Raw genomic sequence first — 56943 nt, 5'->3', positions numbered from 1 at the left:
TTGTGAAGTAGTGTCGAAATTGGTATATATCATTGTTGTTTCAACTGACGCGAATCTAACTGTTCCATTAAATTGGGAACATTATTATTATTTTCCTCATGATACCTAGTTGTTGCAAAATGAATGTCTTAGTTTCTTTTATTCCATTGACATAATCGAAGTTATTGTTCACCTTTGATGCACTTCCAGCAGAATTACCAGTATTTTTAAGAATAAAAGTTAAGTGAGAGCGATTTTATCGTCTTTTCTTGATTATCTTTGTGAGTTACAATTCCTCCCGATATGTCGTCGCTAATCTGAACAGATGAACTTAGTATCATGTTCCTCATAAGAATCCCTCCTCTAGCAAGGTACTACTAACCACTATCGTATCTGTTGAATAATCGAGATAACAATACCTCAATAATAGGTCCTATCGCCATAAAGCCAAAAAATAAAGTAATAATCTTCATGGAGGTGCTGAGTATGTAATGTTCGTTATAAGAACCATTTCTCCCGTGGGACAACGTAGTATTCGCCAGCAACAAGTTCTGAAGGTACAACTTCTGCGATTCGTGAAAGGTCGTTTGAATTTAAGTTAAGATCAAGCGCACCTAATGAATCCTGAAGTTGTGATCGCTTTCTTGCTCCAACCAATGGGAAAACATCATCACCTTGAGATAGAACCCATGCGATGGCAAGCTGCGCAACGGTTACTTGCTTCTCTTTAGCAATCTCACGCAAAGCCTCGACAAGGACTAAATTCCTTTCAAGATTTTCGCTAGTAAACCGTGGCGCGGTACCACGCTTATCGTTTGATGCTAACACTCGATATTTGGACCAAGTACCGCTCAACAATCCCCTTGAAAGTACACCATATGCTGAAAGCGATATGCCCAACTCCCGAAGAGTCGGTAAAATATCCGATTCGATGCCCCGATTAAATAGTGAGTATTCAATCTGCAACCAACTAATTGGATGAACAGCGTGCGCGCGACGAATAGTATCCTCTCCTACCTCGGAAAGCCCAATGTGACGCACATAACCCGCTTTTACCATATCGGCAATAACTCCAACGGTTTCTTCAATTGGTACATTCGGATCGACGCGGGCCGGTTGATAAAGATCGATGAATTCGACACCAAGCCGCTGAAGAGAATCCTCAAGGAAATTCTTTACTGTCTCAGGACGGTAATTTCCACTTCTTTGAGTCATGTTCGGTGAGTGTAGCTTTCCATCGAACTTCACTGAAATGAAAGTATTATCCCGACTGATTCCTTGTATAGCTTCACGGATTAGTAATTCGTTGTGTCCGTCACCATAGAAGTCCCCTGTATCAATGAGTGTAATGCCCTTCTCAAGTGCTGCGTGGATGGTTGCAATGCTCTCGCTTCGATCCGTATTACCATATATTGAAGACATCCCCATGCAACCGAGACCAATCTTAGAGACCAACGCATCGCTATGACCAAGTACTTGCTTTTTCATTGATATTCCTCCTAGCGTGGTGGCAGCCTCAAGTAACGATTTCGGATGACCCCCATGTGATGAAGCTCGTGTCCTGCGATGCCGTAAGCGAGGGCGCGCACCGTAATGCTTAAGTTGTTGGCTGTGCCCTTGCGGGACCACGCCTCCGTCGGTAACCCGCGCAGCAGTGTGATCGTCGATTGCCGTACGGCCCGGTAGTCTTCGGCCAATTGCGCGGTTGTCCAGCTTCCGAAAGGAGGAATAAACAATTCCTGGTCGTAACCGGGCAGAGGCGTCTGATCTTCTCTTGCAAATCGGAGCAGGCGGTAGGTCATGACGCGTTCACTGTCTGCGATGTGGCCCACGACTTCTTTCAGCGTCCACTTTCCTTCCGCATACCGATAGGCGCTCTGGCTTTCGCTCAACGATGCCAGCAGCTCGGTCATTTGCTTTTCCTGGGCGAGCAGATTATCGATGATGTTGCCTTCCGGCACCAACCGGATATACTCGCCGGCGTCCCCGGCGTATTCTTCTTCTGACGGTCTTTGGTTCATGCGTAATCACCTTTCTATGAAGATATAGAAAACTAAAATGCTCTTTCCAATGCTCTACCGCGATTTTTTTACGAAATTCGTAACTTCGGCATGTCTAATGAATTCGCGAAAGAATAGAACTTTCCTTCCAACAATTGAGAGTAAGCAACCACTTAGTTGGTTGACCGCCACGCTAAACTGTCCGCTAGCTCAATGGTGGAAGCAGGAAATTGGGCTCTCCACAACTACGGATCCAACGGTTTTGTTTACATAATAAAAGTTATGGAGTCAGTCTAGTTCATTATATCATTATCTACTACTCATTTTTCTACACGTCCTCGAACAGGATCAGTCAAGTCTGCCCCTTGGCGGATTCACCCTAGTTCCGTTGACCTTAACTCCTACGCCATCATCGTAAACCATTTTGCCTCCATAATAGCCCGTGCCTAGAACCAGCCCACAAGATGCAATGGCAATGATAAGATATGCGACGAGCCAGATTTTCACAATAGAAATCTTGCCCCGAATGAGCATTAACAACCTCGCCGCAGCAAGAATACTGACGACCCACGCCGTAACATCTGCTAACATGCTGTGAATTTCCAAGAATGATGTATTGCCCCGAACGTCGTCTTCTGGCCCAGTGGCAACGGCTAGCCAAGCAGACGCAGCGGCGACCAGCCATAACCATAGCCCTTGCTTCAAGGGGAGCGAGCGCCGCCAAATCGCTACGGCAAGATCATAGATGACGGCTGCGGTAATGATTGCGATTGGAAAGTGGACAAGTATTGGATGTGCGTGATCCAAGATTTCACTCAATTTCGTAACCTCCTTGTTCTTTCGATTAGGCCACAAGCATAACGGGTAATTATTGAAAATTTATTAAAGAGTATGTGATGACTGCATTTCTCTTATTCCCCCAAGTTAAAAGCTATAAGGTCATACCACGGCGATCGGGATACATAGAACTCTTCTTTTGATCTCTTCTTACGCCTGCCCTCCTCCATGTTCTGTATGCTTGGAACAGATTGCCGAATATAAGTCCGAGGAACAAATAGACGAGTCCACCGAAAAACACGTAATCGAGTACGCCGATTACAGCAGTTAGCATGCCGAAAACTGTCTGATCGGAATACTTTGTAGGCGATGTCGGCAAATCCGTCAGCATGAAAAAACCGAAAAACAATGTAGCATTAATAAATGGGGGTCGAAATGCATCATAAACGGCTTCGATGTGAAAGATGCTGGCAATCAGCAAACATAAGAAAGAAATCCCTAGAAATGAGAGCACTTGCGGAAATTTGTTTATCCTCCCGGTGATGTATAATCCAGCTATTAAAAGGAGCGGAATAGACGATGCCGGCAAATCTCCGAACGCCCCCCACCAGCTTTGTTCGGAATGAAATATCATAACGGATAATCCGAGTCCCAGCACCGCCGGATTAAAGATTGGTCTCTTCTGAACAACGAGAACGTGCTTGGATACGATTGCTAACAAGGACGTGGCGACTACGATCGGCCATGGCGTCGTGACGCTCAGCACAAGTGAAATCAGAAGCCCCGTAATTAAAGCGCCGTCAGGTTTGAGGTGTTTTTTCTTTTTCATAAAGCTTATAAGGACGTCCAACGCTACAGTCGATCCTACAGCGACGATCGTTTGAATCATTCCGTCCCAATCGGATCCCCACAAGCAGGAAACTAGCAAATTAGTGATCAACAACATGGAGACAAAGCCCTTCGGCGTTTGAGCCCAACGATTCAACGTCATAACAAACCGTCTCCTATTCGTCGAATTTGTTGATCTGAAGTAAACATAACACCATACAAATTAGCCTTGTTAATTAATTCTTCCGCATCCTGCGGTTCGAGCAAAAAAGCGGCAGTCGAAAACGCGTCGGCCATCATCGCATATGGCGCAACGATGCTGCAGCTACTCCACTGCGTCGCTTGTCTTTTCGTTCGCGCATTGATTAGGTGATGCACTCCAGGCGAGTTTGGACTGATTCGTTCGTAGCTGCCAGAGGTGCATAACGCTTGATTGGATAATCGGACGAATCCGAGCATGTGACCCTCACGATCCGGATGCTCAATGCCGATTTTCCAGGGTGAGCCGCTCTCATCCAATCCGCCTGCATACAGATCGCCTCCGGCATTCACAATGAACCCTTCGAACAAGCGGAGCTCGTTTGAAGCCATATCAATGGCAAAGCCCTTGGCGACAGCGCCCAAATCGATGACAGCGGGTTTCAATAATTGCATCGTCCTTGCAGCTTCATCCAGAATGATGTCTCGAAACGTAGCTTTCGCTTCGATCGGCGTATTTATAGTTAATCCCGTTAAATAGTGACGATTAAATCCAATATTCTCCTGTGTTTTGCCAATGGTCGGATCGAAAGCTCCGTTCGTTAAGCGCGACATCTCCAATGCGAAGCGAAGCGTTTCGAATAAAACAGGACTAATTTGAACAGCTACGCCAACCTTCCTGCTTGCTTTGCTTAATTCGCTGTCCGCGCTGAACCGGCTGCATACCCTTTCCACCGCCGCGAATATTTGAAAAGCCCGATCGACGCTTATCTCCATTTGCCGTAGCTGTTCGGGGTTCGCGTCGACAACTTGTATTTCGATGAACGTCCCCATTCCGAGCTTCGTTTTTTTGATTTCCATGTCATCACCCATTTCTAGCTTGATCGAGTGCATCTTGAACGGCATCTTCAAATGCTCGCGTACTATAAGTGGCGCCAGATACGTTCTGAACCTTTGCGCTTTGCGATTGGAGCACTTCATTTGGCAATCCAGAAATGTCTCTTTCCGAGTAGTGCATGGCGAAATTACCAATCTCTACCTCTGAGATTGCATCGTTTTTTATGATTACCGTAACCTGAATCGAGCCTCTTCTGTTACTTCCCGTGCCATGGAAGGTTCCGTTCTTGTATTTGTTTGTCGGTTGGGCATTATACGTAGGTGTAGAGTCGGTTGGCGTAGCGACATCATAAGGAATCGATAACGCCGACTGCTGCGGAATATCCGGCAAGGTATTGTTGAAATCCTCGTTCGTGATGAACAATCCTGCCGAGTAGACGGCCGCGATCGCCGAGGAACATAAAGCAATCCACTTCGTTTTCATTTTCGCCATGTTTCCCCTCCGTTCACAGCCTCTTAGTTTGAACGGCTGTAAGAATACCATAACGGATAAAGATTGAAACTTTATTAAAAAATCGAATAAACAAAATTTAACGTCAAAAAGGCATACCCGGGCAGGGATGCCTTTTTGACGTTAACTTACTTGATCCTAATAGGAACGCGACGATTCCTAAAATTGCATCGTGTTATGTTTTCGTTGAGCTCCTCATTAATGGCATTAAATTGACTTGTAAACTATGAAGTGATAGCTTATAGATGTTAATCGGCCCTGTTATCTTAAAGTTATGTAATCTTTCTTGAAACATAAAAAGGTGGAATTCGATAAATGAGATTGCTCGTAGTTGAAGATGATCCGTCTCTGCTCAAGATCATTCGAGAAGTATTCAATAACGAAGGCTTCCTCACCGACGGAGCGCTCACGGGCGACGAAGGCTATCGTTGGGCCGCTCAAGCTATTCATGACTTGATCGTACTCGACGTCATGTTACCGGGCATGAGCGGTATTGAAGTCGTTGAGAAATTAAGATCGAAGTCGTTAAAGACTCCGGTTATTTTATTAACCGCGAAAGACGCCGTCGACGATCGAGTGGCCGGTCTTGATGCAGGGGCAGACGATTATATTACGAAACCCTTTGCCGTATCCGAATTATTAGCAAGATCTAGAGCCGTACTTCGTCGAAGAGGGACAATCGAGAACGATGGAGAGCTCGTATGCGGTCCAATTCATCTCATCCCCACGAGAAGAGAGGCTTATATGAATGATACATCCTTGAACTTAACGACGACCGAATACGAGCTTTTGGAGTATTTTGTTTGCAATAAAGATCAGATATTAACACGGGAACAAATCTTTGTCCGGGTGTGGGGGTTCGATTCCAATTCTTCGACGACGGCTGTTGATGTCTACGTGCATCATTTGCGTAAAAAGCTTGGCGACGAAGGGAATCTTCTCCGAACCGTAAGAGGGATCGGCTATTTACTCAATGGAGATTCCGATGTTTAATAGCGTCCATAAACGGCTTGTTCTTCTCAACGTGCTTGTTATCGTTATTGTTCTGGCGTTCCTTAGTTCATTGCTTTATGCCCATATGCGATATCGGTTATTCCATGACACGGATGAAATGTTGAAGCAAGCAGAGCTTAGGCTGCAGCAATTTGATAACCTCTCCAGTATACTGCAAACGAATCACCCGGACTCTCAGCAAGACGAACGAACGACCTACCTATTTTGGAAATCCAATGGCGAACTGATCGGCCAATTGCCGATGCGGTCTTTTAAGGAGCAATTAGCTGCTCGATTTCAGAAAGCCGTCGACTCTCCGCAGCTCCGGACAGTAACCGACGACAATCGGAGCTATCGCGTACTTAACTTTACATACCGTTATTCAAATGAAAAGACGATTCTAAGAGTAGGTATTGTAAGAAGCCTTGAGGATGCGGAAAACACGCTTCATGCCTTGCAATGGGACGTCGCATTAGCCTTGCTCTCCGGCATCGGCATTTCCATCATTGCCGGGTTTTTCCTTGCCGGAAGAGCGCTAGTACCTATCAGAAGCGCCTGGGATAAGCAGCAACGTTTCGTCGCGGATGCCTCTCACGAGCTTAGGACGCCAATCACCATCATTCACGTTCAGACTGAAGTTCTTCTCCGCCATCCCTCCCATTCCATTGAAGAGGAGAGCCCGAGTATCGCTGTTATACTGAAAGAATGCAAGCGAATGAACAAACTGGTAGACGACCTTTTAACGTTGGCGCGCTCGGACTCCAACCTTTTGCAAATCCAATCTTCTACTATTGCTTTAGACGTCTTATTAAAGGAAATCAATTCGCAATTTCAGTTACTAGCAAACGTCAAAGATATCGAAATTCGAGCAGACATTCAAGATCGCCTTTCATTATGGGGAGATGAAGGTCGCATACGACAACTGCTTATCATTTTGTTGGATAATGCGTTAAAATACACCCCCGCTCACGGAAAAATCGAGTTAATCGCACGCTACCAATCCCATTTCGTGAATATAAGTGTCAAGGATACCGGCTTCGGCATCGAAAAGGAGGATCTCCCTTATATTTTCGATCGGTTTTATCGCGGCAACAAAGCAAGGACTCATGAAGATGAGGGTACGGGACTTGGATTATCTATTGCCAAATGGATCGTAAAAGTGCATGACGGTGTTATTCGAGTGGAGTCTAAATTAAATGTAGGAACGCACTTCGAGATGCTCTTCCCACGAAAAAAACAATACGTTAAGAAATGATTTTGGCCACCATAAAAGCTATCCCTGCAGCTACTCCGCCGACAAGCGTAGTTTGACCGGCACTTCTAAAAGGTCTGTAACCGGTATATCGTCCCTTAATATAACCAAATATAAACAACGCAATAATGGTTGCGATCACAGATGTGATCAATGCGGTTTGAGCCCTAGAAATAAATATATACGGAAGCAAAGGAATAAATCCGCCTATGATATAGGATAATCCGATAGTCAACGAACTGTTCCTTGCTCGTTGGGGTTGGGGTTGGGGTTTTTCTAATCCAAGCTCATGTTTTAACATGAAATCAACCCAATTATCGGGATTATCGCTAATGGACTCAACCGCCGATGTAATATTCGGTTCTTTCAGTCCCCATTGTTTGAGAATTTCAGCAACCTCTTCTTTTTCCCGATCCGGGACTTCGGAGATTTCTCGCTGTTCTCTTTTCCGTTCGTTCTCATAATGCTCTCGATCCGTGCGAGCAGCTAGATAACCGCCTAACCCCATTGCAATGGAACCCGCGGCAATTTCGGCAACGCCAGCGATGACTACCAAATTCGTTCCGGAAACGGAACCCGACAAGCCTGCCGCGAGAGCAAATGGGACCGTAAGACCATCCGACATACCGATTACGACATCACGAATAAACTCTGAAGCCTTGAAATGCTTTTCAAGATGCGGTTCCTTTTCCGGAATATTCATCGTCACATTCTCCTCGACATGATTTTAATAATCTATTCATTGTCTGAAAAGAGAATTTATATTCCTTACCATCATTCAAACTTGTGGTTATCGATTAGGTATAAAATCCAATACTTGCCTAATGTACCGAGTTCTGATCAGCAGAAAATAGACCACTTGAATCAGGACGAACGTGCCTAATACGAGGAAAGATTCTCTCATGAGCGAATAGCCGAACAACCGCTGCAGCGAATTCAAAGCGATGGCTCCGTGAACAATGGCTACGGCGATCGGCGCGAAGAACAGAATGAGCAGCTGTCTAGTCAGAATCTTGGACAACTCTCCATCGGTCAGTCCTAATTTCATGATCGAAGCAAATTTAGCCTTATCGTCCGGAAGATCCGCGTAAAGCCTGAAATACAAGAAGCTCCCGGCCGCAACGAAGAATACCGCCCCGATAAACAGTCCGATGAATAAAACGACGCCGAAACCTTGAGTCAACTGATGAGCATCATAAGCAAGCGATTGGAATCGGAAGTTATCGCCATGGAAAATCTCCGTGAGATTTCGGCCGATTTTCAACGTCTTCTTGTAGTCGCCCTTCACATCGAAGGCATAAAATACATTCGTCTCCCTCCTATCCAACATATCGAATAGGGAATCCGCGATTACGTAGTAACTATCGTCAATTAGCAAGCTGGTAGGCGAGATGCTTGTACTGGGCTTAAGTTCGTATCCTGCGGATAGACGGACCGACCGCGCCTTCTGTTCCGTCTTTTCCCCCATGACTTTATTCGCATAATAGACCATGGCGGCTTGATCTCCGCTTAGCTGCACGGTCTGCTCATTAGCCGCTTGAGCGATGGCATTGTATTCCGAAGCTTTAACTACGGTAACTTTGCTTCCCGAATCCGTCGTCTGCTCGGACAATGTGGCTTGAAGTCGAGCATAATCGAACTTCCCTGCCCGTAACGCGCTCTCAATAGCTTCAAGATGAGTCGGCGCCACCGATTCATTGCCCTCATAAGACACATATTCGAATGCAAAAGGATTCTCGTTCAATAAAACTTCCGTCGACATCGTTTTGAATCCGACTAATGAGCCGATTGCCGAGAACGAAACCGCGGACAACGCGGCAACCATGAAGAACGTTCTCGCGTTATCCTTCATTCTGTAGGACAAATCCGACAAGAATAGCATATTCGTTCCGCGCCAGAAGAAGGATCGTTTAGAGCGACTTTTATGAATCAGATAGACGCTGAGCTGTGTAAACAAGAAATAAGTACCGATGATAACGACTAACGTAACCGGAATCATCGCATATACCACGAAGATCCCTTTGACGATCATAGCAACCGCATAACCGCCTGCCAGCAGAATTAACGCTAACCAAGACAACAGCACGGACGATTTGGGCTCCGTTCTCGGTTTGCTGCTTCCTTTGATCAGGTCGATCAGGTTATTCGCTCTCAGTATAATTACGGTGAATAGGGAAATCAGAACGAAGAGTACGATAAATGCGGCTAAAGCCAACATGATCGCCTTTATCGGCATATAGAACGGCAATGATTCGTCTAATTGCAGAAAATTCTCCGAGGCTAGCAACAACAGCTTCGACAGGACCAACCCCAATACGATACCGGAAATCGTCGCGAAAAAGCCGATCAATACGTTCTCCAGGAATACCATCTTTCGAAGCTGGGTATGCGTCATGCCGAGCATGATCATCAACCCGAATTCCTTTTTTCGCGTCTTTAAGAAGGCGCTCATGGAATAGAGGACGAAGAAGAACGAGAAAACGTAGATCAGCCCTTCCGCGAAATGCATGCCGGTGGAAATGTTGTTGTTAATCTTCCCGTTCGCGAGATCGGGATGGAAAGCGAATACGGCGTATACGAAGAAAACCATGACGGAGAATGCGCTACTCAGAAAATACGCCGCATACGTGCGCTTATTACGCAACACGTTGTTAAACGCGAATTGTCGAAAGGTCATGCGCGTTCCCTCCCAGCAACGACAGAACGTCTATGATTTTCTGGAAGAACGCTTGGCGGCTTTCTCCGCAATTAATCTCATTAAATAATTGACCGTCCTTTATGAATACGACCCTATGGCAATAGCTAGCCGCTACCGCGTCATGCGTGACTAACATCATGGCAGTGCCTTCGGACCGGTTTATTTCGCTTAACGTTTCCATGACGTCCCGTGCGGATTTGGAATCCAGATTTCCGGTCGGTTCGTCCGCGAACAGAAATTTGGGGGAATGGATCATCGCTCTGGCAATCGCGGTACGTTGCGCTTGTCCGCCTGAGATTTCATAGATCCGCTTCTTGAGAATCGACTCGATCCCGAGCTTGTTGGCGATGATGGCCACCTTCTCCTCCATCACCTTCACTCGTTCACCTTCCAACGTAAGCGGCAGCACGATATTCTCTTCGACGGTTAACGTATTCAACAAGTTGAAATCCTGAAAAACAAAGCCTAGCTCTCTGCGGCGAAACCGCGCCAAATCCCTCTTCTTCAGCTTATGAGGATTGCTTCCGTTAATCAGAACCTCTCCGGTCGTTGGAGTATCGATCGCGGCAACGAGATGAAGCAGAGTCGTTTTGCCGCTTCCCGAGGGACCCATGATACCGACGAATTCACCCTCTTCTATCGACAAACTGATATCCGTCAAGGCCCGCGAAGGCACCTTTCCTCCGTAAATCTTGCTTAGTTGGCGTACGCTCAGCATTTCCATTTTTCAACTCTCCTCTTCCTATCTCATTCCCATTCGAATTCTAAGTTCAGTGTAAGGGATAAGAAGAATCGGGCCTATCGTTTAACCTTTCACCAACATTACGTCCTTGTAAGGTAAGAGGCAAAGAACAATTTCACCGAAGTTCCGGTGCCGACCTCGGATTCCAGCTCGAGGCGATGGCCAAGTCGGCTGCTGATTTCCCGGACGAAATATAGCCCCATTCCGGTAGACTCCCGGTATTGACGCCCATTCTCGCCCGTATAGAAAGGCTGGAACACCCGCTTGCGATCGGATAGCGGAATTCCGACTCCGCGGTCGCGAATTTCCAGAATCGCCTGATTGTCTAGCACCGCGGAAGAAAAGGTGATCTTCTGATGAGAACCCGCCGAATATTTGATCGCATTGGTCACCAGTTGGCCGATCATGAACGAGAGCCATTTCGCGTCGCTCTCTACGATGAGGTCGGAAGCCACCTGCAGATCGGGATACACTTGGCTTACGATAAATGAGCGTTTGTTCTCGTGTATGACATTCTCGACGATCGCACGGAGACGAACGGCCTCGACTTGGAAATCGCGTTCGAAGGTTTCCAATCTTGCCGCATGCAGCACCGTATCCAAGCCCTTCTCCAATCGATCCGTTTCCTCGAGCATGCTCGAGGAACGCTCGTCCTTTCCTTCCTCGATCATAAGTCGAATGACGGATAACGGCGTCTTCATCTGATGGACCCATTGGTTCATGAAGGTTAGATGGTCCGTTCGCGTTTTTTCCCTGATTTTCAACTGCTGCTGGAAATGGTCGTATTGCGAACGAAGAAGCTCGTCGAATGCCGCGGATAAGGGTGCCGTTCCGCCTCCATGGATGGAATCGTCCAATGAATCCATCGGAGCGGACAGCTTCTTGTAGAACGATTGATGAGTGGAATATCTATAAACCAAGTATGCGGACAAAACGACGATTCCCAAGAAAACGGAATAAAGGCCCGTATGTAAATTTCGATAACCATCCAACCAATAAACGAGCAAGACGATAAACAATTGAAAAATATGAAATAGGATTAACGGCAGGTGCTCGCGCATAAACAGCTTCATGAATTACTCCTTGCCAAGCCAGGATATTCGCAATCTGTATCCGGCTCCCCTTGCGGTCTCGACCGCATCGTCGATGCCGACCTCTTGGAGCTTCTTCCGTAATCGGGTGATATTCACGTTTAAGGTGTTCTCGTCTACGAATGCCTGATCATCCCATAGCTTGTCCAATAAGTCTTCTCGATTGACGACTCGCGGATGTTGCTGAATGAGGGTTTCCAGCAATACGGCTTCCTTCTTGGTAAGCAACGCGCGATTGCCATTGATCTCGAGCTCCAACCTCTCCGGATACACGATTAACCCATCTTTCTCCACGATCCGTTCTTCCGTATTTCGAGCGTATTCCCCGAAGGCTCTCCTCAATTGGCTACGAATTTTAGCCATGACGACTTCCAGGTGAAACGGTTTGGTTATGTAATCGTCCGCGCCATACTCTAGAGCCATGACTTGATCCATTTCTCCCGACCTAGCGGAGATGAACAAGATCTGACACTTGGAAATCGCCCGTATTTGCCTGCACCAATAGAACCCGTCGTACTTCGGTAAGTTCACGTCCATCAATACGAGATGGGGATCGTACGATTGGAAAAAATCCAGCACGCGATCGAAATCAACCACGACGCCGGACTCGTAACCGTTTTTCTCGATGTTCGATTTCAGAATGGCCGCAAGCTTCGGATCGTCCTCGCAAATCATAATCCGTTGCACAGTAATCCTCCTTTCGAATCGTATCCCGCCTCAAGTCGAGGCTAGAATTGGCCTTTCGTCATAGAAAGCGACTCTACCTAAGGGCGTTCTGCTAACAGTCGAATTCCTTTAACATGAAATTAACGATAATCAACCGAGCGTCCTTGAAAGGAGCTGCATTCCATTATGAACCGCGATTTCGTCTACATTGTTCTGACTGGCACGGGAACCGTTTTTAGCGAAACCATCAAATGGTTTACCAAAGAGCCTCTTAACCACGCCTCCATTTCCTTCGACTGCGAGCTAAAGGAAGTATACAGCTTTGGGAGGAAGAAAGTCAGCAACCCGTTCACAGGCGGCTTAATCCAAGAAAATTTCCTGGATCCGTTTTACAATCATGCGAACTGCGCGATATACCGGTATTATGTAGGAGATCAAAATTATGCCGCGATGCATGGACACGTATCCGAAATGATGACGAATAAGGATCGTTATAAATATGATCTAATTGGTCTATTCGGCATATTGCTGAAAAAGAGGTTTCCAAGAGAGAACGCGTATTTCTGCTCCCAATTCGTCGCTTCCGTTCTTGAGAAAACCGGTTATGACGCGATAGGAAAACCCTCTTATTTCGTGACGCCCGGCGACATCGGGTCATCCTTATCTTTAAACGAGATTTACAGGGGGACGGTCTCGGATTACATAAACAAATCTCGAAACGCTTTGATCGCGTAAAATAATAGTCTCGAATTATAACTTCTCTTCGACCGAACGGAGCTTCTGCTCCATTGTCCCGTGCTTGTCCCTGCGATCGTCGATCGTAATCGAGGTGGACACTCGCATGGCGCCGTGTTCGAACGGGACTTCGTGCATCTGCCGTACAACCGCCAGAAGCTCGTCCAATTCTCCTTCGATAATCGTGCTCATGGGGGTCATCTGGAATTTGATCCTGTCTTCCGCTTGAAGGAGTATTTGATGAACCTTGGCGACATACTCGCCAAGGCTTGTCGATCCGGTACCCAATGGTACTATCGTCACTTGAATAATGGCCATCTTCTTATGTGACCTCCAATTGAGAATTAAATTTATTTAGTAAGGACGAGGTTGAGCCGTATAGTCGGGCTTGACGGCTCTTTCCGTCATGTTGCTTTGATGCCAGATAGGAGTAGCTGCCGGCGACATCGGCGGGATTAACCACGACCATCGCGCGTTCACTTCGCGGCCGTTATCCTGTTCGCGCTTAGAGAACCGCATGAACTGTTCAGCCGCCGTGTGGTGGTCGACAATGCTGACGCCGTTCGATTTGAAAGCATGCAGAACCGCGGTGTTCAGTTCCAACAATGCCCGATCCTTCCATAAGGACGTATTCGTTGTACGATCTAACCCGAGAAGGTCGGCTATTGCCGGCAATTCGTCGTAACGATCGGTATCCGCCAGGTTCCGCGATCCGATTTCCGTCCCCATGTACCAGCCGTTGAACGGCGCGGCCGTGTATCGAATTCCTCCGATATCAAGAATCATATCCGAGATCATCGGGACGGCATACCATTTCAGATTCAAGGAAGCGAATTCTTCGATACTCGGGTGCACGATATTCACTTCTTTAATGTAAGACTCCGGTATGTCGAACCACTTGGGCGGATTGCCGTCAACCTGAATGACGAGAGGCAAGATATCATACTTCGTTCCTTGCCCCTGCCATCCAAGCTTCATGCATTGTTCGGTGAAATCGACCGAAGCCGGATCCCCGACGACAGCGTTAACCGACTTGTAACCTGCGTAACGGATGAGTTGATGATTCCAGATTCGGACGGATTTTCCGTTCGCTTGCGGGGGAGCGAATACGGTTATGGTCGGACGAATCCGTCCGCCGTTCGTTGCGAAGGCGATATGTCTGAATAAAGCCTCGGCGACGGATGCTTCCGAATCGGCCGCTCTTTCGTCTTTGACATCCAGCGACTCCCAGAATAACCTTCCGATACAACGACTGTTATTCCGCCAAGCCACTTTTGCTCCAAAGGTTAACTCCTCCACCGTATGCTCGTAAGTACCGAACTCACTCAGGAGAGCTTGAACCTCCGCTATTCTTCCGTCGCGTTCTTCTTTGGGACGCCCGGTCTCCCGATAGAATAATTCGATGAAATCCAGCGCTTCGCGGTCCACGATCGAATCTTGTTTAATGGCATTAATCATTATTAGCACTCCGTTGCATTCATGATGTTTACATAATAATTGTTATGTTTATATTAGTGCTTTCCTGTCTTCTTGCGATTATGGTCAATGATGCTTAACGTAACCCACAGAATGGAAGCAATGATGTATATCGGAATAACGATGACGATGAGAGTAGCAAAATCGGCAAGATCATTCCATTCGCCGTTCTCTTTCCTTATGGCGTAGAGAAATATGAGAAATCCGACCGCGTACACCGCGAGCGGCCACCACCGCCTTCGTCGAACGGCGAGCGCCGGTATGAGCAGCAGGACGATCCAAGCGAAGACGTAACCTGGTCCCTGCATGGCTTCTCCTCCTTCGATTAACTCAGGAACATGATCCAATATGCCTATTGTATCAAATGAGATTAGCGAAACGAAATGAACTTCATGACGTTCTTGTGGCGTATGAACCGCGGTTGTCGCGAAACCTGATATCTTCGTTAATTTTTGTTATACTTGTCGTAGAAATCGCTTGGGAATGAGGGATCTCCGTGAACTTGCAGAAGAAGAAAGACCGTGAAGATCTCGACCAAAGAATTCCGAGAATGCCGTGGTACGTCGAGAAGTTCGTCAATTATAAGCTTCCAGATCTCTCTCCTTCCTCCTTGCTGGAATACGTTCGCGATTATGAAACGTTCTTCTCTTGGTTTATGGCCGAGGGTTTAACTTCAGGAGCGACGATGAAGGAAATCCCTATTGAGGACTTGGAACGTCTTCATATGGACAGCGTCGATAATTACAGGATGTTCCTCGCTACGAAGCGGGACAACGCGAACACGAAGACGACGATTTCCCGTAAGCTGTCTTCTCTTCGATCCTTATTCCACTATTTAAGCCAGATTGCCGAAGATGAAGATTTCTATCCTTTGCTGAAGCGTAACGTTATGGCTAAAGTCTCGATCAAACGGACGCAGAAGCCCAAGGATACCGCTGCCAAGCTGGAAGGCAAGCTTCTTCAAGAGCAAGAGATCATCGAATTCATTAACTACATTAAACAAGATTATGCCCATGATGTTGCCGCGAACAAACAGGCGATCTACTCTCATGATCTTAATCGTACGCGCGATTGCTGCATTGTGAGCCTGATCCTGAATTCAGGTCTCCGCGTGTCCGAGCTCGTGAATCTGAATACGGATGATATGGACTTCAAGAAACGATTGGTCTACGTCTACCGTAAGGGGAAAAATGACGATACCTTCAAGACTCCCGTCTACTTCCGTCAGGACGCGGTAGGCGATCTGGAAGAATACCTGAAGCAACGAGATTCGAGATATAAGTCTCCGAAGAAGGAGAAGGCGCTATTCTTGGCTATCGCCAACGGGAAGAAAGAAGGATCCCGAATGACGAAACGCGCCATTCAGGAAATGGTGATGAAATACGCAAGACGCTTCGGCAAACCTTATCTATCGGTACATAAACTCCGGCACTCCTTTGCAACCGACTATTACTTAAGCAACGATCTGTACAAGACGCAAGAGCAGCTCGGCCATGCTTCACCGGAAACGACTCAGATCTATGCGCATCTGACCGACAAAACGATGGCGGAAGCCATTGATCGGCGCAAAGAAGAGAGTATTTCCTAACATAAAACCACTCCCTCGTCGGAGTGGTTTTACTTATTGCGCGGATAGGTTTAATTTTATAAGGTAAGATGGATGCTACGTATAACGTCTTCGCCAAACAATATATGATAATGAGGTGTGCCCATGGATTATCGGATCGAGAAAGACTCGCTTGGTGAAGTTCAGGTCCCCGCTCATAAATTATGGGGCGCGCAAACGCAGCGAAGCCTGTCGAATTTCAAAATCGGCAACGAGAAGATGCCGATTGAGCTCATACGAGTTTTCGCTCTGTTGAAGAAAAGCGCGGCAATCGTTAACCAAGAGCTCGGTAAGTTGGATGAAGTTAAGGCGAGCGCGATCATCGCGGCAGCGGATGAAGTCATTATTGGATCATGGGATGAACACTTCCCTCTTGCCGTATGGCAAACTGGCAGCGGAACGCAATCCAACATGAACGTGAACGAAGTCATAGCCCATCGCGCCAATCAGCTATTGACTGATAAAGGGATCGAACAACGCATACATCCGAACGATGACGTCAATCAATCCCAGAGCTCGAATGACACGTTCCCGACTGCCATGCACGTTTCGGCGTTACTGGCAATCGAAGATAAAGTACTTCCCTCCATTCGAAAATTAAAGCAAACTCTGGAGCTCAAGAGCAATGAATTCGCGAATGTCATCAAGATCGGACGCACGCATTTGCAGGATGCCACTCCGCTTACGCTCGGTCAGGAGATGAGCGGCTGGGTGAGGATGCTCGACAAAACCGATCGCATGATCCAAGATAGCTCCGAATACCTTCGGGAGCTCGCGATCGGCGGGACGGCCGTCGGAACGGGAATTAACGCCCACCCTCAATTCGGTGATAATGTCGCGGCGAAGCTGAGCGAGCTAAGCGGGAAAAAGTTCCTGTCTGCGTCCAATAAGTTCCACGCGCTTACGAGTCATGACGAGATCGTACATGTCCATGGAGCGCTTAAGGCGCTTGCCGTCGATTTAATGAAGATCGCCAACGACGTCAGATGGCTGGCGAGCGGACCTCGAAGCGGAATCGGGGAAATTACCATTCCGGCCAACGAGCCCGGCAGCTCCATCATGCCCGGCAAAGTTAACCCTACCCAGTCGGAAGCGCTGACGATGGTCGTGGCGCAGGTTATGGGTAACGACGTCACGATCGGAATCGCCGCTAGCCAAGGAAACTTCGAATTGAATGTCTTTAAGCCTGTTATTATTTACAACTTTCTGCAGTCGGCCCAGCTGTTGTCCGACGCCATTCACTCTTGGAACGATCACTGCGCGATCGGCATCGAAGCGAACACATCCGTCATTCAAGGGCATTTGGAACGATCGTTAATGCTCGTTACCGCGCTTAATCCCCATATCGGATACGAGAATGCGGCTTCGATCGCGAAGACCGCGCATAGTAAAGGCCTCACTCTTAAAGAAGCTGCGATGCAAAGCGGATTGTTAACGGAGGAGCAGTTCGACAAAATCGTACGCCCTGAGAATATGATCAGTCCCCGATAACTAATACGAAAGCGAGGTGGCCACCGCCCCCTCGCTTTCAATATATTCACTAATGGAATCGTTGGCATAATAACCGATCTTAAGGTCAGAATAACCAGCGAGAGCAGGACTGTAGAAACTTTACCGGAGAAAGCGACGGTGTCGACGTTATGACTAAAAAGGCTTTACGTGCATTGATCCTAGCAGTGATAGTCAGCGCGGTGTCCGGAGTCGTTCCCTGCGCATTTCCCCTTTCGACCACGATTGCCAAAGCACCTGAGTATGCCAAATGGGGAATTATCGCCATGGAACGGACGAAAGCTAAATATCGCGCCAGCATTATCGATTACTTGCATGTTGGCCGCAAGCAGGTTTCCGAAGATATCGCGGAAGAAACCTTTAAGTTGTGGCTTAAGGACGGCAGCCGAGAATACGGCGTTCGAGTTAGCATACGATTCTATACCGCGAACGACCGCATCATCTCCGTCCATTTTCAAGAAACCCAGAACTAACTCATGATTCTCCGGCTTCGGCCACTCTCTCGTAGAACGTGATGCGATTTCCGAACGGATCTGTTATGCGAATCTCATCGGAACCGAAGGCTTGTTCGACACCCGGTCTGGCGTATTTGTATTTCTTCTCGCTCAGAAACTTATGGTAAGCCTGAATATTGCGTATTTCTATGCGCAGTGCCGCTCCGGGCATGCTGTCGCCATAATGCTCGGAGAGGTGAAGTACGCTGCTCCCTTGAGAAATCTGCATATAGAGAGGCATATCTTCTTCGAACCGATGCTCCCAATCTATCCGATAGCCGAGAAAATCCACGTAAAACTCTCTTGCCTTGGGTTCATCCATTATTCTTAAGACGGGCGTTGCGACTCCAAGCGAATACTCCGTTTCATCCATTCCGATTCCTCCTACTTTTCTTTTGACCGCGCAAGCAGATAAAGGAAATATGGCGCTCCGATTACGGCTATGACAAGACCCGTCGGAATTTCCGAGGGTTGAAAGGCAACCCTCCCTATGGTATCGGATATAATGACGAGCAACCCTCCGGCCAAAGCGGATGTCGGAAGCAGGATCTGATGCTTAGAGCCGACTAATCTTCGCGCGAGATGGGGAGCAATCAAGCCGACGAACGATATTCCCCCGCTTACCGCGACGCATGCTCCCGCAAGCGCGACAGCCACGGCCAGCAATCGAAGACGTTCCCCCTCGACCTTCGCGCCTAAGCCTGCAGCTAATTGTTCGCCGAGGTTGAGTACGTCTAACGTGCGCGACTTATAGAATGAATAAGGAATGAGAATAAGAATCCACGGCAGCAAGGCAAGTACGAACTTCCAGTTCGTTCCCCATATCGCTCCGGCGTTCCATCGTTCCACGAACTGGAATTTTTCCGGACTCAAGCGAAGCGTTATCGCGACAGTTGCAGCGCTGATGGCCGCCGCGATTCCGATTCCGTTTAAGATTAACCGGATTGGAGAAGCTCCTTCGTTCTTCTTGAACGAGAGCATGTAAATTAGACTTGCGGTTCCCGACGCCCCTACGAATGCCAACATCGGCAAGAAAAAGACGGGAGCGGATATGGTCGTCGGAAAATACATGATGTAGGTTAGAACGGCAAGTCCAGCCCCCGCGTTAATGCCGAGAATACCGGGATCCGAAAGGCCGTTACGCGTTATCCCTTGCAGGATGCACCCGGAAACGGCTAATCCCATGCCGATCAAGATCGAAATCACGATACGAGGCAAGCGGAAGTCGAACAGAATCAGATGCTGTTTATCGGTTCCGCCGCCGAAGAAAGTCCGAATGACTTCTAATGGGGTCAAGCGAATGAAGCCGGTATTCATGCTGATCAATAAGACGAGGACAATGAGAAGTACGAGCGAGATTATGACCGTAAATCCTCGGGACTTCTGCCAAAGGTTTCTGGCGCTTTCGACCATCGCTAGTTGTCCCCCCTCTTGCGTGCGATATAGAGGAAGAACGGTACTCCGATAAGCGCGATTAGCACGCCAATAGGCGTTTCTGTCGGCGCGTTGATCATCCGTGCGCCCATATCGGCAAGCACGACGAACAAGCCGCCGAGAACGGCCGAGGAAGGAATGATCCAACGATAATCGACGCCGACCAAATATCTGGCCATGTGAGGGATGATCAATCCGATAAATCCGATCGAACCGGCCACCGATACGGAAGAACCTGCCAGAATGAGCACAGCTATCGACCCGATGACTTTGATGAACGTCGTGCGTTGTCCCAAGTTGACGGCTACGTCATCCCCGAGGCTTAAGATCGTGATGGACCGAGAGATGATGATCGACACGAGTATGGCTCCGAAGACCCAAGGCAGCATAATCCAGATTTGCGACCACCTTATGCCCGCTACCCCGCCGGCATACCAGAACGCCAGATCCCGGCCGATCCGGTAATGAATGGCGATTCCTTCGCTTAAAGCTAACAGCAAGGCGCTAACCGCGGCTCCCGATAACGCCAACCTTATCGGAGTAAGTCCCGTTCTGGATAACGACCCGATACCGAATACGATGCCCGCCCCGATTCCGGCTCCGAGGAAACAGTACAGCATCAATCCAAGCACGGTTATTCCCGGGTTGAACGCAAAACAAAGTGCTAGGACGAATCCCGCGCCTGCGTTAATGCCGAGCAACCCCGAATCGGCGAGCGGATTGCGCGTCATTCCTTGCATGATCGCTCCCGCCACCGCGTACGATGCCCCTACAATAGCGCTTGCCAACGCGCGGGGCAAGCGAAGCTCGCGAATGATCTGATGCTGCGTAAGATTCTTATCGAACTGGAATACCGCTTCCCATACCGTCATAAACTTGATATCCGCTGCTCCGACGGAAATCGAGGCGATTAATCCCAGGATGAGACCGACAATCCCAACGAGAATGACGAATAATGCCGTGACCGGACGGGACTTGAAATGAACTGGCGATGAACCGGACTTGTTATTCGTTGACTGTGTCGAAACTCCCATATGTATCTCCCTTGCAAACAATCTAAGAACATTGATAATCATTATCATTTGCAATGGTAACATGCCAAGTTCTATATTTCAATTGCGGATTCTCCTTTAAACCAAACAAAGAGGCCGCAAAGGACCTCAATGTTCGTATAATCGTGCATCTTTTTTACGCGGACGCCGAGGAGTTGCTGATTTTTCTCGTCGTATAGGATTGATCCCGAAAGATAAGGCAATTCAATTGCAGCCCATATGCGCAACCGCCATCTATGCCTATCTTGTCTTCATGAAACCATACATCGGATACACCGTGAATTTCCATCGCCCTAGTATGACCGAAAATGACCTTCTTGCTAACCTTGGTCTTGAATCGGATAAAATCATTTTTAATGTACATAAAATCATGCGGCGGTTGTTCTTTCCAATTCGTGTAATGCGGATTTAACCCTGCGTGCACATAGATGTGGTTCGCGTCTTCATAATAGTAAGGAAGAACGCCTAGAAAATCGATATGATGATCGTAATTGTCCATGATATGCCGTCTAGCTTCTTGCAGCCGTTCGACGTTGATTTCCTTTCCGATGAAGCCGCAGTAGCTATGAAGAGTTTGAATTCCGCCGTGCTCCATGAATTTAGCTTGGATATGGGGATCGTTCGTGCGAATAAGATCCACGAGCCTCTGATCGTGGTTCCCCCGCAATGCGATCGCCCGATGGTTATGAACGAGATCGATCACGCGGTCGACGACTTCCCTGCTCTTTGGCCCTCTATCTATATAATCGCCCAGTAAAATGAGCTGATCTTCAGCCGAGTTGTATTCGATTTCTTCAAGCATACGGTTTAATGGCTCGATGCAGCCATGAATATCGCTGATCATTAATGTTCTCTTTGCTTCCGTAAACGGGTACATGGCATTCTCTCCTCATTCGTTCTCTCTCTATTAACGATATTAATTACCTCCTCTTATTATTCAATGTCCGTTGACGAATCCCCTCTTGTTTCCATCATTTTTTTTGCTACGGATGAGACAAAATAAAGAAGATCGCAACTTTCGCGATCTTCCAATGAAATCAAGCTTATGATTATTCCGCATTGATGATCATCGGTTCGCCCGAATGCTCGTAAGCATTCATGACGGAAGTTAATAAACCGGGAAACCTCGACTCGAGATCTTCCGTACGTATCGACAGGAATCGCTGGGTTCCATGCACCCGAACGCTTACCACACCTGCTTCGCGAAGAGTTCGCGCATGATGCGATAGCGTGGATTTCACGACCGGCACATCGATATCTCCGCATGTTCGTTCGCCTGATCTGCGTAATTCAGCAAGAATGAATAACCGAACGGGATCGCTTAATGCGTATAGGACGGATGACAATTGAATATCTGCTTTGTCGGGGTGATGTAAAATTTTCATTTAACTACCTCCTTCGCAAAACCCATGATTGCATTTTATCATACTCCATGCTATATTTCTATTGTTCGATGACAATCGAATATTAGAACAAAGAATCGAGGGATCTCACATGTCAATTCCCGTTCGCATGAATTCAACCGACGGAGTTGAGCAACCCGCCATGCGCGAGGGTTTAGTCACATTATTGCTCGGCATATCCATCGTGCTCGTCATTATGAATACGATGATGTTTAATCTTGCGCTTCCCGACGTATCGATTGCCTTCGATCTGTCGCCTTCCTCGACGTCATGGGTCGTTACGGGATATTCGATCGTCTTCGCCATCTCTTCGATCACGTACAGTCGATTGTCCGATTTTATTCCGATCCGACGATTGTTGATCATCGGAATTCTTTCGCTAAGCTTAGCGGCCATCGTCGGATACTTTACGGATAATTTCGTGCTTCTCTTGGTCGTTCGGTTAGTTCAAGCGTCCGGAGCGGGTTCGATCCCGGCTTTATCGCTCATTCTCGTTTCCCGTTACGTGCCGGTTGAACGCCGAGGAAAGTCGATGGCCACCGTCATGTCGGCGGCTTCCCTTGGACTCGGACTAGGCCCTGTCGTCGGCGGAGCTATCGTTGAATACATGGGCTGGCACTATTTGTTCATCGTTACGGCAATAACGATCGTATTGGTGCCGTTCCTCGCTTCGTTCATCCCTAAGGAAAAACCGAAGGAAGGCTCTTTCGATGCATGGGGTGCCCTATTCGTCGGAGTAGGAACGACGGGATTACTGCTATTCTTGACTAACCATTCCTGGCTCGCCCTTGCTGCAGGTATCGTAGCTCTTGTTTTATTCGTGGCGAGAATTCGAACCGCCGCCGAGCCGTTCGTGCTTCCTGCGTTATTCCGGAATCGCTCTTATTTAACCTTAAGCATGGTCGGAATCGCAGCCTATCTATGCAGCTTCGCCACTTTGTTCTTGCTGCCGCAAATACTGGTAGGTCAATATGGTTTAACCTCCATTGGTGCTGGTCTTGTTATATTCCCGGGTTCGCTCTTGGCCATGCTCGTTTCCCGTAGAGTGGGAAGGATAATCGACACTCAAGGCAACGGGTCCCTCATCCGTTTCGTCCCTTTTCTCGTCTTGATCTCCGTCGTGTTGTTCGCGTTGTTTGAAGGAACGTCATATGTCTCCATCCTATTCATCTATATCTTGCTCAGCGTAGGCTTCACGATCATATCGAGCAGCATCTCCAACGAGATATCCCGTATCCTGCCTGCCAAGCAAATCGGTTCCGGATTGGGATTGTTTAATCTTCTGCAATTTTTCAGCGGAGCGTTCGGCGTAGCCATTACGGCAAGCGCGCTTACTTGGCAGAAAGGATTAACGCTCTCCCATGCCTACAGTAATATCTATTGGGGAATGGCGATAGTCGTGATCCTGTCCATCTTGTCGGCGGTCTCTTATCTTCGTTCGGCATCTCGTCGCGTACAATCCGCTTCATAATACTCGTTAACGATCGGGAGAATGCAACGGAATTTGTTGCATTCTCCCTTTTCTCGTCGCGGAAACCGGAATCGTCATGGCCATCGAGAAAATCCAGAAGCTGATCAGAAGCAGGCTTATGAAGACGGGAGAAGAGATTAATGGTAGCAACGCAAGAGCAACGACAAGCATTGACAACCCTATGATAATCATCCGCACGGTTCCCCACTTGTCCGCCCATTTCCCTCCCATCCTCGAACCGATTACGCTAAATACTCCAAGCGTGAGCATCATGATTCCGATGGCTGATTCATTCATGTGAAGGATTGACTCCATGAAAGGAGTAGCATAACTATACATGGATGAGCTACTTGTGCTCAAGAAGAAGGAGAAGAATAATCCCCTTACGATAATCGGACTGCTTAGCATAAAGCTGATCATCCCTAACGCCGCGAAGATGACTTGCCAGTTCATCCACTTCGCGACGGCGATTCCGATCGGAACGAGTAATCGTGGTTTCCTTACAAAAAAAACAGTCTTCAAGGTGTTTAACCACCTTAAAGACTGTTTTTCTTTTACGCCCATAGTCTTGGACCTGAAGCAAACTTAATTTAGATTAACTTACGCAAAGCTTCTGCATGAAACGGGATAAGCTCATCAAATCGTCCATCTTTGATTTTCGCTGCCCATGCCGGATCTACTAATAATGAGCGGCCGACGGCGACGAGGTCAAATTCCTCGTTGTTTAGCCTTTGTATTAGATTGTTTATGTCTGCGGTCCCTGCATCTTGTCCTCTGAATGCGCCCAAGAATTCGGAATCCAGACCTACCGATCCTACGGTAATCGTTGGTTTGCCCGTAAGCTTCTTCACCCAGCCCGCGAAATTAAGGTCCGATCCTTCGAACTCGGGTTCCCAGAATCTGCGCGTGGAACAATGGAAGACATCGACTCCCGCTTTTACGAGAGGTGCTAACAGTTGACCGAGAAGTTCTGGAGTTGCAGCGAGCTTCGCGCCGTACTCGGCTGATTTCCATTGCGATAAACGTAATATAATCGGAAAATCCGTTCCGACGGCTTCGCGGCAAGCCGCAACGATCTCCGTCGCAAACCGGACGCGCGCAAGGAGACTCCCCCCGTATTCGTCCGTCCTTCGGTTTGTCCGCTCCCATAGAAACTGATCGATCAAATATCCATGCGCTCCATGCAGCTCGATTCCGTCGAAGCCGATCCGCTTAGCATCCGCGGCCGCTTCCGCGAAGGCTTTAACGATCCTGCTGATCTCCGCCTTCGTCATCGGTTCATTTTCCTGCTCGCCGTTTAGATTTAGCCCGGAAGGACCGATCGACGGCACGTCGGGATTCGGCAATGAACCGTTCTTGCGCGTCATGCCTACATGCCACAACTGAGGTACGATTCGTCCGCCGGCCTCGTGTACCGCTTTGACAACGTTAGCCCATCCTTCCAATGCTTCCTTGCCGTGGAAATTAGGAATATTAGGATTATCGGTGGCTGCCGGATGATTAATCAACGTTCCTTCCGTCACGATTAAACCTACGCCGTTTTCCGCTCGACGTCTATAATAGGCGGCCACATCAGGTCCAGGCACGCCTCCTGGAGAGAAGCCTCTGGTCATTGGAGCCATAACCACCCGATTGGGCAAGCTCAAAGGACCGATAGTCAGGGGTTGAAACAACGATTGCACGGATGTCGGGACTGCGATATTTTTTTCTTGCACTCTATTACCTCCAGGTTGAAATCCGATTGTGGGTTTTTAAGTCCATAATGATGAAAATCGACTAAAGATCTTTACCGATGTCGTCCTTAAATTTCTGTATTCCTGTCTCGTTACGCCGATAATACGTCCATTGACCATATCGCATGGACTCCAACAGACCTGCCTTTTGCATCTTAACCAAGTAACCGGAAATAACCGATTGCGCTAAGCCAGCCTTCCCGGCGATGGAACCCACGCAAATTCCGCCAGCGAAATCGCATCCGCTCGGCATCTGGCTAGCTGTCTCGAAGTGGACTTCCGGTTCCTTCAGCCATTCCAAAATCTTAAATCTCGTTTCGTTCGATAATGCCTTCATGATCGATAAAGTATCCATAAGCAACAGTATATCTATTTTTACGGAAATGTAAATGCATCATTAGGTTGAAAATCAAGAACGTACCCCGGAACCTCCCGAGATACGTCATTATGATCAATCTTCACTTTTTCTATGCCGTTAGATGTCGAAGGCACAGCTTCAAGAGCTCGCGGTCGACGAACTCCAGCTTCTGAAGGCCCTCGTATGCGGACTGCGTCTGTTCGCGAAGAACGTCTATGCCGTCCACGCCATCCCAATAACGCCCGAGGAAATGCAAGAATACATCTAGGATCCGCAGCTGGACGAGTAGCGGAATGGCTTCCGCCTCGGATCTGTCCAATCGAAGCTGTTCGCCTACTCCGTTCAGAAAGCGATCCACGTTCACCATGGCTCCTTCTTCGTTCAAGAAGCCCGATATAAGCACGGCAATTTCCATCGCGCGCAAGTCCCAGGTACAAAATTCGAAATCCAGTATCGCCGCCAAACGCCGCTTATTTCCCGCTTCCACCAATGAATTCGAATGATTAATGTCTCCGTGAATAAGCTGGTGCGGCAATGTCTTGAACTGCGGGAGGTACCCGCGGAAACGTTCGATCGACTCTCCGATCAACCGTAACGCCGCGGCGTCGCTTTGAAACGTTTCCGGCGGCGAGTAGCAGAATTTCGCGACGTCTTCTGGCGCGCATAACGGATGCGCGGAATCCATCTCGTAATACGGCGGATACATCGGTTGTCCCTCGAGCGACAAACCATCCAGCGCTCTGCTAAGCTGGCCGGAAGCTATCCCGAACAAATAGGCGATGTCTCTGTTCCCCATTTCCGGCCTTTCTCCTTCGATATGGTGAAAGAGGCAGGCAAGGCGTTCGGTCCCGTCTTCAAGCTTGACGATCGTGCCGCCATTTCTACTTCTAACGGGTACCGGAATCAGGAATGGCAACGATTTTTCGTTCAACGCCAGCAAGAGCTCATGCTCGTATCGGATTTTGGCCATATCCTTGTGCGTTTCGTATATTCGCAATACCCATTTCCGACCCTCGGCTTCGATGAAACGCGTGGTATTGTTCCAGCCCGACTGCCCTTTCGCGACAACCCAATTCCCGCCGGAAAAATAATGACTTAAAACCTGGTCGAACGGCAACGTTACTCTCCTACTTTCTGTACGACTCTGTCGATGGTTTCGGCGAAATCGTCGCCATAGAAGGTTAGTCGCCAGAAGGAAGCTCCCAGCAAGCCGTACCGCTTGGCAAGACCGAGCTTGTCGTCTACGGTAGCGGTCGTTTCGTTCCACAAGCTGATACCGAGAATCAATTTGTCCGCGGGAACTCCGGCTTTTAACGTAAGCTGAACCGCTTCTTCGACTTTTGCATTCGGTTCAGGCGTGTGATCCGCCGTCCCCTTCGGATTATAGTCGTAAGCCATCAACACGAGATCGTCCGCGTAGGAGGCAAGCTTCTTGTAATCATAACCTTTGTATGAACCGTTCGGCGGCGGAACGGCCAACGATAATTTGACGTTTAAGGCGGTTAGCTCCTCATCTAGCAAGGCTACATATTCGTTCAGAAGTTTTTGTTGTCCGAGAGCGTCAAGCCGAAGTCCCAATCCCTCGTAATCCAGCAACACGCCTCCGAAGCCTTTATCTCTAGCAAGGTTCACGATAGCGGTTATCGAATTCCGACGAAGAGTCTCGTCGCCGAGCATCTTCGTTAATTCGCCTTTGCCATCCACGGCATACACCATGAGATACGGTTTCACGCCTTCCTCGGCGCTTTCTTGAATCAACGCTTCCGCGGTGACGTCACCCGCCGCTTCCGGCCAGTAGTAATCGTCGCCATCCAACGTCAGCTCGCCGTTCTCGTTAATTCGCGCCCATCCGAACGCGGTCGAATCCATGGAAAGTATTCTTGACCGCTGCGAGAACGATCCTAAGGCGTAGAAAGCCCTCAGATGAATCGCTCTCTTGGGAGATACGACGGATACGGTACTCGTTGCGCTATTCCATCCGACTTTCGCTCCGAATTGAGTCCCGAAGAAACTTAGCGGAATGAGTACTTGTTCGTTCACGATTAACGGAGCGGCAAGCATTTCCACGGCCGCCCCGTCCACGGTCGCTATATTCTGGCCAAGCTTAAGAACGACGTTCCTCGACGTGCCGTTTACGATGCCTTGGGCAATGACGGACTTCGTCTTACCATCCCAAGAGACGCGAATATCGAGAGCGGCTGCAAGCGAACGGAAAGGAACCATGGTTACGTTGTTCTTGATGACGGGAGAGGCACCTAAATACAACGGAATATCATCCAATACTACGTTTATTTCTTTCAGTATCCCGGCGGCATGCGAGGTCTCATATGAGCCGCCAACGAGTATAGCGGTTGCCATCAAGACGGATGCTGCAGGCTTGATCCAATTATTCATCTCTTAATCTCCTATAATATTATTACTAGAATAGGAGAATTATAGCAGATCGATGGGAATGCCGAAACCGCACGAGAGTTTTTTTAAGAGAAACTTAATGTTCTTTCGACGTTTCGCCAAGAAGCGGCGAATACATCATCAAAGCATGATTTTCCGTAATGTCCTCTTCCCTTAGCCATTCCCCGTCGAGGGCGAACACGTCGCGGTACAACCGATTATGCCGAACGTAGCCGCCCCAAGGCTCCGAAGTTATGGCATGGTCCTTCTCCTTGACTTCGTAACGGTAGAACGAGGGCTGCTCCGCCAGCCATCTTCCTTGAAGAAAGTCGCCGTCTATCGACAGGAACAGCTGGTAGTTAACGGACGTGTTATTCATGATACGCAAATCCCGGTAATTATAAGAGCACGTCGCCCCGCTGCCGAATGGCTGTGTTCGGTTCGCGTCGGGGAATACGTCGTAGCTATGCCGATGTCGTTCCGTCACGGTCAGCTCCGTATGTAGCGTTATCCAGTAAATGAGGTTGGATAATTGACACAACCCGCCCGCAACTCCCGAACGGACCTCGCCGCAAAATAAAACCATGCCGTCGACGTAACCCTTGCTACGCGTCGGATTGCCGATCAAGCGCCAGTAGGAGAACGTCTCGCCTGGACGCAACAAAATGCCGTGTAATCTGGGCACGGCCAACGATAAGTTAACGACTTTATTGCTCTGCATCCACATATCCGTTTTCGCCAGTCGCCGAAATAATGGCGTCCGATGCTGCGCCATGGCATGCGGCAATAGCGTGCTCGACTTCCTTCGGGCGAATTTCACGCCGCCGAACATCCATTCCATATATCGACGCGAAGTATACGCCCATTTACCGACGCGAAGTCGGAGCGAGGACCGCGGGATCGGCCTGAGCTCGGGCTTCATCGCGTGTCTTCTCCTTCTCCCTCCGCTTGAACGATCGGTTGCGGATATAGCGTCAACCGGTCTAAGGGTTGCCCTTTCCAATCCGTCTTCAAGATTCCCATCTGGATAACGTCGTGATATCGGCCGTTCTTATAGATTCGTTCGCGAAGCCGGCCTTCTTGCACGAAGCCGCAGCTTAAGTAACTCCGTATCGCCCGTACGTTGAAATCGTACACTTCCAGCTCCAAGCGATTCAAATTCATCTCGAGGAAAGCGAAGTTTACGAGTAGTTTCATCGCCTCCGTTCCGTAGCCGCGTCCCATTTGCTCCGTGGATCCGATCACGATGCCAACCCTACCTACCCTGTTTTTCCAATCGATGGAATCGAGGCCCAACTGACCTATATAGGCTTCCGTTGATGGATCGGCGATGACGAAGCCCTTGCTGTCGGAGTTCCCTTCCAATGCGGCGTCCAAATACGCTTCCGTCGATTGTTCGGGATGCGGATAGAGGAAAATATCCGAGAGATGGCACACGATATCCGGATCGTTCACCCATTGTCGTATCCATGGTAAATCTTCGATCCGGTACTCCCTGAGCATGACTTGCGTTCCTATCAGTCGGGGCACGGTTATCCCTCCTTGGCTATGGGATCGTCCAGCAGAATGCCTTGATCGATCGACCTCTGCAAAATATCGTTCGTAAATTGCCACAGCGTTTCCGATACTTCCTTCACGGGAGCAAGCCTCTTCAGCACCTGCGAACGAACGATCCCGTTATTCCGCCAGCTTACGCCGCCCGTATAATAATTGTGGATGACGGGCTGCAGACGGTCGAGCGCCGCGGCGTATTTCGATTCATGGGTTACGCCGTCCTCGAACTCCCTCCACAGTTCCATCCATTCTCCTTGTTGATCATCCGGCAGCATGCCGAATAGCCTTCTGGCGGCCGCGTTCTCCCGCTCCTCTTTATCCAAATAGCCCTCGGTGTCGTAAGCGAACGTATCTCCGGCGTCTATCTCTACAATATCGTGCAGAAGCAACATACAGATGACTCGGTTCAAATCGAGCGAAGGATCGTTAGCGTGCTCCAGAAGAACGACGGCCAGTAACGATACGTGCCAGCTATGCTCCGCGGTATTCTCCAAACGGCTGCGATCCATGATAAAAGTTTTGCGTAGCACGGACTTCAACTTGTCGATCTCGACGAGAAAAGCGACTTGACTTGAAAGGCGTTCATTACGAATCCAAGATTCTTGCATGCGTGTGTCCCTCCGTCTATATGCTGGTTCTCTGTCCGCTTATTGTACCATGGAAGGGTTCTCGGAGCATGCGGCGTTCATACTCAGTTCATAATCCTGTAGCATGATGTTCATGAAAACATGGATTCGGCTTAAACGTAACGTCATAATGGAAACATAAGCCTGTAGTCCCGCTAACCTATCGGAAGAATCGAGGATTCGAAATGAGCTCAATCGCTGATTTACCTGGAAAAAATACCGCTCAGCCCAAGAATAATTGGAAATCGTTCGTCACGTTGATCAATAAAGCCAAGCCCTCCAAGACGATGCTGGCAATCGCTCTATCGTTCAGCTTAGTGTCTACCGTCGTAGGATTATTCGTACCCTTGTTCACGAAAAACCTCGTAGACGGCTTTACACTGGATTCGTTGGATTCTTATCAAATCATCCTGCTAGTCTGCGTGTTCGTCGCTCAAACCATCGCCGGGGGCTTATCGATTTACTTGCTGAACAAGTTCGGCCAACAAATTCTGTCCGGGCTTCGGGACATATTGTGGAAGAAGCTGCTCTACCTTCCCGTCGCCCATTACGACAAAGAAGAGACTGGCGGACTGATCAGCAGGGTTACTAATGATACGAACGTCGTTAAGCAGGTCGTTTCCGAGCATATGTCCGGTTTCGTGACCGGCATCATCTCGATCGTCGGTTCGATTATCATCTTGTTCACGCTCGATTGGCAGATGACCTTGATGCTGCTCATCGCCGTTCCTTTGACTTTAATTATTCTAGTCCCCCTAGGTAGGAAGATGCACCAGATTTCGCGCAACATGCAGAACGAAACGGCTAGCTTCACATCCTTGCTCACCCAAGTGCTGTCGGAAGTACGTCTCGTGAAATCGTCTAACGCCGAGCCGATCGAGTACGGTCGCGGGAAGTCCGGGATCGACAAGCTATTCAAGCTTGGCGTGCGCGAAGGCAAGATTCAAGCGTTCATCGGTCCGCTGATGGGCATCGTGATCATGGCCCTGATGGTCGTAATCATAGGGTACGGCGGATTGCGGGTTGCCAACGGCTTTATAACCGCCGGCGAATTGGTTGCATTCATTTTGTATTTGATCCAGATCGTGATGCCGCTAGGCCAGATTACCTCTTTCTTCACGCAATTGCAGAAGGCGATCGGCGCGACGGAAAGAATGATCGATATTCTAGGTCAACCGGAGGAGGATCAATCGATCGGCTCCGATGTGCCGGTTGCGGATTCCGATATGTTATTGAATGACGTTTCCTTTCAATACGACAACGGCGATGCGATATTAAAGGAAGTGAGCTTTACCGTGCCAGCGGGAAAAATTACGGCGCTAGTCGGACCGAGCGGCAGCGGCAAGACGACTTTGTTTTCCCTGATCGAACGGTATTACGAGCCGCAAGTCGGAAATATCTCCTACGGCAACCATGAGATCGGCCGGTTTTCGTTAACGTCATGGAGAAGCCAGATCGGTTACGTCTCCCAGGAAAGTCCGTTGATGTCGGGCACGATTCGAGAGAATATCACTTATGGCTTAAGCAGAGAGGTCGACAACGAGCAATTGCGGAATGTAGCGAAGATGGCTTACGCGGACGGCTTCATTGAAGAGCTTCCGGACGGTTACGACACCGAAGTAGGCGAACGCGGTATGAAGCTTTCGGGAGGGCAACGACAACGGATCGCCATCGCCAGGGCTTTGCTTCGCAATCCGCGCATCCTCATGCTCGACGAAGCGACTTCCTCTCTCGACAGCACGTCGGAACGCGTAGTCCAAGAAGCATTAAACAATCTGATGAAGGGACGCACGACGCTCGTTATCGCGCACCGTCTCTCTACCGTAGTCGATGCCGACCAGATCATTTTCCTCGACAAAGGAAGCATTACCGGAGTCGGTACGCATGCCCAGTTGGTCGCAAGCCACGAGTTATACAGGGAATTCGCCGAACAGCAGTTACGTTACCAAGAGCACTCTATCTAAAGCCTAGTACGAAGATAAGGAGAAACCCCAAATGACCAAAATACTTGTCGTAGACGACGATCCGCACATTCGCGAGCTCGTGAAAGTGTTCCTCCTTCAGGAGGGCTTCGAAGTATTGGAAGCCAGCAACGGAGTCGATGCGCTTCGACTGCTGGAGACGACCGCCGCGGACTTGGTCATACTCGATATTATGATGCCGCACATGGACGGTTGGGAACTATGCCAGGAACTGCGGGAGCATTACGAAATGCCTCTACTCATGCTTACCGCCAAAGGCGAGACGGCTCAGAAGCTGAAAGGCTTTCAGCTTGGCACGGACGATTACATGGTTAAGCCATTCGAGCCGGTCGAGCTGGTCGCCCGGGTGAAGGCTTTGCTTAAGCGCTATCGCATCTCGATATCGCAGAACGTAGCAGTAGGTAACGTCCAGTTGAATCGGCAAACCTATTCCTTGCAAGCCGATGATCAATTGCTGACTCTTCCCCTCAAGGAATTCGAGCTTCTCTTCAAGCTTGCCAGTTATCCAGGCAAGACGTTCTCGCGAGAGCAGTTGATCGAACAAATCTGGGGCTATGATTACGAAGGAGACGAACGGACGGTCGATGTTCATATTAAGAGACTTCGGGAGAGATTTCCCGATGGACAGTTCGGATTTCGCATTACGACGATTCGCGGTCTCGGGTATCGGCTGGAGGTGTGCGGATAATGCGGGAAGAAGGAATCGCGGGAGATCCGCGCAAACGCGGAAAACGAGGTCTAAAATTCGGTATCTACCGTGCCAGCGAAGAAGAACGGCATAATAGAAGAGAACTGAGCAAACGAATGCGCCCACCGAAGAAATGGATCTTCTTCGGCATTGCATTCGTCCATATCGGAATCGCCGTCAGTTGGATACTTTCTTATCTGCTCATGGGTGTCATTTACCGAAATTGGTTTCCGGAATACGGAGATGGCTTGCTGCGGCAATACTTAACCGTCGTCATGGCTTTTACGATCATCTTTGTACTCATGAACCTCATTCGTCTGTTCTTCGCGCCCCTTAGACGCCAGATGGATTGGTTCTTCCATTTCATCGATGCGATGAAGCGTTTGGCCAAGGGGGATTTCAACGTAAACCTCGAAGTGAATCCCAGATTCATGGGTCAATTCGGTCCGCTAGTTGCGGGCTTCAACGAAATGGCGTCCGAACTCGGGCAAATGGAGCAAATGCGTCAGGAATTCATCTCCAACGTCTCGCACGAGATCCAGTCGCCGCTTACTTCCATAGCCGGGTTCGCAAGAGCTTTGCGCAACGAAGAGCTATCGCCCGAGACGCGCAGGCATTACCTGGACATCATCGAAACGGAAAGCAAGCGGCTATCCAGAATGAGCGACAACCTGCTGAAGCTAACCTCCCTGGAGTCCCAGCATCATCCGTTCGAACCGAAGACGTACCGGTTGGACCGGCAAATTCGCCATATCGTCCTCTCTTGCGAGCCCCTTTGGCGGGAGAAGAATATCGATATGGAAATTGAATTGCCGGAGCTTACGATCTGCGCCGATGAGGATATGTTAAGCCAAGTATGGGTTAACCTGCTCCACAACGGGATTAAGTTCACGCCCGAGAGCGGCATGATCAGCATCCGACTAGTCCAGTTGGAAAATAATCGAATTCGCTTCGATATCGTCGATAGTGGGAACGGCGTTTCCGAGGAAGCTCTCCCTTATTTGTTCGATCGCTTCTACAAGGAAGATAAATCCCGGGATCGAACCGTAGCCGGAAGCGGGCTAGGATTATCGATCGTCAAGAAAATCGTCGAAATGCATGGAGGAGAAGTGTCCGCCGGCAACGATCCGGAATTCGGCGCCGTTTTCACGGTTATTTTACCTAGCATGCCTGCTCATTAATGTGATTAATCGTATAGAAAGTTCAGAAGCTTCCGAGCGTATTACGCCGGAAGCTTCTGCAGGATATAGCGTAAAAATAACGCCTGCAGCTCCCGGCCCGAATTCGTTCTCGTCTTTCCTGTCATGCACGCGAATAAATTGTCCAACTCTTCATACGAAATCTGCATGATTCCCCGGATATCTTCATCGCCCAACCCGAATAACATCATTAGACGGAAAACTTCCCTCTCCTTCAAGGTAAACCCGTATCGCTCGCCGAATATTTCCTGTAAACGCGCTGTCGCGGAATCCTTATTGTCCATCACTTGCCAATCCAACGTATTCGTTAACATTCGACACGTTTTTCCTTTCCGAACCGTTTTGAAGTTAGGTCTGTCGATAAATCTCTTCATTCGTTATGATAGAGACAAAGTATTAGTAGATTTAACCTATTTTTATTTGTTTTCTATGAATTTTGCTAATAGATACCATTCCAATCTAGCTCGGAGGTACGTTTGAATATGTTCAAGTCCCTTCGCTTCAAGATCGTCGCCGCGCTCGTCTTCATTAATATTACGTCGTTTATAGCCATGAACTTGATCAATTACGAAACCTTGAACAAACAAATGAACAAACAGTTAATCAGTCAGAGCATTACCAATCTGAAAAGCACAGTCTCTAATCTCAATACGATGCTCGAGTTGCGAATGAAAGAATCCGAATTAATTATTCATTCTATTCCCGATCGTTTGCAATCGACGGATCAACGACTGGCCTTCCTGAGGGAGGAAGTTCCCCTAGCCAATTTGCCAACGAAACATATCGGGATCGCCGAGAAAGGTTCCGACATGAGACTGCTGAACGGGACCCTCCTTCCGTTCGATGGGAATCCCGCTTTTGAACGCGCGATGAAAGGAAACACTTCTTACACGGATATCCAACTGGATCAGAACGGATTCCCCGTAATATGGCTCATGATTCCGTTGTACGATGCTACGAACGATATTTCAGGAGTGGTCGGGCTGGCGTTCGATTCTACTAAGCTGCTGAGCGAACAATTACAGTTAAAGTCGAATATGTCGGATTATAAGGAAAGCTCCATTATTCTGATCGACGCGGAAGCTAACCTGTTGTATCATCCGGATGCTTCATTGATCTTAAAACGAAACTACATGAGAGACGAACCGAATTTAAGCGATATGGGCGAGAGACTGAAGACTAGGCTTGAAGGATATCGCGAAGAGGAAATATTCGGCCGCGTTCTGAAAACATTTTACGTGAGAGTACCTGGTACGGACTGGTTTGCCGTATTCGTCGTCTCGAAATCGGAATTCGTCGCCCCTCTTCGTCATTCGATGTGGATGAATATGGGATTGATCGCTTTGACGGAGATCGTATTAGGAGCCTTTCTGTATTTCATCATGCAACGCTCCGTTCTTAACCGGCTTAAGCAAGTCGTCGAGGTGACTAAGTACGTGGCCGCCGGTAATTTCTACCCGCCGCCGTTGCGCATACAAAGCCGGGACGAGATAGGCATCCTTGCAAGCTCGGTAAACGGAATGATCGACAATTTGCAGGATTTGTTCGAGCCTTTTCAGGCCTTTATCCGTCACAATCAATACGCTATGATCGTTACGGATTCCCAATTCGTGATTACTTCCTATAATAAGCGCGCGGAAGAGATGTTAGGCTATACCGAGCGCGAGGTCATGGGCAGAAAATCGTTGCTGCTCTGGCATGATCACGATCAAATCGTCGAGAGATCCAACTATTATTCGGAAAAGCTGAAACGCCACGTCCCACCGGATGAATCCGCGTTGTTCGTTCTCTCCCACAAGGGATTCTTACCCGATTGGGAATGGATTTGGATCGATCGTAAGGGTACGCGCATGCTCGTTACCTTAAATCCAAGCGTCATGCGGCATCCGGACGGCACGACGAAAGGATATGTCCTTATCGCTAGGGACATCAGCGAGATCAAGCAAGCCGTCGCGACGAATACGAGGCTTCTCGAAATTATAGAAAGCGCGCACGATACGATTGCTTCCTTCGATATGCGGGGACATATTTTCTATCTCAATCAAGCGGGACATGCCTTCCTTGGAATAGACTCCCTGACCGAACAAAACAACCTTCTCAGTCAATATATGCCGATTCCCACAACCGTCAGGTTCGCCGATGGGTTAACGGAAGCCCAGAAGAAAGGTTATTGGCAAAGCGAGATCGAGATCATGGGTGCCGCGGGACGAATGCAGACGGCATCGATTACCGTAGTCGCCCACCTGACCGACGATGACCGGAGCACTTATTTCTCTACAATCGTAAGGGATATTTCGGATTTGAAAGAAACTCAGCGTCAGCTTGTCAAGGCCAAAGACGAAGCCGACGATGCCAATGAAGCCAAAAGCTCGTTCCTCGCGCGGATGAGTCACGAGATACGAACTCCGTTGAACGGCATTATCGGATTAACCTACCTGCTTCAACGTTCGGAATTAACCGAGATTCAAGCCGATTATCTACGCCAGGTGTCGGACTCCTCGCAGAATTTGCTCAGAATCTTGAACGACATTCTGGATTTTTCCAAGCTAGAAGCCGATAAACTCTCGCTGGAACGCGTTCCGTTTCGTATCGAGGATTCCGTTCAAAGGCTAAGCGGCATATTCTCCGTTCTTCTGGGTCCTAAACCCGTCGACTTCATCATAAGCGTTGATCGGGAATTGCCCGATTGGATCATCGGGGATCCGACCCGATTGGAGCAAGTTTTGTTGAATCTGGGAAGCAATGCGATAAAATTCACGAATAGGGGCTTAATACAGCTCTCGATCGATCTGATTCAGGTAAGAGACGGATATGCCCGTATCCGCTTTGTCGTGAAGGATACGGGCATCGGCATGACCGAGCAGCAACGGAAGCAATTGTTCCTGCCGTTCGTTCAGGCTGACGAGAAAACAAGCCGCAAATACGGCGGAACCGGACTGGGTCTAGTTATTTCCCATACCCTTATCGAGCGTATGGGTGGCCAAATAACGGCGGATAGCAAGTATCAGGTCGGAAGCAAGTTTCAATTCGATCTCTCGTTTGAGGTCGATAACAAACATGCGGCTTCCTATAAACCGCAATTCGCCGGCTTGAATGTCATCGTACTGGAAGATCAGGTCCAAGTAGCCGAACATTGGCGCGATCTGCTCTATTCTCTCGGTTGCGATGTCATTACGCTATCCACATGGACTCAAGCCTCCTCGCTGATTCACGAAAGCAAGTGGGATCTCATGATCGTGGATATGGAAGCGGGAGACATGCACGGCGAAGAAACTTGGATGGATTGGAAAACCCAATTAAACGCTCACGGATTGAAGGTCATTTCCCACACGACTTTGCTTGGCAGGGATGCCCTACAGCAGTTACCCGACGAGTTCAAGCCAGCCGTGGTTATGGTTAAGCCATTCTCCTCCTTGCATGTTCAACAAGCGCTGCAAGCGGTAGTGAGTTCTTATGAGGAAGCCAAGTTACGGGATGAGGTAATCGTGACGCCTCCAGCTCCGATACGCAGTCGATCCGACTCTACGGGTCAGGAGCCATTGCGAATCATGGTCGTCGACGATCAGATCATTAATCGCTTAGTCGTGAAGCAACTATTGGAGCAGCAAGGATTCGAAGTCGATCAAATGGAGAGCGGACTTAACGCCGTAACCGCTTTGGAGCTGTTAAGAACGGATCTGATTCTCATGGATTTGCACATGCCGGAAATGGACGGCATCGAAGCTACGAAACATATTCGCAAGTTTTACGATGCGGAACGTCTGCCTATCGTCGCATTAACGGCAGACGTTACGAAAGAACAGCATGCCCGATGCTATGCGGCCGGAATGAACGACATCATGACCAAGCCAATCGAACCGGATCACTTATTCGCCGTCTTGAGAAGATGGTTGCCCGTTTCCGATAGCGTTATCGCTCCTCTAAGAACCGAACAACTGGATTCATGGCCGGAGACGCCAGGTCTCCATATAAAACAAGCTTTGCGTCGCTTAGACGGCAAAAGCGCGCTTTACCTGCAGCTGCTGGATAAGTTCATGAAGCAATATTCGGACACGGAGGACAAGCTGGCGGAATTGTTGAAGAGCGGAAATAAACGAGATGCGATTCGGTTGGTTCATTCCTTGAGCGGAGCGGCGGGACACTTAGGGGCATCGAACATTCAGGAGACCGCGACCGCTATGGAAAATGCGCTTCGGGACGAAGGAGATTGGGAAATACTTAAGCAGGATCTCTTCCAATCCATCCAGATCGTAATGGGAACGATCTCCAGTCTCATTCTTCAAAAAAGGAGTTAGACGAACAACGTTCGACATTATATAATAGATTTACAAAGGTAAATGTTAGAAAAGTATGAGCATTCTTAACAAACTCTTAAAGGGTGTGAAGTCATTGACGAGAGTACTTGTTATTGAAGATGATCCTATCATCGGAGAAATGCTCATCCTCTATTTGTCCGAAGAAAACTTCGAAGTGCAGCGCGTCGAATCCGCACGCGAAGGTAGGGTTGCCTTATCGGCCTTCGATCCGGACATCCTGTTGCTTGACTTGATGTTACCGGACGCAAGCGGCATCGAGCTGTGCTCGGATTTCCGACAATTAACAGCGATTCCGATCATAGTCATCTCCATGAAACCTTCCGTCACGGTCCGTATACAAGCGATAAGTTCCGGCGCTGACGATTTCCTTGTTAAACCGTTCAGCATGCAAGAGCTGAAGGTTCGGATGGACGCCGTGTTACGGCGTATGTCGAATCCGGCGATCACGAAACCTCTTGCTATTCAGTCCGTGGAATCGCAAACCGTCGGAGTTCTGCAACAGCAAGGCTTATCATTGGATCTCGAACGCAGGACGATCGTTCTCGACGGCGAGCATATCGAAACGACCTTCTCTGAATACGAGATTATGAAGCTATTCTATCAATATCCTAATCGCGTGTTCAGCCGAGAGGAATTGATTAACGCCGTTCGCGGGATCGACTCGTTCATCAATGACCGCGCGATTGACGTTCACGTGACGAATCTGCGTCGCAAGTTGGAGAAAAATCCTAAGGAACCGCAATTTATCAAAACCGTTTGGGGCGTCGGCTACAAATTTATTAAAGCTTAGATCTCATAGGATACATAACAGGCTCCTTCCCACAGGAGTCTTTTTTGTGCCTACTCCCTTCTTCTTGAACACTAACAATTGCCCCGTAACTTTCCAAACGATTATCGCGCATACTTAGGGATTAGTAAGTATAGTTGGAGGGATTGCCATGACGGGGTGGGAAAAACTTGTTAGCCTTGTTCAAAACATGACTGTTGTAATCGTTTTCATATTGATCGGCAACCGTCTATACCCTTCCCTCATTCATTGGAATCCGTCCATGAGGAAGCTGGTTATCGGCTTGCTATTCGGAGCTGCGGGAGTCTTATCGATGATGATGCCGATTCATGCCGGCGAGGGTTCTATCGTCAGCATAAAGAATATCATAACGGCTTTATCGGCATGGATTGGCGGACCGATATCCGCTATAGTGACTTTGGCGTGCGTTGTCGTCTATCGCGTGTATCTAGGCGGTATAGGGATGCCGGCAGGCGTTGGCGCTTCTGTTTCCGCCGCGCTCATCGGTATATTATTCCAATATTCTCGACATGCCGATCGTAGACATTCTTTCCAACTCGTAAATCCCATAGCTATCGGAATTCTTATATTGCTTAATAGCTTGGCTTGGTCCTGGATGCTTCCCGAAGTAAACCGCAGTTACATGATAAAACACTATTCCGTTATTTTAATTGTCATGTACCCGCTTGCATCGATCTTCTTTCATTACTTCATGAATGTGGAATGGAAAAGGCAAAGAGAATTCATCGTCGATGATATCACGGGTTTTCCGCAATTCAAGCCATTCAAGTCATCCCTACAGAAGCTGATCAAGACGAGAACTCCTTTCGTGCTGACCCTTATTCATATCGATGGATTCAAGACGATAAGCGCCCTGAACACGATGGCCGTTAAGAACGAACTCCTTAAACAAATAAGCAAGAGAATAACGCATTGGCTCCCTGAAGGCGGTTCGGCGTGCAGGTTAGAAGGCGAACAATTTCTGATCTGCCTGGTCGATCCGACCAAGAGGAAGCTTCCTGAATTCGACTCGGAATACTGGAACGAGATGCAAACCTTATTGTCCTCGCCCTATCTCGTCGAGCATCAGTTGTGCCATATTACGATCAGCACCGGAATGAAGTCTTATAACGGGGAAGATATTACGATTGATAGAATGTTGCCCCACGCTTACGCGGCTTTGAAGCATGCCCAAGAAACGGGGGTTAACCAAACCGTTCAATATCATGAGAAGCTGACGGAACAAATTCGTCATCGTACCTTAATTGAGGTATATCTTAGATCTGCGTTAAAGGAAAATCAGCTATCTTTGCAATATCAACCTCAGTATGAATTGCAAACCGGTGCGCTTAGAGGATTCGAAGCTTTGATGAGGTGGAATCATCCGGACTTGGGCTGCATTCCGCCTAGCGACTTTATCCCGGTAGCGGAGGAAACGCGTTTAATTCTTCCGATCGGGCAATGGGCTTTACGTCAAGCCTGCGAGACGTTGCAACGCCTGGCTCCTTCTCCATCCACACTGACGATTTCCGTGAATATATCCGGCATTCAGCTTCTTGACGAGCAGTTTCCGACGCAGGTGTCGAACGCGTTGACGGCGTCTGGCTTACACGCCGAACGGTTAGAACTGGAATTGACCGAGAGCTCGCTTCTGGACACTCTTGACATCGCAGAACGCCAATTAAAGAGCCTGCAAAGCCTTGGCGTACGATTGGCGTTGGATGATTTCGGAAGGGGATTCTCTTCGATGAACTATTTGCGGAAGCTGCCTTTTCATCTTATCAAGATAGATAAAAGCTTCATTCATGATATTGGAAACGCTACCGAACATGAAGTAACAGGTTCAATGATACAATTCATCAAGCAAATGAAGTACGGAATCGTAGCGGAAGGCTTGGAAACATACGAGCAGTTAACCTATTTGAGGAAGCTCCATTGCGACTTCGCCCAAGGATATCTATTCGGCAAACCGCTGCAGGATAATCAGCTCTCTACTCTCATCAATCCGGTATAGAACATCAAAATCGACTACCATCCCATTCTGTCGCGTAACGAAGTTATGTGTCCGACGTGATGACGGCCATGCCATGAATAATTACCGAGCGCGTAATCCAGGCGGGACACCTTCAGTGACTCTGGATGAAAGAAGGTTCTCGCGTAATCAGCGTCTGACATGGAACGGAGCAGGTACACCCAGCGCTCGTGCAGCGCGGCGATAAGCGTCGTGGAGAGCTCCAACGGCGCTTGAGCGGTATCCGCCAGTAATGCCCAACGATCTTCGAAATACGGCCGGATTGCCGGCTGTTCTTCCGTTAATGCGAGTTTAAATCGCATAAAGCTATTCAAATGGCTGTCGGCGATATGATGGGTAACCTGTCTAACCGTCCATCCGTCGGGACGGTAAGGGGTATCCAGCTGTTCGGCGTTAAGTCCCTCCAGCGCCACGTTCAGCCTTGCGGGAAGATCGGCGATATCGGAAATCCAATCCGTCCGTTGTTGCTCGGAGACCGCCCCTTCGAATCGGTAGGGACCGATGGGAAATCTGACATCCGTACTCACTTGACGCGTCACCTTGACTTTCTTCTCGTGTAGTATTTTTTCGACAAAACTTCCCTTGGCTTGCGTGTAAGCTTCGCGATCGTTGCGATAACGTTCGGCTAGCTCGACCTTAAATTGTCCGTAAGCCATCGCCCATTCCCTTCTTTCAAGCAACGCTTCTCGGAATATCAACTGCTCCTCGTAACGCGGCTCTCCTAACAAGAATAGATGAAGGTGAGCAACTCTTCGATCTTCGTCCACTTTCACGAAAAATCTGCGATAAGCTCTTAAATCCAATTCCGGAGGTACGAATTTCCACTCTTCGGCGGACAAAGCTTCTACGATCCGAGGCAATCCGGAGAACGAAGTCGCTTGCGCCATGATGTCGATAATGGGTTTTGCGGGCAATCCGGGTATCGCAGTGCTTCCAATGTGCTCGAAGCCGCTAATGCCGTAAGGCATTAATTGATTTTCCAAACGCGATATCATGCTTTCCCCGATCGTAAGCCATTTTGGATTCGCTTCCGCGAGCCGTACTTCCTCAACCGCCCATTTCGGCCAACGCTCCGAAGAGTAAGACATACCGGTCATCCCCTCTCTTAACTCGCGATTTCCCGCAACGCCGCGACGAACGCGTCCATCTCGTCATCGGTGCCGATGCTTACACGTAAATAACGTTCAATCCTCGGTTTATCGAAATATCTTACGAGAATCCCCCTGTCCTTCAATGTGGCGAATATTTCTTTTGCCGATTGAGACGGGTGCGTCATGAACAGGAAGTTCGCTTTAGACTCTATCACTTCGAATCCGATTTGCCGCACGGCTTCGCACGATCGCTCTCTCGTCGCGATCACTTTCCGATTCGTCTCTTCGAAATAAACCCGATCCTCGATCGACGCGACAGCTCCCGCCAATGCTAGACGATCCAGAGTATACGAGTTGAACGAATTCTTGATTCGGTTTAACCCCTCTATCAAATCCGGATGTCCGAGCGCCATTCCTACGCGCAAACCCGCTAACGATCTCGACTTGGACAACGTCTGTACGACCAACAGATTCGGATAATCCTTCACGAAAGGAACGACGGATTCGCCGCCGAAATCGATATAAGCTTCATCTACGATCACCACTTGTTCCCGGTTAGCGTCTAGGATCTCCCGTAGATAATCCGTCAACATATAACGCGCCGTCGGGGCATTGGGATTCGGAATGACGATGCCCCCGTTCGGAATCCGATACATCGCTGGGTCGATGTTAAAGCTATCGTCCGTTGCGATCGTCTCGTATGGCAATCCGTAAAGCTTCGCGTACACGGGATAGAACGTATAGGTTATATCCGGAAACAGAATCGGCTTAGAAGCGGAGAAAAAAGCCGGAAACGCGAATGCCAATATTTCATCCGATCCGTTTCCTACGAAGATATGCTCCTTGGATAACCCGTAGTAGTCGGCGAGTACCACCCTTAAGTCTTCGCACGTCGGATCCGGGTAAAGTCGCAAATCCGCATTGGCCGCCTCTTGAATAGCCTTGATTGCTTTGGGCGAAGGCGGATACGGATTCTCGTTCGTGTTCAGCTTGATGTATCGTTGATCTTTCGGTTGCTCCCCAGGCACGTAAGGGACAAGCGATGCCGTTAGCTCGCTCCAGTATGAACTCAATCGAATGCTCCTCCTCGTTTGCGACCTCTATTCCATGATTATACAATCCCGAAAGTCTAAGGTCTATTCCGACTTGCTCCAAGGTTGACCAAATACAAACAATATTATATATTGTCTATAAAATAATAAACGATGTAGAGGTGTGTTTGCGTAATGGGCGTGTCCGAATCTTTCTGGAATTCTTCCTTAGAGGAGCTTAAGCAGGGTTATTTACGAGAAAACGAACAATTCGTTTGTCTGCTATGCGGCAAGAAAACGGAAATCGGCATTATCTATCCGGAGGACGGGGTTTACTATGATGCTGAGAAATTCATGCGCCGGCATATTGGCCGATCGCATGAATCGGTATTCGACTTTCTGATCGGCTTGGATAAGAAGCTGACCGGATTGACGGATCACCAGAACAGCCTGCTCCGTCTATTTCATCAAGGAAAAAGCGATAGCGAGATTCAAGAGGAGTTAAGCATCGGCAGCGCGTCCACCATTCGGAACCATCGCTTCGTGCTTAAGGAAAAGGAACGCCAATCCAAGGTGTTCTTGGCGATGATGGAGCTGTTGAAGGATAAGGATCGGCACGCTCCGGAGATCGTTAGCGTTCACCGTACCGCGAGAATGGTCGACGATCGTTACAATGTGACTCAAGACGAAGCGGACAAGGCATTAAAGAAGTATTTTCCGGATGGAACGGACGGTCCTCTAACCAAATTCACGATGAAGGAAAAGCACAAAATCATCGTGATGAGAGAGCTCGTCAAGAGATTCGAGATCGACCGGATCTATACGGAGAAAGAAGTTAACGAAATTCTAAAGACGGCTTACGAAGATTACGCCGTAATCAGACGATATATGATCGAATACGGTTTTCTCGATCGTAAACCTGACGGCAGTCAATATTGGCTTAAAGAATAGGAGCGGTTTCGAATGAAAAGCAAAGAAGATAGAGCGAAATTGGTGCAGCAATATAAGGAAATCCCCATCGAAGCCGGCGTCTACCAGATTAGAAACACGGCTAACGGCAAAGTCTACGTGCATAGCACCCCGAATTTGAGATCTCTTAACGGAAAGACCGCAACGCTGCATTCCGGCACCCACAGAAACAAGTTCCTCCAGACGGAGTGGAACGAATTCGGAGCGGGCGCCTTTGCCTTGGAAGTATTGGAAGTTCTTAAACCGAGCGACAATCCCTTCGTCAATCAGAAAGACGAATTGCGACAGTTAGAGGAACAATGGATCGAGAAGCTTCAACCGTACGGCGATCGCGGTTATCATTCCGTTAAATAGGCGATAGATAGCGAGCAGCTTTAATATCGGTTTCATCGAATCGATCACCCTTGGATTGCAGCAACGTGAGATTCTCTCCCTCCGCCCCCATCCACTTTACGCCGAGCACCAAACCTTCGGCGGGCGGCGAACAGGAATGAGAACATGTCCGGCGAGATGACGCCTTGGTCGTCTACTCGCCAAGTCGAATTCTCGTTATAGGTTGCCGGATAATCCATAAACGTCCAATTGCCTTGCTCCAGAACAGCCAAGCTGGCCAACATTTGATCTTCTTGCCGTTCGAATTGAACCAAGTAGATCTGTTGGCCTATTTGGGTCGAGGCGATCAACCAACTGCTGGCGACCTCCCTCCCATGCGATTCCGCTATCGCCTTCGAAATACCCATAGGCGGAGTCAGCGGCTTCTGCGGCGCGATAGGAATGAGCGATTTCAGATCGACGCTTGCATCTTGGATTAAATAGTAACTCGCGTCGGCGACCGCTTCACCGGAGACGACCTCGTAGATGGACCCTTCCAGATTATCGAAATTATTGGCGGCTTGTCGTCCATTGTCCTTGTCGGTCCGGGATTGATGCTCGACGTAACGAATCGTAAGAACTTGACCATATTCTCCGATTGCCGTATTCATCTCCTTCATGATTTCGGAAGACGGACTCTCGCCCTCCTGACCCCCGATCGATATCAGACGCGATCCATCCTTATCCGCAAAAGCGAACGTATTCGCCAGTTGCTCGATGTCAAGCAGACTAGCTGCATCAGGCGATGACTCGGATGTCGGCGTCGCGGATGGAGTTGCCGTCGTCGAACTCGTTGGAGACGCGGACGCGGATTCCTCTTGCGAAGGTTGCGTAGCGTTATCCGCCGCATCGTTCCCCCCGCAGCCCGTCAACAACAGCCCGACGGTTAGAATTAACAGTATCATCTTGTACATTTTCGTTCCTCCTAATGAACTTGTCTTCCCGAAGCCGATGGCTTCTTCTATTATACCCGTCCTTCCGATCCGAACGGAAATCGTTGAGTTTTCACCCATATGGAGATTATAATAAAAATTAGTGTGCATAATCCGAACTATCGAGAAAAAGGTGTCTATTCATGAGTATACTAACGGTTAAAAATTTAACTCACGGTTTCGGCGACCGTGCCATATTCAACGACGTTTCCTTCCGTCTGCTCAAAGGCGAGCACGTAGGACTGATCGGCGCCAACGGCGAAGGCAAATCCACGTTCATGAACATCATTACGGGAAGCCTGGAGCCGGATGCGGGCAAAGTCGAATGGTCGAAGAAGGTTCGAGTCGGGTATCTGGATCAGCATTCCGTCCTGCATAAGGGAATGACGATTCGCGACGTACTCCGCGGCGCTTTCCAGTATTTAATGGATCTCGAGACCGAAATGAATGAAATGTACGACAAGATGGGAACGGCGACGCCGGAAGAACTGGAAGTATTGCTCGAAGAAGTCGGAACGATCCAGGATACGCTGACGTCGAACGATTTCTATCTGATCGATGCTAAAGTCGAAGAAATCGCCCGCGGTCTCGGACTTGGAGATATCGGATTGGACCGGGACGTTCATGATCTTAGCGGCGGCCAGCGCACGAAGGTACTGCTCGCGAAGCTGTTGCTCGAGAAACCCGACATTCTGCTTCTCGATGAGCCGACGAACTACTTAGACGAGCAGCATATCGAGTGGCTTAAACGTTATCTGCAGGAATACGAGAATGCCTTCATCCTCGTATCCCATGATATCCCCTTCTTGAATAGCGTAATCAACTTGATTTACCACATGGGCAATCAAGAGATCAACCGTTATGTCGGCGATTACGACAACTTCCTCTTGCTGCACGAAGCCAAGAAGCAGCAGTTGGAATCGGCGTTCAAGCGCCAGCAGCAAGAAATCGACGATCTCAAGGATTTCGTGGCTCGCAACAAAGCTCGCGTATCCACGCGCAACATGGCGATGTCCAGACAGAAGAAGCTGGATAATATGGACATCATCGAGCTTGCGCGCGAGAAACCGAAACCGGAGTTTCGGTTTAAGGAAGCCCGGACATCCGGTCGTCTTATTTTCGAAGCTAAAAATCTGGTCATCGGTTACGAAGAGCCGCTGTGCCGCAATATCGATTTGTTGATGGAACGCGGACAGAAGATCGCCATCGTCGGAGCTAACGGAATCGGTAAAACAACTTTGCTTAGAAGCTTACTAGGCGAGATCCCTGCGCTTTCCGGTTCGGTTAAGCAAGGAGACAATCTATTTACCGGATATTTCGAGCAAGAAATTAAGGGCGGAGCGGACGAAACCTGCATCGAGGCCGTATGGAAGAACTTCCCTTCGATGACTCAGTTCGAGGTTCGCGCGGCGCTTGCAAAGTGCGGATTAACGACCAAACATATCGAGAGCAAGGTTTCCGTCTTAAGCGGAGGCGAGAAAGCCAAGGTTCGGTTATGCAACTTAATTAACAAAGAAACGAACCTGCTCGTGCTCGATGAGCCGACCAATCACCTTGACGTCGATGCCAAGGATGAATTGCAACGCGCCTTGCAAGCTTATAAAGGGAGCATTCTTCTCATCAGCCATGAACCTGAATTTTATCGGGAAGTGGCGACGGAAATATGGAATTGCGAATCTTGGACGACCAAGGTTTTCTAAAATAACGAGGACTGCCTTTCAAGTCGAAGACTTGGAGGGCAGTCCTTTTCTATGAAGTATGAATAGCGGTTATATTTTCTTGCCCATCATGACTAGATCCCTATCGATTCCGTCCAGGTTCGCCACTCCGGGAAGCAATCCCCATTGCTCGAAGCCGAATTTCCTAAGCAAAGACAAGCTAGGCCCGTTGTGACCGAATACGAGCGCTACGATATTCCGAATGTCCAATCGCGGGCATTCTTCGAGCGCCTTCCGTAGAAATACGCTCCCGATTCCCTTGGAGCGGTGACTTGGCGAAATATAGATGCTGATCTCCGCCGTCGCATCGTATGCCGCGCGGCTATGGAACGAAGAGAAGCTTAGCCAAGCAATTATATGGCCCTCCTCCTTCATTACCCATAGCGGTCTGCGAAACTCGGAATGCTCGTCGAACCATTTCTCTCGGCTCTCTACGGTAACCGGCTCTAAGTCGGCCGTCACCATGCGGCTATCGATCGTCGTATTGTAAATGTCGACGATAGAGGCCAAATCCTCTCTGGAGGCGTGAACGATTTCGTAATTCGCGTATTGCATTTGCGGTATCTCCATTCGTATATATTATTCTCCTAATCCCGGCTTTGAAGCCAGTCATTCAGCAGACGCTCCTCTTTTGCCGCATCCATGCCGGCTCCCACCCTGCGATCTGCGATATCTCTTGAGAGATCCCACTGCAAGGTATCGAGTATCGTGTCCTTAAGCGGCCTGAATGTAAGACCCGCTGCCAGCGCTTTCTCCGCATTTACGGACAACAAGTGACGAACTTGTTCGGTCTCGCCTACGCCCGGTATCCACAACGGCATTTCGATCCAAGGACCGATTCCATTCTTCAACAGAAAGTCGTTGTCGACCCATACGAGCTCCGAATCGCTGCCGACGGCTTGCCGGCATTGGTCCAAGAAGGAAGCCATCGTTAGCTTTCCTGTTGGACCTGCAGCGTTATAGACGCCAGTCGCTTTGCTTTCGATCATCCGAATCGTCCAGTCTGCTAAATCCCTTGCGTCGATGATTTGAACGGATGCGTCGGGGGTTCCGGGAGCGAGAACTTGACATCCGCGTCTTATCCGCGACGGCCAATAGGTAAACCGATCGGTGGGATCCAACGGACCTACGATCAATCCCGGTCTGATGACCAACGCGCGGCCGGGCATTTCCTGTTCTACCGCTTGCTCGCATAAAGCTTTCAGCTGTCCGTATGCGGAACCTACGTCTTCCGTGGAGGGATCCGACAACGTTCCGATCGTTCCCGTTTCGTCGATTCCGGGAGTAAGGAAATCCCGATAAACCGATACGCTCGAGATAAAGGTATAATGATCAGTTACCGTCGCCAACAGCTTGGCGGATAATCTTACGACTCTTGGCACGTAACCGGAAGTGTCGATGACCGCGTCCCATCGCTTACCGGCCAAGGCATCCAGATTTCCGTCACGATTGCCGATCAGTTTCTCGACTCCATCGGGTACAGATTCAGCGCGCGTAATCCCTCTGGAAAATATCGTGACTTCATGCCCTGCTCTCACGGCGCTGTGTACAAGGTGATGGCCGAGGAAGACAGTTCCGCCTAATATTAATATTTTCATGGTTAACCTCCAATGCGAACACCGAATCTCTCATTTAATTATCGCACTCGCCGATTATTCTCATGAACTTCGCTTCCGTCTCGGATTTGAACTCGGGGACACGATGGATATGATTATAATAGCTGAAGGTAAACTTGAAATGGTGTCCGTAATCCCAATCGTGATGACTATGATCAATTCGCCAGAATGGCTCCGATAGCGGCGAAAGCTTTCCTGGCTTCGCCTCGACAAGCGGCTTCCGGTCTACCGGCGAAATAAGCTTGATGGAATCGTCCGTTGCCCAATCTCGGCTTTTCCTCAACGCTTTGACCAGTTGCAATAACGGGACCAAACCTCTGAGGAATAAGAACTCATACCCCAAGTCATACAAGATGTTAAGAGCATGGGAGAATGTGAGAAGATGCCCGATTAGATCGTGATGGGCCTCGGCGCGGTAAATGACTTCGATTTCGGATAACTCCCGAAGGATGAATTCCGATAACTGCTTAGGGGTAAGTATGCTCGGAATTCGATCATCCTCGCTTATCGTCAGCCTCTTCACCTCGGATGCGGAATAACCGATCCAGGATCTTCCGGGTATGGTTGAAGCGAATGACCGTACAAGTCCTCCAATTTCATTAATATCGTTAATCTTCCCCCACCCGTTCAGTTCCCGTATCGCTTTTAGGCTCAAGGCAGCATAAATGGCGTTATGCCCGACCCAATGCAGGCTATCAATCGTCGACTCCAATGCTTCGACGATAGCCTCCTCCGCACTGGCTGCATCGACTGCGGGAATTGCCGCTATATTCTCGGTTAATCGATTTTTCTCCACCATGAATAAAGCTTGCTTCGCCATACTGCGTGCGGCTTCGTCGGACATCCGATTCTCATTCGCCAAGAATGCGCACGCTATCGCTGCCGCGCCGTAATGAGCGTGCCAGATGTCTCCCGTCTTCCCGCGACAGGAAGAGATGATCGAGAGTCCTTCGCTTAACAATCGGCGTTCATTCATATTCTTCTTTCACCAACCCTTTTGAAGCAACTCGCCTAACAAGCTTTCATTGATTATAACGCAAACAAGCCGACTACGGGAATGAGAACCTGCGTCGGACCTCGGTAATTATAGCGACTTAACGGCGGCTACCACGCTTCGGCCATTGATGGATCCAAACCGAAGCACTCGAGGAAGAGCCCGTATAATCTCGCGCAGTTTTCCTCTCCCCCGCAGAAAGAGGGAGATAAGGCAACGCTGATCAAGTCATAGGGATAGAGATCGCGTAAGAAGCTAAGCTCCTCCTTGATTTGCCAATCCGGCTTCAGCGACGGATCCAAGGGATCGATTAAATTCGCTTTGAAGACGTCCAAATCCAGATCCAGAATGACCGAACCCGGTAGCGGGAACATTTCCTCTCTAGCATCGGCGTCAGCTTGGATACTCTGTCGCAATGCAGCTATCGACTCGAATCTTAGACCAGTATAATCTCTCTCTTCTAGAAGCTGCTTAATTGGTTTCAACTGTTCGCCATTAAGATCCCACTCGGATAAATCGAAAGGATCGGAAGCATCGTTATCCTTGGGACATACATAGACGATCCGATTGATCGTTCTCGCCGCGAATCCGGCCCATATGAAGTTGTCGATCTCAAGTCCTGCAGCGACGTTCATATAATCGTCGATTTCCTTCATTTCATGCAGTCCGGGTACCACAACTCCGTCCCATGTGTCGTCCAGATGCGCGTCGACATGCAGCAATGTCGTTGGAGCGATTGTCCAATCCCGGTTCCGTGCCATGGCCCAAGCGGCGAAAGCCCACTGATGATTCCTTGAAACAAATACTCTTCGTTCCGGAAACGAGACTCTGTAGTCGTGATCGAACATCGATTATTTCTTCTCCCTTTCACTCGAATCCGCTTATTTGCGCTTTGGATTTCGTTTATTCAAATAAGCGTCGCCGACTACGCTCTCGATTTCTTCCCAGCTTACATCGCGATCCAACCGCACTCCGACCCAACCGAGATGGGCGACATACGGCGGTAAAAAATAGATCTCGGGTTCGGACTGAATGAGCGTGGATCGCACGTCGGAAGTAGAAGCGCACCACAGCGCTAATCTGCCGTCGCCATGATGATTGTCGCGATATTGCACGAACATCTTCTTGTCTTTGAAGAAAAACGTAGGAGCCCCGTGACTATCCCGTTCGCTTGTATCGGGAAAAGATAAGCATAACCGTCTGATCCGTCCCAGCCATTCCGAGTCCATTCGTTATTTAATCCCCCTTAGATCTCCTCAGATCATCCATCAACCGTTAACCCCTGTACGCCTTCACTTCGTGAAATCACTCCTACTCTCTCTTTCTATTCGATGGTCTTACGCCGAATACCTCTCGTCATAAGAAATGGAACACCTCGCCGAGTCCGGCAAGATGTTCCACTCCACTTCCTATAACGTTCATTATCCGCCGTAGAAGTTACGAATCCAACGATGCGCTTTAAGCTTTTGAACTTGATCGCTCGGAAGGCCGAGACCGTCTCCGACCTTCATGTTCCGCTCTACGTTGCGCACGGTACGCATTCCCGGAATAACCGTGGATACCGCAGGATGGCTCAATACGTAACGAAGCGCCGTTTCAGCCATTTGCTCTTGTTCGATGCCTAGATCCGAAGTAATACGATTAACCCTGTCGAACACTTCTTGTTTGCGATCGCCCCGGAAGTAACCTTCGCGGAAGTCGCCGCTTTCGAACTTCGTGTCCGGAGTAATCGTTCCCGTTAAACCGCCTTCATCAAGCGCAACGCGGACAATGACTCCAACGTTGTGTTTTATGCAAGCAGCCAATAATTCGTCCTCAGGGCTTTGCTCGAAAATATTGTAGATCACTTGAACGGTGTCGACCAAACCGGTTTCGATCAGTTTAATCGCGTTCGCCGGCTGATGATCGTTAATCGAGACTCCGAAGTGCTTAATCTTGCCATGTTCCTTCAACTTCCTAATGCCTTCCATCCAATCTCCATGGCCGACCCATTCATCGGACCACACGTGGAATTGTTGGACATCAATCGTGTCCAAACCTAGATTTTGTAAGCTTTGCTCAGTAGATTTGATGACATGTTCGGCAGGGAAGGCATCTTCCGCGGGAACCCCGGCGCGAGCTGGCCATTGATAGTTCTTCGGCGGGATCTTAGTCGCCACGTAAATTTTCTCCGAATGTTCCCTCACGGCTTGGCCGACAAGCTTCTCGCTGTGCCCTTCCCCGTAACCGATAGCCGTATCGATGAAGTTCAAGCCTAATTCGATCGATCTGTTCAGAGCTTTGAGAGATTCGTCATCGGATGCGCCGACCCAAGCGGATTTACCGATTCCCCATGCACCGTAACCTACTTCCGATACCTTCAACCCTGTTTTACCTAACGTTCTATAATTCATTGGATTTCCTCCTGGCTTCTATTTAATTAATGTTATTAAACAACGGGCGAACAACCAACGGCATCCAACCGACGCTTAGCTTCGACGTACACTTGATCGGAAAGAGCTCCTTTTTGTGCAAATTTGACATTCTCCGCCAAATGAACCTGATTTTTCGTTCCGACTATCGTCGTGGATAATTGAGGATGCGTGAGCGTGTATCTCAGCAAGAAACCCGTGCGGCTTTCCCCTTCCTCTAGAAGCTCGTCCAGTCCTGCTTTTTCCCATGTATCCCATCGATCCGCTTGGCCTAATCCAGCGCCGGGTTCTCCTCGGCCGACGCCGCCGCGAACGATAATTCCCGCGCCGCTTTCTCCTGCAATCCGAATCAAGTCTTCATGCTCCCTCTCCAATGCGGAATAAGGGATTTGGAACGTATCGTAATTTTCGGAGTCGATATAAGTCGTTATGTGCGGCAAATAGGTAGAGATGCCGATCCAACGGACTTTGCCGGTCGCTTGGATTTCCTTGAGTACGTCGACTAGCCGTCCGTCTTCCGTCTGCTGGACGGTAGGACCGTGGAGCTGCAGTAAGTCGATATAATCCGTTCTCATCCGGCTTAAGCTCGTATCGATATTGTGTAACAGGTTGTCCCTAGTCCATACATGCGGTGTCTCGTCGTGATCTCCATGATCGACTAACGTACATCCGCATTTGGTTGCCAGAATATATTCTTTCCTCCTGTGACTGATAAATCGGCCGATGAGCTCCTCGCTCCGTCCGTAATCATAGGCCGTATCTATGAAGTTGATGCCGCTATCCAGAACCGCGTTCAAGATCGTCTCCGACTCGGAATCGGTAACAGGCCGTCCGTTCCATACCCGAGGTCCGCGAATTTCCATCGCTCCAAAGCCTAACTTAGTGACTTCAAGGCCTGTCCTGCCCAATATCGCTCGTTCCATCTTTCTTCACGCTCCTTCTTTTGCTTTATCGCGCCAATTCTAATTGTAATGTAAATGGCTACGGAGGATAAGAGCTGAAAAAGAGTTGCGTTAGTTACCTAAAGGTTACTGTTCCCGATTTTTAATCGTTCGCATACAGTAGCCCCATTATCTGCATCCTAATCCGGAGAAAGATCAAGGAGCGTGACCTATGACGATTACCTCGCCGAATTGCGATTTTTCGCCAATGAAAAAAATCATCAAGGAAGACATTCTTGAAATGATTGCTACTCTGCACGAGCTCCTGGGAAACATTGACAATGAGGACGAATGTACGCTCGGAGAGTTTGAGAAGGTCAAGAAAAACTTCCTTCACATCGAATCGAGCGCCGCGACCTTTTACCTGAATTGTTATTTATCTCCGTACATCGAAAGATACATGGACTTGTCCCTAACGATCCAAACCTTGTCCGAACGCAGGCACGGAGCTTTGATCGCGGTGGAAAGAAGCGATTCCCTGGATATATTTCTTCAACCGGGCATTCATGTCGGAGCTCCCGTTACCCACACCTTGCTGGAGTCCATTTTTTATCCCGGGAGTCCTCTGCACGACGGCGCGGTCCTTATCCGAGCGAATCAAATCGTCTCCGCTAAGAACATCTTACCGTTGACTTCGACTCAGAATAACGATCGAATCACGGGCACCCGTCATCGCGCGGCCGTCGGTTTGACCGAGCTTAGCGATGCCATCGTACTGGTCGTTTCGGAAGAGACGGGCAAAGCCTCCTTCGCCAACAAAGGACAGTTGTACCCGGTGATCACACCTTAGCGGTACTCGGGACAGTCGAATTCCGATTATTCCGACTGCCCTTGGACGATACTACTGGCTAGAATAATCATCATTGACCGGTAAGCCGGAAATGGTCGCTCCTATAACCGTTAAAATGTCTGTTTAGTTCAGGGAGGACCATTATGGAAGCCCGTAAGAAATGGGATTTGCTTTCGATCGCCTCTATCCCATTAACGATGACGCTCGCTAACTCCATGCTTATTCCCGTTTTACCCGCGATGCAGAAAGCGCTTCGCATTTCGGCTCTTCAAGCGAGCCTCATCATTACCGCTTATGCCGCAGTAGCTATCCTGTTTATTCCCATCGCCGGGTATCTTTCCGATCGTTATAGTCGTAAAGCGGTTATCTTGCCTTCTTTGCTCCTCGTTTCCATCGCCGGCGTCGGCGCAGGCTTGGCGGCGCTGTGGCCCGATAATGCCTATAGATACATTTTAATTGCCAGACTGGTGCAAGGATTGGGCTCCTCGGGTTGTTTTCCGGTCGTATTGCCGTTGGTAGGCGATTTGTTCAAGAATGACGAAGATGTCAGCAGCGGGCTTGGTTTAGTGGAAACCGCGAACACTTTCGGCAAGGTTATTAGTCCGATCATCGGGGCAGCTCTTGCGATTTGGACATGGTATATTCCTTTTTTCGCGATTCCGATATTCAGCATGCTCTCCTTTTTCCTGGTACTCTTCCTAGTCAAACCCGCTGCGAACAAGAAAAAGCAACAGAAGCCGATCAGTCCCGCCAAATTTCTTAAAGCCATACTTGCCCTTCTTCGCATGAAAGGAAAATGGTTATATGGGATATTCGCGATCGGCGGCATCTGCATGTTCATTATTTTCGGCAGCTTGTTTTTCTTGTCCGAAACTTTGGAAAGCCGCGGCATTAAACCGATAATCAAAGGATTAATTCTCGCCGTTCCGCTAGCTTGTTTGTGTTTAGTTTCGTTCTTGAGCGGAAAATGGATCGGTCAAAACAAACAAACGATGAAATGGACCAGCTTCATCGGGTTAACGTTAGCAGCAATCGTTTTATTCCTTCTTGGGATTGTCGAATGGGATCAAACATGGTGGGTCGTATTGATGCTCGCTTTCGCGTCCGCTGGAATCGGGGCAGCGCTGCCCAGTCTCGACGCGCTCATTACGGAAGGTATCGACCAGAAGCAGCGGGGGACGGTCACTTCGCTATATAGCAGCATGAGATTTATAGGGGTAGCGGCCGGACCGCCGGTCAGCGCTCTGCTCTTACGGGGCTCGATGTCCGCGTTGTTCTACGTTATCGCGATTGCGGCACTGCTCGCTGCGTTGATCAATGCCATCTTCATAAGGCCGGGACATCGTCTATACTAAGTATGCCAAATAGAAAAAACGCAATGCGGCTGAACCTCGCATTGCGTTTGTTTAGTTTAAATGGATGGCATGACGTTGCCGCCGCTAACGGGTATATAAGCTCCCGTTATGAAACTCGCCAGATCCGAAGCCAAGAAAGCAACGACGTTCGCGATCTCTTGGTCGGTACCCCTGCGTTTCAATGGAACGGATTGTTCATACGATTCGCTACGCTCGGTATTATTCTCGCGATCCCGTTCGCTGATCGTCCAACCCGGGGCGACTTGGTTAACGGTGATTTGATGTTCCCCGATTTCCTTGGCCAGAATGCGATAGATTCCATCCATTCCTCTCTTACCGGAAACGTACGCGGATTGAGTCGGGAAGTTCTGCATCACGCATTCCGTGTTGATTCCGACGAATCTTCCCCATTTCCGCTCGATCATCGAAGGGGCGAACGCTTTCGCTAGATATACGCTTTGCATGACACAGGAATCGAACTGACTTGCGTAGTCTTCCGGAGCTTGTTCCAAAATGCTCGTCCATTTGTACTGCACGACGGCATTCGCGACGACGATATCTACCGTTCCCAGCTGTTCTTCAATCTTATTCTTCATGGATACAATCGAATCCAGATTCGTAATGTCCGCATGGACGATTGTAGCGCGTCTTCCATAGGATTGAATTTCGTCTTGGAGCTGGAGAGCTTGCGCCTCGTTGCTGCGATAATGAATGGCGATATTCGCGCCGCATTTTGCTAACGTTCTCGCCATCACTCTTCCGAGTTGACCCGTTGCGCCGGTAATGAGGGCCGTTTTATTGGTCATATCGATTTGCATGGATATATTCCCCTTTCCTTAGTCACTATTCATGATAGGCAACTTCGGAATAAATAACAATAAGAAAACGCTAACGTCACAGTCAGATAATTAGAATGGTAATCATCGTTATTGGTGCATTTGAGCAATTTTGCAATGAAAGTAGATATCACTATTGATCGTATTTAGGAAAGGAATAGACCAAAACGTGACCAATAGGAATAAAAAACATCTTTATCCAGCTTAAAACTTGAACATGCCTCAAGAATACATTGAATAACATCGTATTTGAAATGAATAACTCTCACCGTTGGCTTCGGGACGGCAGTATACGTTTGGACGATCTATCAGATGAGTATAATGGAACCCAATCATTTTATACTTTCTGATCGTACAAAAAAAGCACCCAGCGATGGGTGCTTTCTCGTTTCTCCGGCCTGGCAACGTCCTACTCTCCCAGGACCCTGCGGTCCAAGTACCATTGGCGCTGGAGGGCTTAACGGTCGTG

58 protein-coding genes and 1 pseudogene are annotated in these 56943 nt (G+C 48.9%); 19 read left to right on the top strand and 40 right to left on the bottom strand.

Annotated elements, in window-relative coordinates; all coding sequences use genetic code 11:
- Nucleotides 1-477 precede the first annotated feature (477 nt).
- The 6 genes from DFP95_RS24170 to DFP95_RS24145 form a co-directional block, all read right to left on the bottom strand.
- Nucleotides 478-1467: an aldo/keto reductase gene (locus DFP95_RS24170; protein ID WP_115995260.1), complete on the bottom strand. Its 990-nt coding sequence runs from the start codon at nt 1465-1467 to the stop codon at nt 478-480.
- An 11-nt stretch (nt 1468-1478) separates the two neighbouring features.
- On the bottom strand, nt 1479-2000 hold the full coding sequence (locus DFP95_RS24165; protein WP_115995259.1) for a DinB family protein: 522 nt from the start codon (nt 1998-2000) through the stop codon (nt 1479-1481).
- A gap of 327 nt (nt 2001-2327) precedes the next feature.
- Complete coding sequence (locus DFP95_RS24160; RefSeq protein ID WP_115995258.1) at nt 2328-2798, bottom strand: DUF2231 domain-containing protein; 471 nt, start codon at nt 2796-2798, stop codon at nt 2328-2330.
- Nucleotides 2799-2910: 112 nt separating this feature from the next.
- Nucleotides 2911-3747, bottom strand: a complete 837-nt coding sequence (locus DFP95_RS24155; RefSeq protein ID WP_115995257.1) for an RnfABCDGE type electron transport complex subunit D — start codon at nt 3745-3747, stop codon at nt 2911-2913.
- Nucleotides 3744-4688 (bottom strand): FAD:protein FMN transferase, encoded by a 945-nt coding sequence (locus tag DFP95_RS24150; protein WP_245987935.1) that lies wholly within the window; start codon nt 4686-4688, stop codon nt 3744-3746. The genes DFP95_RS24155 and DFP95_RS24150 overlap by 4 nt, the downstream gene beginning before the upstream one ends.
- Entirely contained in the window at nt 4648-5112 is a 465-nt protein-coding gene (locus DFP95_RS24145; RefSeq protein WP_115995256.1) for an FMN-binding protein, read from the bottom strand. The genes DFP95_RS24150 and DFP95_RS24145 overlap by 41 nt, the downstream gene beginning before the upstream one ends.
- Nucleotides 5113-5445: 333 nt before the next feature.
- Between DFP95_RS24145 and DFP95_RS24140 the strand changes: the two genes are divergently transcribed.
- Nucleotides 5446-6123, top strand: a complete 678-nt coding sequence (locus tag DFP95_RS24140) for a response regulator transcription factor (protein ID WP_115995255.1) — start codon at nt 5446-5448, stop codon at nt 6121-6123.
- Entirely contained in the window at nt 6116-7378 is a 1263-nt protein-coding gene (locus DFP95_RS24135) for a sensor histidine kinase (protein ID WP_181907588.1), read from the top strand. Before DFP95_RS24140 ends, DFP95_RS24135 begins: the two co-directional genes overlap by 8 nt.
- On the opposite strand, the gene DFP95_RS24130 is transcribed toward DFP95_RS24135, so the two are convergent.
- The 5 genes from DFP95_RS24130 to DFP95_RS24110 all read right to left on the bottom strand — a co-directional run bounded on the left by DFP95_RS24130 (nt 7368) and on the right by DFP95_RS24110 (nt 12593).
- Nucleotides 7368-8078, bottom strand: coding sequence for a VIT1/CCC1 transporter family protein (locus DFP95_RS24130; protein WP_245987933.1), 711 nt, complete (start codon nt 8076-8078; stop codon nt 7368-7370). The two genes, DFP95_RS24135 and DFP95_RS24130, sit on opposite strands and share 11 nt — an antisense overlap.
- An 87-nt stretch (nt 8079-8165) precedes the next feature.
- A complete protein-coding gene (locus tag DFP95_RS24125; protein ID WP_115995253.1) occupies nt 8166-10052 on the bottom strand; it encodes an FtsX-like permease family protein in 1887 nt (628 codons plus the stop codon).
- Nucleotides 10027-10797, bottom strand: a complete 771-nt coding sequence (locus tag DFP95_RS24120; RefSeq protein ID WP_115995252.1) for an ABC transporter ATP-binding protein — start codon at nt 10795-10797, stop codon at nt 10027-10029. Before DFP95_RS24120 ends, DFP95_RS24125 begins: the two co-directional genes overlap by 26 nt.
- A gap of 98 nt (nt 10798-10895) precedes the next feature.
- Complete coding sequence (locus DFP95_RS24115) at nt 10896-11888, bottom strand: sensor histidine kinase (protein WP_115995251.1); 993 nt, start codon at nt 11886-11888, stop codon at nt 10896-10898.
- A 3-nt stretch (nt 11889-11891) separates the two neighbouring features.
- A complete protein-coding gene (locus tag DFP95_RS24110; protein WP_181907587.1) occupies nt 11892-12593 on the bottom strand; it encodes a response regulator transcription factor in 702 nt (233 codons plus the stop codon).
- Nucleotides 12594-12758: 165 nt separating this feature from the next.
- Here DFP95_RS24110 and DFP95_RS24105 point away from each other — a divergent pair, with 165 nt between their 5' ends.
- A complete protein-coding gene (locus DFP95_RS24105) occupies nt 12759-13307 on the top strand; it encodes a hypothetical protein (RefSeq protein WP_115995250.1) in 549 nt (182 codons plus the stop codon).
- A gap of 15 nt (nt 13308-13322) precedes the next feature.
- Here DFP95_RS24105 and DFP95_RS24100 read toward each other — a convergent pair whose 3' ends face one another.
- From DFP95_RS24100 to DFP95_RS24090, 3 genes are read right to left on the bottom strand one after another with little or no spacing between them, the layout of a single operon-like run.
- Complete coding sequence (locus DFP95_RS24100) at nt 13323-13625, bottom strand: MTH1187 family thiamine-binding protein (protein WP_115995249.1); 303 nt, start codon at nt 13623-13625, stop codon at nt 13323-13325.
- Nucleotides 13626-13661: 36 nt separating this feature from the next.
- On the bottom strand, nt 13662-14765 hold the full coding sequence (locus tag DFP95_RS24095; protein WP_115995248.1) for a nitric oxide synthase oxygenase: 1104 nt from the start codon (nt 14763-14765) through the stop codon (nt 13662-13664).
- Between the two features lie 53 nt (nt 14766-14818).
- Nucleotides 14819-15091 carry a hypothetical protein gene (locus DFP95_RS24090; protein ID WP_115995247.1) on the bottom strand — a complete coding sequence of 91 codons (273 nt, stop codon included), beginning with the start codon at nt 15089-15091 and terminating at the stop codon, nt 14819-14821.
- A gap of 188 nt (nt 15092-15279) precedes the next feature.
- Here DFP95_RS24090 and xerS point away from each other — a divergent pair, with 188 nt between their 5' ends.
- From xerS to DFP95_RS24075, 3 genes are all read left to right on the top strand, one after another.
- Entirely contained in the window at nt 15280-16371 is a 1092-nt protein-coding gene (gene xerS / locus DFP95_RS24085; protein ID WP_115995246.1) for a tyrosine recombinase XerS, read from the top strand.
- A gap of 123 nt (nt 16372-16494) precedes the next feature.
- Complete coding sequence (gene fumC, locus DFP95_RS24080) at nt 16495-17880, top strand: class II fumarate hydratase (RefSeq protein ID WP_115995245.1); 1386 nt, start codon at nt 16495-16497, stop codon at nt 17878-17880.
- Between the two features lie 149 nt (nt 17881-18029).
- Nucleotides 18030-18371, top strand: coding sequence for a DUF3889 domain-containing protein (locus DFP95_RS24075; protein WP_115995244.1), 342 nt, complete (start codon nt 18030-18032; stop codon nt 18369-18371).
- A 1-nt stretch (nt 18372) separates the two neighbouring features.
- On the opposite strand, the gene DFP95_RS24070 is transcribed toward DFP95_RS24075, so the two are convergent.
- The 5 genes from DFP95_RS24070 to DFP95_RS24050 form a co-directional block, all read right to left on the bottom strand.
- Complete coding sequence (locus DFP95_RS24070) at nt 18373-18765, bottom strand: glyoxalase superfamily protein (protein WP_115995243.1); 393 nt, start codon at nt 18763-18765, stop codon at nt 18373-18375.
- Between the two features lie 11 nt (nt 18766-18776).
- Nucleotides 18777-19805: a FecCD family ABC transporter permease gene (locus tag DFP95_RS24065; protein ID WP_115995242.1), complete on the bottom strand. Its 1029-nt coding sequence runs from the start codon at nt 19803-19805 to the stop codon at nt 18777-18779.
- 2 nt (nt 19806-19807) lie between these two features.
- Complete coding sequence (locus DFP95_RS24060; protein ID WP_115995241.1) at nt 19808-20860, bottom strand: FecCD family ABC transporter permease; 1053 nt, start codon at nt 20858-20860, stop codon at nt 19808-19810.
- A 154-nt stretch (nt 20861-21014) separates the two neighbouring features.
- On the bottom strand, nt 21015-21755 hold the full coding sequence (locus tag DFP95_RS24055) for a metallophosphoesterase family protein (protein WP_115995240.1): 741 nt from the start codon (nt 21753-21755) through the stop codon (nt 21015-21017).
- A gap of 172 nt (nt 21756-21927) precedes the next feature.
- Nucleotides 21928-22263, bottom strand: coding sequence for an ArsR/SmtB family transcription factor (locus DFP95_RS24050; protein WP_115995239.1), 336 nt, complete (start codon nt 22261-22263; stop codon nt 21928-21930).
- 109 nt (nt 22264-22372) lie between these two features.
- Between DFP95_RS24050 and DFP95_RS24045 the strand changes: the two genes are divergently transcribed.
- The gene (locus tag DFP95_RS24045) at nt 22373-23752 is read left to right on the top strand and encodes an MFS transporter (protein WP_245987931.1); all 1380 of its coding nucleotides are present in this window, start codon (nt 22373-22375) and stop codon (nt 23750-23752) included.
- Between the two features lie 6 nt (nt 23753-23758).
- Here DFP95_RS24045 and DFP95_RS29535 read toward each other — a convergent pair whose 3' ends face one another.
- Nucleotides 23759-24091 (bottom strand): MFS transporter, encoded by a 333-nt coding sequence (locus DFP95_RS29535; protein WP_245987937.1) that lies wholly within the window; start codon nt 24089-24091, stop codon nt 23759-23761.
- Here DFP95_RS29535 and DFP95_RS29530 point away from each other — a divergent pair.
- Complete coding sequence (locus tag DFP95_RS29530) at nt 24090-24341, top strand: hypothetical protein (protein ID WP_245987940.1); 252 nt, start codon at nt 24090-24092, stop codon at nt 24339-24341. The genes DFP95_RS29535 and DFP95_RS29530 overlap by 2 nt on opposite strands.
- Before the next feature lies 1 nt (nt 24342).
- On the opposite strand, the gene DFP95_RS24035 is transcribed toward DFP95_RS29530, so the two are convergent.
- The 7 genes from DFP95_RS24035 to DFP95_RS24005 all read right to left on the bottom strand — a co-directional run bounded on the left by DFP95_RS24035 (nt 24343) and on the right by DFP95_RS24005 (nt 30396).
- Nucleotides 24343-25467, bottom strand: coding sequence for an NADH:flavin oxidoreductase (locus tag DFP95_RS24035; RefSeq protein ID WP_245987929.1), 1125 nt, complete (start codon nt 25465-25467; stop codon nt 24343-24345).
- A gap of 61 nt (nt 25468-25528) precedes the next feature.
- Nucleotides 25529-25840, bottom strand: a complete 312-nt coding sequence (locus DFP95_RS24030) for an ArsR/SmtB family transcription factor (RefSeq protein ID WP_115995237.1) — start codon at nt 25838-25840, stop codon at nt 25529-25531.
- A 112-nt stretch (nt 25841-25952) separates the two neighbouring features.
- Nucleotides 25953-26960, bottom strand: a complete 1008-nt coding sequence (locus DFP95_RS24025) for a phosphotransferase (RefSeq protein ID WP_181907585.1) — start codon at nt 26958-26960, stop codon at nt 25953-25955.
- Between the two features lie 2 nt (nt 26961-26962).
- On the bottom strand, nt 26963-28237 hold the full coding sequence (locus DFP95_RS24020; RefSeq protein ID WP_115995235.1) for a stalk domain-containing protein: 1275 nt from the start codon (nt 28235-28237) through the stop codon (nt 26963-26965).
- A 94-nt stretch (nt 28238-28331) separates the two neighbouring features.
- Complete coding sequence (locus DFP95_RS24015; protein WP_115995234.1) at nt 28332-29156, bottom strand: VanW family protein; 825 nt, start codon at nt 29154-29156, stop codon at nt 28332-28334.
- Complete coding sequence (locus DFP95_RS24010) at nt 29153-29764, bottom strand: GNAT family N-acetyltransferase (RefSeq protein WP_115995233.1); 612 nt, start codon at nt 29762-29764, stop codon at nt 29153-29155. Before DFP95_RS24010 ends, DFP95_RS24015 begins: the two co-directional genes overlap by 4 nt.
- Nucleotides 29765-29766: 2 nt before the next feature.
- Nucleotides 29767-30396, bottom strand: a complete 630-nt coding sequence (locus DFP95_RS24005) for an HD domain-containing protein (RefSeq protein WP_181907584.1) — start codon at nt 30394-30396, stop codon at nt 29767-29769.
- Nucleotides 30397-30599: 203 nt separating this feature from the next.
- Between DFP95_RS24005 and DFP95_RS24000 the strand changes: the two genes are divergently transcribed.
- The 3 genes from DFP95_RS24000 to DFP95_RS23990 are packed head-to-tail and all read left to right on the top strand — an operon-like array spanning nt 30600 to nt 34265.
- Complete coding sequence (locus DFP95_RS24000; protein WP_115995232.1) at nt 30600-32378, top strand: ABC transporter ATP-binding protein; 1779 nt, start codon at nt 30600-30602, stop codon at nt 32376-32378.
- 31 nt (nt 32379-32409) lie between these two features.
- The gene (locus DFP95_RS23995; RefSeq protein ID WP_115995231.1) at nt 32410-33084 is read left to right on the top strand and encodes a response regulator transcription factor; all 675 of its coding nucleotides are present in this window, start codon (nt 32410-32412) and stop codon (nt 33082-33084) included.
- The gene (locus tag DFP95_RS23990) at nt 33084-34265 is read left to right on the top strand and encodes a sensor histidine kinase (RefSeq protein WP_245987927.1); all 1182 of its coding nucleotides are present in this window, start codon (nt 33084-33086) and stop codon (nt 34263-34265) included. Before DFP95_RS23995 ends, DFP95_RS23990 begins: the two co-directional genes overlap by 1 nt.
- A 41-nt stretch (nt 34266-34306) precedes the next feature.
- Here DFP95_RS23990 and DFP95_RS23985 read toward each other — a convergent pair whose 3' ends face one another.
- The gene (locus DFP95_RS23985; protein WP_115995230.1) at nt 34307-34597 is read right to left on the bottom strand and encodes a hypothetical protein; all 291 of its coding nucleotides are present in this window, start codon (nt 34595-34597) and stop codon (nt 34307-34309) included.
- A 168-nt stretch (nt 34598-34765) separates the two neighbouring features.
- Here DFP95_RS23985 and DFP95_RS23980 point away from each other — a divergent pair, with 168 nt between their 5' ends.
- From DFP95_RS23980 to DFP95_RS23970, 3 genes are all read left to right on the top strand, one after another.
- A complete protein-coding gene (locus DFP95_RS23980; protein ID WP_115995229.1) occupies nt 34766-38578 on the top strand; it encodes a response regulator in 3813 nt (1270 codons plus the stop codon).
- 94 nt (nt 38579-38672) lie between these two features.
- Nucleotides 38673-39389, top strand: a complete 717-nt coding sequence (locus tag DFP95_RS23975; RefSeq protein ID WP_115995228.1) for a response regulator transcription factor — start codon at nt 38673-38675, stop codon at nt 39387-39389.
- Nucleotides 39390-39537: 148 nt separating this feature from the next.
- Entirely contained in the window at nt 39538-41400 is a 1863-nt protein-coding gene (locus DFP95_RS23970) for an EAL domain-containing protein (RefSeq protein ID WP_115995227.1), read from the top strand.
- A 14-nt stretch (nt 41401-41414) separates the two neighbouring features.
- On the opposite strand, the gene DFP95_RS23965 is transcribed toward DFP95_RS23970, so the two are convergent.
- The 3 genes and pseudogenes from DFP95_RS23965 to hisC form a co-directional block, all read right to left on the bottom strand.
- On the bottom strand, nt 41415-41945 hold the full coding sequence (locus tag DFP95_RS23965; RefSeq protein WP_115995270.1) for a YfiT family bacillithiol transferase: 531 nt from the start codon (nt 41943-41945) through the stop codon (nt 41415-41417).
- A 39-nt stretch (nt 41946-41984) separates the two neighbouring features.
- A pseudogene (locus DFP95_RS29525) lies at nt 41985-42506 on the bottom strand (GrpB family protein); the annotation flags it as partial.
- 17 nt (nt 42507-42523) lie between these two features.
- Nucleotides 42524-43582 (bottom strand): histidinol-phosphate transaminase, encoded by a 1059-nt coding sequence (hisC, locus tag DFP95_RS23955; protein ID WP_115995226.1) that lies wholly within the window; start codon nt 43580-43582, stop codon nt 42524-42526.
- Nucleotides 43583-43735: 153 nt separating this feature from the next.
- Between hisC and DFP95_RS23950 the strand changes: the two genes are divergently transcribed.
- Both DFP95_RS23950 and DFP95_RS23945 read left to right on the top strand, forming a co-directional pair.
- Nucleotides 43736-44491: a DUF2087 domain-containing protein gene (locus DFP95_RS23950; RefSeq protein ID WP_115995225.1), complete on the top strand. Its 756-nt coding sequence runs from the start codon at nt 43736-43738 to the stop codon at nt 44489-44491.
- A gap of 12 nt (nt 44492-44503) precedes the next feature.
- Nucleotides 44504-44863, top strand: coding sequence for a GIY-YIG nuclease family protein (locus DFP95_RS23945; protein WP_115995224.1), 360 nt, complete (start codon nt 44504-44506; stop codon nt 44861-44863).
- A 44-nt stretch (nt 44864-44907) separates the two neighbouring features.
- Here DFP95_RS23945 and DFP95_RS23940 read toward each other — a convergent pair whose 3' ends face one another.
- Entirely contained in the window at nt 44908-45795 is an 888-nt protein-coding gene (locus tag DFP95_RS23940; protein WP_115995223.1) for a hypothetical protein, read from the bottom strand.
- 161 nt (nt 45796-45956) lie between these two features.
- Here DFP95_RS23940 and DFP95_RS23935 point away from each other — a divergent pair, with 161 nt between their 5' ends.
- On the top strand, nt 45957-47513 hold the full coding sequence (locus DFP95_RS23935; RefSeq protein ID WP_115995222.1) for an ABC-F family ATP-binding cassette domain-containing protein: 1557 nt from the start codon (nt 45957-45959) through the stop codon (nt 47511-47513).
- A 69-nt stretch (nt 47514-47582) separates the two neighbouring features.
- Here the strand turns inward: DFP95_RS23935 and DFP95_RS23930 are convergent, their stop codons facing one another.
- The 7 genes from DFP95_RS23930 to DFP95_RS23900 form a co-directional block, all read right to left on the bottom strand.
- On the bottom strand, nt 47583-48101 hold the full coding sequence (locus DFP95_RS23930) for a GNAT family N-acetyltransferase (protein WP_245987925.1): 519 nt from the start codon (nt 48099-48101) through the stop codon (nt 47583-47585).
- Between the two features lie 17 nt (nt 48102-48118).
- The gene (locus DFP95_RS23925) at nt 48119-49129 is read right to left on the bottom strand and encodes an NAD-dependent epimerase/dehydratase family protein (RefSeq protein ID WP_115995221.1); all 1011 of its coding nucleotides are present in this window, start codon (nt 49127-49129) and stop codon (nt 48119-48121) included.
- Nucleotides 49130-49163: 34 nt separating this feature from the next.
- The gene (locus DFP95_RS23920; RefSeq protein WP_115995220.1) at nt 49164-50123 is read right to left on the bottom strand and encodes a hypothetical protein; all 960 of its coding nucleotides are present in this window, start codon (nt 50121-50123) and stop codon (nt 49164-49166) included.
- Nucleotides 50124-50251: 128 nt separating this feature from the next.
- Entirely contained in the window at nt 50252-50989 is a 738-nt protein-coding gene (locus DFP95_RS23915; protein WP_115995219.1) for a peptide arginase family protein, read from the bottom strand.
- Nucleotides 50990-51022: 33 nt separating this feature from the next.
- Nucleotides 51023-51370: an MmcQ/YjbR family DNA-binding protein gene (locus DFP95_RS23910; RefSeq protein WP_115995218.1), complete on the bottom strand. Its 348-nt coding sequence runs from the start codon at nt 51368-51370 to the stop codon at nt 51023-51025.
- 192 nt (nt 51371-51562) lie between these two features.
- A complete protein-coding gene (locus DFP95_RS23905) occupies nt 51563-52534 on the bottom strand; it encodes an aldo/keto reductase (RefSeq protein WP_115995217.1) in 972 nt (323 codons plus the stop codon).
- A gap of 35 nt (nt 52535-52569) precedes the next feature.
- Entirely contained in the window at nt 52570-53475 is a 906-nt protein-coding gene (locus DFP95_RS23900) for an aldo/keto reductase (protein ID WP_115995216.1), read from the bottom strand.
- A 196-nt stretch (nt 53476-53671) separates the two neighbouring features.
- Between DFP95_RS23900 and cdaS the strand changes: the two genes are divergently transcribed.
- A complete protein-coding gene (gene cdaS, locus DFP95_RS23895) occupies nt 53672-54283 on the top strand; it encodes a sporulation-specific diadenylate cyclase CdaS (protein ID WP_181907591.1) in 612 nt (203 codons plus the stop codon).
- Nucleotides 54284-54426: 143 nt separating this feature from the next.
- Nucleotides 54427-55638 carry an MFS transporter gene (locus DFP95_RS23890; protein ID WP_115995214.1) on the top strand — a complete coding sequence of 404 codons (1212 nt, stop codon included), beginning with the start codon at nt 54427-54429 and terminating at the stop codon, nt 55636-55638.
- Between the two features lie 56 nt (nt 55639-55694).
- Here the strand turns inward: DFP95_RS23890 and DFP95_RS23885 are convergent, their stop codons facing one another.
- A complete protein-coding gene (locus DFP95_RS23885; RefSeq protein WP_115995213.1) occupies nt 55695-56456 on the bottom strand; it encodes an SDR family NAD(P)-dependent oxidoreductase in 762 nt (253 codons plus the stop codon).
- Nucleotides 56457-56943: the final 487 nt, after the last annotated feature.

The organism is Cohnella lupini (genome assembly GCF_003386205.1).
Taxonomy (GTDB): Bacteria; Bacillota; Bacilli; order Paenibacillales; family Paenibacillaceae; genus Cohnella; species Cohnella lupini.
The sequence above is the reverse complement of the archived record's forward strand: the minus strand, read 5'-3'. Positions and strand labels throughout refer to the sequence as shown.

Excerpts from the sequence above, each read along its gene's own strand:
- DFP95_RS23905 (WP_115995217.1), bottom strand. The coding sequence starts at position 52,534 with ATGAATTATAGAACGTTAGGTAAAACAGGGTTGAAGGTATCGGAAGTA.
- DFP95_RS23935 (WP_115995222.1), top strand. The coding sequence starts at position 45,957 with ATGAGTATACTAACGGTTAAAAATTTAACTCACGGTTTCGGCGACCGT.
- DFP95_RS24000 (WP_115995232.1), top strand. The coding sequence starts at position 30,600 with ATGAGCTCAATCGCTGATTTACCTGGAAAAAATACCGCTCAGCCCAAG.
- DFP95_RS24125 (WP_115995253.1), bottom strand. The coding sequence starts at position 10,052 with ATGACCTTTCGACAATTCGCGTTTAACAACGTGTTGCGTAATAAGCGC.
- fumC (WP_115995245.1), top strand. The coding sequence starts at position 16,495 with ATGGATTATCGGATCGAGAAAGACTCGCTTGGTGAAGTTCAGGTCCCC.
- DFP95_RS24165 (WP_115995259.1), bottom strand. The coding sequence starts at position 2,000 with ATGAACCAAAGACCGTCAGAAGAAGAATACGCCGGGGACGCCGGCGAG.
- DFP95_RS23925 (WP_115995221.1), bottom strand. The coding sequence starts at position 49,129 with ATGAAAATATTAATATTAGGCGGAACTGTCTTCCTCGGCCATCACCTT.
- DFP95_RS24150 (WP_245987935.1), bottom strand. The coding sequence starts at position 4,688 with ATGCCGTTCAAGATGCACTCGATCAAGCTAGAAATGGGTGATGACATG.
- DFP95_RS24135 (WP_181907588.1), top strand. The coding sequence starts at position 6,116 with ATGTTTAATAGCGTCCATAAACGGCTTGTTCTTCTCAACGTGCTTGTT.
- DFP95_RS24090 (WP_115995247.1), bottom strand. The coding sequence starts at position 15,091 with ATGCAGGGACCAGGTTACGTCTTCGCTTGGATCGTCCTGCTGCTCATA.
- DFP95_RS23970 (WP_115995227.1), top strand. The coding sequence starts at position 39,538 with ATGACGGGGTGGGAAAAACTTGTTAGCCTTGTTCAAAACATGACTGTT.
- DFP95_RS24045 (WP_245987931.1), top strand. The coding sequence starts at position 22,373 with ATGTCAATTCCCGTTCGCATGAATTCAACCGACGGAGTTGAGCAACCC.
- DFP95_RS24140 (WP_115995255.1), top strand. The coding sequence starts at position 5,446 with ATGAGATTGCTCGTAGTTGAAGATGATCCGTCTCTGCTCAAGATCATT.
- DFP95_RS24095 (WP_115995248.1), bottom strand. The coding sequence starts at position 14,765 with ATGATTAATGCCATTAAACAAGATTCGATCGTGGACCGCGAAGCGCTG.
- DFP95_RS24055 (WP_115995240.1), bottom strand. The coding sequence starts at position 21,755 with ATGTACCCGTTTACGGAAGCAAAGAGAACATTAATGATCAGCGATATT.
- DFP95_RS24105 (WP_115995250.1), top strand. The coding sequence starts at position 12,759 with ATGAACCGCGATTTCGTCTACATTGTTCTGACTGGCACGGGAACCGTT.
- DFP95_RS24015 (WP_115995234.1), bottom strand. The coding sequence starts at position 29,156 with ATGAAGCCCGAGCTCAGGCCGATCCCGCGGTCCTCGCTCCGACTTCGC.
- DFP95_RS24170 (WP_115995260.1), bottom strand. The coding sequence starts at position 1,467 with ATGAAAAAGCAAGTACTTGGTCATAGCGATGCGTTGGTCTCTAAGATT.
- DFP95_RS24075 (WP_115995244.1), top strand. The coding sequence starts at position 18,030 with ATGACTAAAAAGGCTTTACGTGCATTGATCCTAGCAGTGATAGTCAGC.
- DFP95_RS23915 (WP_115995219.1), bottom strand. The coding sequence starts at position 50,989 with ATGTTCGATCACGACTACAGAGTCTCGTTTCCGGAACGAAGAGTATTT.
- DFP95_RS24065 (WP_115995242.1), bottom strand. The coding sequence starts at position 19,805 with ATGGTCGAAAGCGCCAGAAACCTTTGGCAGAAGTCCCGAGGATTTACG.
- DFP95_RS24005 (WP_181907584.1), bottom strand. The coding sequence starts at position 30,396 with ATGCAAGAATCTTGGATTCGTAATGAACGCCTTTCAAGTCAAGTCGCT.
- DFP95_RS23930 (WP_245987925.1), bottom strand. The coding sequence starts at position 48,101 with ATGGAGATACCGCAAATGCAATACGCGAATTACGAAATCGTTCACGCC.
- DFP95_RS23910 (WP_115995218.1), bottom strand. The coding sequence starts at position 51,370 with ATGGACTCGGAATGGCTGGGACGGATCAGACGGTTATGCTTATCTTTT.
- DFP95_RS29535 (WP_245987937.1), bottom strand. The coding sequence starts at position 24,091 with ATGTATAGTTATGCTACTCCTTTCATGGAGTCAATCCTTCACATGAAT.
- DFP95_RS24155 (WP_115995257.1), bottom strand. The coding sequence starts at position 3,747 with ATGACGTTGAATCGTTGGGCTCAAACGCCGAAGGGCTTTGTCTCCATG.
- DFP95_RS23950 (WP_115995225.1), top strand. The coding sequence starts at position 43,736 with ATGGGCGTGTCCGAATCTTTCTGGAATTCTTCCTTAGAGGAGCTTAAG.
- DFP95_RS24050 (WP_115995239.1), bottom strand. The coding sequence starts at position 22,263 with ATGAAAATTTTACATCACCCCGACAAAGCAGATATTCAATTGTCATCC.
- DFP95_RS24145 (WP_115995256.1), bottom strand. The coding sequence starts at position 5,112 with ATGGCGAAAATGAAAACGAAGTGGATTGCTTTATGTTCCTCGGCGATC.
- DFP95_RS24100 (WP_115995249.1), bottom strand. The coding sequence starts at position 13,625 with ATGGCCATTATTCAAGTGACGATAGTACCATTGGGTACCGGATCGACA.
- DFP95_RS23890 (WP_115995214.1), top strand. The coding sequence starts at position 54,427 with ATGGAAGCCCGTAAGAAATGGGATTTGCTTTCGATCGCCTCTATCCCA.
- DFP95_RS23940 (WP_115995223.1), bottom strand. The coding sequence starts at position 45,795 with ATGTACAAGATGATACTGTTAATTCTAACCGTCGGGCTGTTGTTGACG.
- DFP95_RS24060 (WP_115995241.1), bottom strand. The coding sequence starts at position 20,860 with ATGGGAGTTTCGACACAGTCAACGAATAACAAGTCCGGTTCATCGCCA.
- DFP95_RS24120 (WP_115995252.1), bottom strand. The coding sequence starts at position 10,797 with ATGGAAATGCTGAGCGTACGCCAACTAAGCAAGATTTACGGAGGAAAG.
- DFP95_RS23885 (WP_115995213.1), bottom strand. The coding sequence starts at position 56,456 with ATGCAAATCGATATGACCAATAAAACGGCCCTCATTACCGGCGCAACG.
- DFP95_RS24115 (WP_115995251.1), bottom strand. The coding sequence starts at position 11,888 with ATGAAGCTGTTTATGCGCGAGCACCTGCCGTTAATCCTATTTCATATT.
- DFP95_RS24030 (WP_115995237.1), bottom strand. The coding sequence starts at position 25,840 with ATGGATACTTTATCGATCATGAAGGCATTATCGAACGAAACGAGATTT.
- DFP95_RS23985 (WP_115995230.1), bottom strand. The coding sequence starts at position 34,597 with ATGTTAACGAATACGTTGGATTGGCAAGTGATGGACAATAAGGATTCC.
- DFP95_RS24020 (WP_115995235.1), bottom strand. The coding sequence starts at position 28,237 with ATGAATAATTGGATCAAGCCTGCAGCATCCGTCTTGATGGCAACCGCT.
- DFP95_RS24070 (WP_115995243.1), bottom strand. The coding sequence starts at position 18,765 with ATGGATGAAACGGAGTATTCGCTTGGAGTCGCAACGCCCGTCTTAAGA.
- DFP95_RS23900 (WP_115995216.1), bottom strand. The coding sequence starts at position 53,475 with ATGGAACGAGCGATATTGGGCAGGACAGGCCTTGAAGTCACTAAGTTA.
- DFP95_RS24130 (WP_245987933.1), bottom strand. The coding sequence starts at position 8,078 with ATGAATATTCCGGAAAAGGAACCGCATCTTGAAAAGCATTTCAAGGCT.
- DFP95_RS23990 (WP_245987927.1), top strand. The coding sequence starts at position 33,084 with ATGCGGGAAGAAGGAATCGCGGGAGATCCGCGCAAACGCGGAAAACGA.
- DFP95_RS23980 (WP_115995229.1), top strand. The coding sequence starts at position 34,766 with ATGTTCAAGTCCCTTCGCTTCAAGATCGTCGCCGCGCTCGTCTTCATT.
- DFP95_RS23945 (WP_115995224.1), top strand. The coding sequence starts at position 44,504 with ATGAAAAGCAAAGAAGATAGAGCGAAATTGGTGCAGCAATATAAGGAA.
- DFP95_RS23920 (WP_115995220.1), bottom strand. The coding sequence starts at position 50,123 with ATGAATGAACGCCGATTGTTAAGCGAAGGACTCTCGATCATCTCTTCC.
- DFP95_RS23995 (WP_115995231.1), top strand. The coding sequence starts at position 32,410 with ATGACCAAAATACTTGTCGTAGACGACGATCCGCACATTCGCGAGCTC.
- DFP95_RS29530 (WP_245987940.1), top strand. The coding sequence starts at position 24,090 with ATGGATGAGCTACTTGTGCTCAAGAAGAAGGAGAAGAATAATCCCCTT.